Origin of the sequence: Flavobacterium sp. JAS (genome assembly GCF_020991455.1) — a bacterium.
Lineage (GTDB): Bacteria > Bacteroidota > Bacteroidia > Flavobacteriales > Flavobacteriaceae > Flavobacterium.
In genome coordinates this window covers 403,701-455,615 of the sequence record NZ_JAJMOX010000003.1, presented here as the reverse complement: position 1 = coordinate 455,615, position 51,915 = coordinate 403,701, and the positions used below count along the sequence as shown (strand labels likewise).

Genomic DNA, 51,915 nt, shown 5'->3' with positions numbered 1-51,915 from the left:
AGTTACATTAATAGTAATTGCTAATCTTACATTACTTTCGCAAGTCGTTGTTGGATCTTTTATTGCTGCATAATAGGTTCCAGATGTTAATACTGTTGCTGGTGGAATTAAATTTCCTCCTGTTAAAGCATTGTACCAAACAATATTTGTCGCTGGACTTACATCAATTGATGCAAATGTTGGGGCATTTACCAAACAGAAATTCTGTGTTGTGTTGGTAATTACTGGTGTTCCCGGATCAGTCACGGTTACTGTTACTAACAATCGAACTGAACTTTCGCAACCTGTAGCAGGATCTAAAATCGCCGCATAATAAGGACCATTTGCCAAAGCAGTTGTTGTTGCCAGCGCTGTTCCTCCTGTTGATACATTGTACCAAATTACATTTGCCTCATTTACCTGAAGATTTGCAACGGTTGGATTACTTACTAAACAGAAATCTTGCGTTGTATCATTCGTCGTTGGCGTAGGAGGATCATTAACAATTACGGTTACTATTTTAAGTTCGCCATTTTTATTCTGACATGTATTGTCACTTGTAACAGCTACATAATAACTAATAGGACTCATAGCCGTTGTTAATCCTGAAGCTGTTAAAACTCCTGTACCACTAACGGTATAAGTTACTCCTCCAATTACTCCACTAAAAATAGGCTGAGTTTTATTAGCATCTAAATACCAGAAGAATACTGGATTGGTCAAAGTACTTGTTGGTGTCAATACCGCATCTGTATCATGACAAATAGAAGCATTATCTACCACAATATCAGTTTCAAGTGAAGTTGGTAAAATTGTGAATGTTACTTGTTTTCTATCGGCTTCCATAGTTTCACAAAACTCATCAGAACTAACTCCTACATAATAAGTATAAGTTCCAGGAGTTAATCCTGTCAATACTAATTTAGAAGTTGTTTCACCAGCCACTACCACACTTGTTGTACCGTCAAATTTATACCAGTGATATACTGGGTTAGTAAGTACTGGTAAAGCATTTAAAACTGCATCTAATGTTACTTTACCATCTTCGGCACAAATTATAGTATTGTTTCCTCCATTTATTGTCACATTTGCTATTGCACTTGCAGGAGTGGTTGCTCTTACAACTACAGTAACTTCACCTCTTTCTAAGGCTGGACAGCCATAACGAATTGGTTGAATATAATATTTATATGTACCAGGAGCTAATGTAGCCGGAAGTGTATAAGTTTGACCAGTGGCTACTTGGTTTCCTCCTGTTGGAGAATCATACCAGGCATAATTCGCACAAGGTTTTGGCGGAACCGTGAGCGTAATATCTGTTCCGGGGCAGACCGTGACTTTATTATCAGGATCACTTCCAATAACTTTGGTATTTGTTACACGATCAATTGTGTGAACTCTAAGTTCATCTAAAACACTTGCAACTCCTCCAAAAGTAATTACAACTTTATCATAAGGCTCCGTTTGAGGTGCAACGATTGTCATTGCCATCGTATCTCCTGAAAGTAATTTTAAAGTCAATAAGCTGCTTGTGTTTTCTATTGGTCCACCAACAGGAATATTTCCTGAATAAAGCTGAATTGTGAATCCAGTAAGCAAATTAAGATTTAAAATTGTTCCCGGTTTTGAGATCGTAATTCTTAAACTATCACCAACCATAGATGGTGTTCTAAATTTTGCTGTAAGTTCAGCGGCAGCAAGTACACCTACTCCACTAAACATTGTTGCATAAGTCGCAACATCTCCATCAGCAACATTCCAGGCATTAGAAACACCAACAGTAGCTGTTAATGCTCCTACTCCTAAATCTCTTACTCCGTAGAAAATATCTTCTATATCACCTTTTCCACAAGCAATTTGAGTTACTTGTTTACTATAATGAGCGTCATAAACATTGATGTTTTGTGCAAGACTAAGAAGAGATCCTAGTTGCACTCTAATACCATCATAATCCTGAGGTCCAGAAGTATTAGAAGGAACAAATGTAAATTCGAATGAATTTTGACCTGGCAATAAGTTCAGTAATGATCCTGAAGCTGATTGTAAAGTTCCAATATCAATAGGATTATTAGAGCCATCACGTTTAGTACCCACTACAGAAATACTTTGCGCAACTGCAACTGCACTATTGGCTAAGCCTAATTTTACTGTTACAGGAGTTCCTTTAGCAATAGTTGTTGGCCATTGTAAAATTTGCCATGTAGTTCCTATACCTAAAAGTCCTAAACCGGTAGTTATTGTAGCGAATGTACTTGGATCACCATCAACAGCCAAAGGTCCATTTGATACTCCACCAGTTATAATTGACCCTGATGATTGTGTATTAGCATATACTCTTTCTAGTAATGCATCACACGCCGCTGGATCAATAACGCTAATGGTAACTGTCTGGCTAGTAGTACAAGTTCCACTACTGGCTATTACAGTATAAGTATAAACACCTACAGTATTAAGGATTCCTGTATTATTTGTTGGTAAAACATTACCTTGAGGATCATACCAGGTAATTGTTCCATTAGATGTTGCAGATAATGCAACTGAAGTTCCTGTTGTAACTGCTATAGAATTTGTTACATTCGTTAAGGTTGGCAACGGATTAATTGTAACTGCTACCGGTAACTTAACCGAAGGACAATCAACACCTGTTGTTTGGGCCTGAATTGAATAGTTGCCATTAACTGTAATGTTTGCCGCAGCTTGCTCAGTTATTGGATTATTTGAAGGATCAAAGAAAGTATAAGTTGTATTTCCTGATGTATCAAAATTTGTAATAGCATCTTTTAGATTTGCTTTAGCACAACCAATCAAAGTTGGCGTAACGGTCAAAGCCGAACCTACTGGATAGTTTACAACAACTTCTTTTAATGTTCCGTTTATATTCTCGCAGATTCCTCCGTTAAGAACCGAAACATAATAAGTATAAGGAGCGTTAGCTGCAATAAGTCCGCTAATTGTCAGAGCTCCTGTTGTGCCATCTTTAACATAGGTTACTCCCGCTATAGTTCCAGTTGTAATCTCCAGTGTTTTATTTTGATCTGTATAATATTTGAATGTAGCTCCCGCTAAAGCTGATGTTGGAGCCAATACAATACCTCCGACACAAGAAGCCGTCAAAGGACTTGCAATTGTAATATTTGCATCCGTTGGAACATCTAATACATTTATCGTAACAGGCTGACGAACACTATTAATACATCCAGCACGCGTAGCTTCTAAATAATAAGTTGTAGTTCCAGCTAATGGAAGAGTTGGATTAACCGCTACTATACTTCCTCCTGTTGGAGAGTCGTACCATGCAAATGTTTCCGTTCCGGTAGAAGATGCTGATAATGTAGCAGTTCCTCCAGAACAAATTGGAGCCGTCGCTCCTGTTATTGTTGCATTTGGAAATCTATAAGAAGCGCCATAAATATTCAAAGTAGTTAATAAACCTACTAGTGCTCCTAATCTAATTTCAACTTTATTAAATACTGCAGATGTTGGAAAACTAACTTTAAATTTATTTCCTGACAAAACCTGCAAATTCAATAGATTATTGTTTATTGCAAGTCTATCATTATTATAGACAACTCCATTATAAGTTGCAATACTAACAGATCCCAATAATGCCAAATCAGCAAGACCTCCAGGTAATTCTAATTCGATATCTATAATATCTCCAGCTTCACCAGGTGTAGGAAAAGTTAGTTGTTGTTGTATGTATGAATTAAGTACTCCCGCAGTTATAGTTAAAGAAGCAAATGTATTTGCATTTCCGTCAACAGAGTTAGCGTCATTAGCAGAATTACATAAAACACATAATAAGCCGGGATCGACAGTTACTGCTTGTGCATTGGGTTGTAAACAACTGCTAATTGCACTAATTACGATAACATTAATTACAGCTCTTGTACTACTCTTACAACCTGTTGCTGAATCTGTCGCCTCAACATAAAATGTTGTATTTGCTGTCAAAGCCGGACTAGGTGTATACGTACTGCTATTACCTTGTAAAAGATTTCCTGCCGTTGGAGCATCATACCAGTCATACTGAAACCCGGCAGTATTTGTTACAGCCAACATCACACTCTGACCTGACTGAATCACTACACTTGAAGATACAGGAACAGGTGCTGCAGGTGGTTGACTAACATTTACACTTACAGGTGTACGTGTTGTGCTTAAACAACTTCCAATTACAGCTTCAACATGATAAGTTACAGAAGCAGTTAAACTTGGTGTTGTATAACTAGTACCTGTAAATACTAAATTTCCGCCAGAAGCCGCATCATACCAATTATAGGTCGTGCCTACAACCGGATTTTGAACCACAATTGTAGTTGTTTCTCCACTACATAAATTTAGCGGAGTTGGAACAACTGAGGCTGGTGCTATTGGATTATTTACTGTAACTACAACAGGATTTCTTTCGCTGTTTACACAACCATTACGAGTAACTTCTACATAATAAGTTGTATTAGTTGTTAACGCCGGAGTTGTAAAAGCTGCGGTACTAGCCAACAAATTTCCTCCTGTTAAAGCATCATACCATTTTATAGTTTCTCCTAAAGCAGTACTAGCTGTTAACGTTGTTGTTAATCCACCGCAAATCGTAGTGTTACCAGTTATAGTTGGTGCTTTATATCTATAAGTTGCCTGATAAATATCTAAATTTGTTAAAGCAGTTACCAAACCGCCTAGTCTAATTTCGACACGATCAAAATTAGCACCGGCAACGATACTAGCTCTAAACCGATTTCCTGATAGTAGCTGTAAAGTAACCAAAGGATTAGTCGCAGAAATTCTATCATTGTTGTAAGTTGCGCCATTATAAGTTGCCAAACTAACAGCTCCTAATAACGAAAGATCAGCAATACCTCCTGGCAATTCCAATTCTACATCTACAATATCACCTGTTTTTCCAGGATTATTAAATTGTAATGTTTGTTGAATCCATCCGTTTAATAAACCTACCGGAAGTGTAAGTCGAGCAGCTGTAAGACTATTTCCATCCACAGAATTGTCTGGTGTTGTAGAAGAGCAAAGTAAGCAAAGTCCGTTTTGACTTGTTTGCTGACTATTTGCTTCTAAACATCCTCCTAATGCAACAGGCAAAACTGTTACAGTCACAGGCACTCTCGTAGCACTAACGCAGCCACCAATAGTATTGCGTGACTCAACATAATATGTTTTAGTCGCCGTTAAGATTGGAGTAGTAAAACTATTAGAATTTCCCAGTAATTTTATACCTCCAGTAGGTACATCATACCAATCTAAAACAACATTAGCCTCAGGTGTTGAGGCATTTAAAGTAGCATTTTGTCCAGATAATATCGTTACACTTTGTGTCAGTACCGTGGCAAGTGCAGGAACCGGAGTCGAGGTAACAGAAACCGCAGTTCTGGTTGCTGTTTTACATGCCCCAATTGAAGCCTCAACATAAAAATTAGTAACACCAGTTGGTACAGTCGGGGTATAAGTCGTTCCGGTTGCCAATGCTACACCATTTGTTGGCGTGTTAAACCAGGAATAAGTCGTTCCAGGTACCGGATTTACAACCGATAATGTAGTTGCCTGAGTTGGTCCCGAAGAACAAATCGCGGTGCCAGTACTACTAATAGTTGGTAATATAGGATCAATAACAGTTATAGTTACCGGTAATCGCTCACTGCTTTCGCAACCCGCAACTCTTGAAGTACTTACATAATAAGTAGTTGTAGTTGTTAAAGTGGGTGTTGTAAATGTACCAATGTTCGAAAGTGCCGTGGTAGATGTTGGAGAATCATACCAGGCAAGTGTTGTTCCAGCAGCTGCAGTTGCAGTAAGTGCAATAGATTGACCAGAGCATATAGACTGTGTCTCTCCTCCGGTAATAGTAGGTTTTGCAAATTGCAATCGTACATCATAAATCCTTAAATTTACTAATAAAGATAAAAGCCCTCCCGATTGAATTTGTATCTGATTGGCATCTCCGGGCAATGTGTATTTGATTACCGCAGTATTACCACCAGACAATAATTGAAGATTTAACAACGGATTATTCATCGCAACCGAACCACCAACATTAGCTGGTCCGTTTTTTGCCTGAATAGTCGCATTTGATAATAAACCAACATCTAACAATCCATTTCCTTCACCAAAATATATTACTATTTGGTCTCCTGCTTTTGCAGTCTGGTTAAAATGTAATGTTTCTTGTGCAAAACAAGCCAAACCAAGCGTGTTTGTAATTGCTGCGTAAGTTGTCATGCTTGAATCAAATGCATTATTTGGATTCGTGACACTCATTCCTAAGCATAAAAGGCCACCAGTACTATTAGTCTGTGAGTCTGGTCTACAAAAAGTTTGCGCAAAGTTTTTATTGCAAAAAAGCAATAGAAACAGCAAACCAAATAATCTCTTCTTTACAATGAGATCATAAAAAGTAAATGTTTTTTTCATAATTTGGAAGATTAGAAAATGGACAATAAAACACCTCTTGCGATAAGCACGTATGCTTAAGCAATTCAAAAAACGTTAAAACTCAATTAGTTAAACCCTAAACGTAAAGCCTTATTAAATAAGACAATAAATTAAATTTCATTAAAAAAATTATGCTGTATTAATTAAGTATACCGAAGCATACTAAAGAACATCTTCTATCCTGTTTGAATAGAAAATAGCTCAAAACTTTTGAGAAATACTGATCTTAATCAGACTTCCTAAAGGAATGATTTGCAGAAGGTTTAATTTTCAAAAGAAAATTTACGTTTAGATAGAATTTTGGGGATATTCTATTAAAAATATATAGTATGATTCAATAATTATAGAAAGTTGATTAATCAATCTATATTTTAGAATAGAATTCTAAATATTGAATGCATTATCATTCGTATAAAATATTTCGGATTTACAGAAATATAAACACAGGAATACTATTCATTAACTCGAACGCTGGCTGGGGTTCGGAAATGAAAAATCAATATAATGAAAAAAGTTATGAAATAAACTTACTAATGAAGTAAGATCAAGTTTGGGGATAAACTTAATTTTATTCAGGAGAATAAAAAATAAAGCTAAAAAAATATGGACACCTAATGCAAACTTGATGAAGAAAGTAATTGTCAATTCCATAAGCAAACTAATTAAATTATTAGCAAAATTTTCAACTTTAAATTCTGGCAAAACCTAAAATTACAATTTGAATTAATTTTAAAAAAAAAGTAATCAAATAACTTAATCTTAGTTGTTCTTGAAAAAGTAGACAAAATCACTTTGTTTAACTTTTCTATTCTAAAATTAGAAAAAACAAACTTACAAAACAAGCCTAAAATTCTTATTTTTTCAATTTTAAGAAAGACGAAGATCTCCTTAAAACTTCAAAATATCATAAAAACCAATAGTTTTAAAGCAATAATGAATGTTATGGTTATCACAAAAAAAAACAAATTTTTTCATAATTTTCTAATAAAATAAGTAAAATCCTACTTTTTAAATACGGCAATCGATTGAAATTGAAATAAAAGTGCCTAAATAAAGACTAAAACCTGCATTTTTCAATACAAATAAAGATTCTTTAAATAATCCAAAAAAAAAGCGTAGAAATACGGGTGAAAAAAAAATAAAAAGTATAAACAAAAGTTAAAAAAATAAAAAAGAGGTAAATAATTAAATATCAATTATTTACCTCTTAAAACATTCTATAATCAAAACTAAGACTCAATAATAGTATTAATTTGAGTAAATAATTGTCCGTCGCTTAAAAATGCTCCCTGTTGGATTAATTCAAAAATAGATACATTTCTATCTTCTGTAAATACTTTTTTTCCAACTTTCATTTCAATGTTCTCCGTAAACATATTATCACTCAGCCACTGTAAACCATCTTTAGTCAAAAAATCAGTTTCCGGAACCAATGATTTCAATACTATCGACTGAACATGCTCCTCAAAACACTGAAACAAAAAGATATGATTTTTAGAGAAATGCTCTAAATATTCAGCTCTTGATAAAACACCTTCCCAAATTAAATCTGAAAAAACATCTAACTCCTGTTCAGCAACTTCCGGTTTATTTAATTTAAGAGAATCCCACTCTGTTTTATCAATTGCCTGAGTAGCTAAAAAACTAGCGAATTCTGCGTGCAATTCATCAAATTGCTCTTTTGTTAATCTTGCGTATTTCATTGTTTATTTTTGTATTAAAACACCTTTAAAAGAGCTTTTATAAAATTTTATAATCCATAAAAAAGCCCTCGCAAATGCGAAGGCAAATTTATAACTTTTTTTGCTTTACTAAAAAATGTATCTGATACCAAATTGAGCCTGCCATCTCGAGGTTAAACTCGCATCGTAACTAAAAGTTTTAGTTTGTGTATTATTAAATGTATATGTTGGAGTATTCCCCACAACAGTCACCCCAATTGGCTGAACACTTGTTGGCACCTGAACAACTCCCCAATCAGAATTTATTAAATTACCAAAATTCAAAATATCAATACTGAACTGAATTGTGTTCTTTTTTTCAGATGCTGATGAAATCTTAAAATTATAATCCTGCATCAATTTAAGATCACATCTTCCTCTCCATGGAGATATAGCACCATAACGATCCGCATATTGCCCTCTGTGGTTTTTCATATAATCATCCTGAGAAATAAATTTATCAAACGCCTCACCTTGTCCTGGTGCGCTAAAATTCATTAAACCTATTTCTGCAGTTGTTGGTATATAAATTAAATCATTTACAGCAGAACCGTCTCCATTAATATCACCTCCGTAAGTATAATTAAAACGTCCGCCCTGAGCATATTCAAGAAAGGTTGAAACGGTCGTTGCCCATTTATCCTTTCCGTATTTCCATTTTTTAGAAGCTACACCAATAAAACGATGATTATCTCCATATTTAGAATTTGAAAGAACAGCATTGTTCACATTTCCTAATGCCGGATTAAAAGCAAAAGCATCACCTGTAATCTCAGCTTCAATAGAATTCACATCTTTTGATTTTAAATAATTATAAGCAATACTTGCATACAAACCATTTTCAAAAGTTTTTTGCACTTTAATCGTTGCATTAAAAGCACTTCCTTTATTCGAATTAGTCATTACATAAGCATTATTTGCACCGTGATCAGCTGCAACATAAATTGCTCTGTTATCGATACCAGCCAATGTTCCTGTTGGAGGCTTTAAACCCCAATTTTGAACCTGTACCGCATTAATATCTTTATTATAAGACAAATCAAGTGTCAGGATATAATTACTCTTAAATCTATGATCAAAACCTAAGCTTGTTCTCCACACTTGAGGCCATTTATAATCCGGATCCATAATTTGCAAAAAGCTATCATCAGCTCCACTAACCTGATTTCCTAACCAAACAAAAGGAATTCTACCTGTAAAAATTCCAGATCCTCCACGAAGCTGAGAAGTTGCATCACCATTTACATCCCAGTTAAAACCGACTCTAGGTGACCAAAGAATCCTGTCACTTGGCAAATCTGTAGAAATCAACTTAACAGCCTGACCTGTTTGCGGATTATAATAATCAATATTATTATCGCGACCTGAACCACCGTTATCTGTATCAATATATTTCTGAATCAAATCAGCAGTATTAAAATACAATGGTTTATCAATTCTCAACCCTACAGATAATTTAAAATCATCATTTACACTAAAATCATCCTGAGCATAAAACGCCAATTGACCAACGTTTAATTCAGCCAGTTTCCATCCGCCGTCAGTTCCAACTTCAAACTGACTTTTAGTATTAAAAACGTCTTGTGCATACTTAAGATTTTGCGCAATAATACTTGTAGCATAAGGTTGAGCTGCATCATCTAAAAAGTCTTGTGTTGTGAAATACGGAGTAAAAAAAGTTCCTGCATATCCATTCGGGTTACCAAAATTATCATAACCAGCTAAGTTAAACGAGTTTTTAAATCCGAATTTCTCAAAAGAAGATCCAAAAGTAAAAGCATGTTTACCAACTGTGTAAGTCAAATTATCTGTAATTTGAATTACTTTTTGATCTAAAGTATTATTGATCGAAAATGGCTCGTGACCCGCAATAATATAGTTAGAACCAGCACCATCCTGAATATTAATTACCGGAGCCGGAACTGAAAATGGCACTCTGTAATCATTAAAATGAGAATATCCTGCCTGTAATTTATTCGAAACACTTTCGCTGAATTTTGAATTCAACTCAACTAAAAATGAACTTAAATTATTATTGATTTGATATCCTGAATTTTGAAATTGCAAAATCGAAGCATTTGGACCTCTAAAACCAAGTGCAGTTGGGTGAGCTGTTTTATCTTTTGAAGCATCCAGAAAATTATAAATAACAGCCAGTTTATGATTATCATTTATATTCCAATCTACCTTAATAATTCCTTTATTTGAGTTCGATTCATGAATAAAACCCTGATAAGCTCCTGTGTTATATCCTAATTTTGCCAAAGCGTCTGAAACTGCAATTAAATCAGATTCCATAACTCTGGATTCATTAATTCCGGTAACACCATCGTTGTTATTAGCCACAAAATTTGATCCCAAATCACTTCTTCTGTCAATTTCGAAATTTCCGAAAATAAATAATTTGTCTTTAATAATTGGAGCGCCTAAACTAAAACCTGCCTGAGTTTGTTCTAATGTTGGAACGAATATTTTTTCTCCCTTAATTTTATCCCCGGTCAAATCCTGATTTCTATAAAATGCATAAGCAGTACCGTGAAACTCATTTGTTCCGGATTTTGTAACTGCGTTTACAGAAGCACCAGTAAAACCAGATAATGTAACATCGTAAGGAGCGGTTGCAACCTGAATTTGCTCGATTGCATCTAATGAAATTGGCTGAGCGCCTGTTTGACCTCCCGGAGTTGCAGCATCTAACCCAAAAGGATTATTAAAAACTGCGCCGTTCAAAGAGTAATTATTATACTGATCGTTTCTTCCTCCAAAAGAACCACCGCTTGCAGTTGGCTCTAAACGGGTAAAATCTTCAGCCGATCTTGAAATTGTAGGTAATGCAGTTAGTTCTCTTCTACCAATTGTAGTTTCTGCTCCTGTCTTTCCGCTTTTAAAAATCTTGTCCTTAGCTACAATTTTAACCTCATCCAAAGCCTGACTTTCATCAGCCAATTGAACAGCCAGATTAAAAGGTTTTCCCAAATCAAGATTGATATCAGTATATTCCTGATTTTGAAACCCCACAAAAGTTACTGTAATTTTATAAGGGCCTCCAATTCTCATATTCAAGATACTGAACCTTCCATCTTCATTGGAAACAGCTGAATATTTAGTTCCTGTAGGGGTATGAATTGCCAAAATACTAGCACCCGGTAATAGTTCATTTGATGAACTCTTTACAATCCCCTTAATACTCGAAGTCGTGGTTTGCCCAGTAGCAACGGCCAATGAGAACACACATAACAATAATGCAAAGATCTTTTTCATTTTACTGATTTTGAGTTAGTTGGTTAAACTCAAAATTAGACAAAAAAAAACCACTCTTAAGAGTGGTTTTTATATTTTATTAACAAGAAGTTAACAAAATGTTATTTTTCAGCAACGATTTCGTATGCTAATTCAACGATAACATCTCTGTGTAAACGCACATTTGCAGTGTATTTACCAGTACGTTTAACGATACCGCTAGTGATGAATTTTCTATCAATTACTTGTCCACCTTTAGCTAAAGCTTCAGCGATATCAATATTCGTGATTGAACCGAATAATTTTTCACCACCTGCTTTTGCAAAAAGTTTAATTTCAATTGCTTTCAAAGATTCAGCTAATGCTTTTGCGTCAGCAACAACTTTAGCTTCTTTGTGTGCTCTTTGTTTTAGGTTTTCAGCCAAAACTTTCTTTGCAGAAGGTGTAGCTAAATGCGCGAATCCTTGAGGAATTAAAAAGTTACGACCGTAACCAGCTTTAACTGATACTACATCATCTTTAAATCCTAAGTTTTGTACGTCTTGTTTTAAAATAAGTTCCATGTTGTTGTCCTTATATTTTAGAAGTTAGGTTCTGCATAACAGAAACCAGCGACTAGAGTTTTTAAATTATTTTAATAAATCGGCCACGTATGGCATTAAAGCTAAGTGACGAGCTCTTTTTACAGCTACAGAAACTTTTCTTTGGTATTTCAATGAAGTTCCAGTTAAACGACGAGGAAGAATTTTTCCTTGCTCATTAACGAATTTCAATAAGAAATCAGCATCTTTATAATCGATATATTTGATTCCTGATTTTTTGAAACGACAATACTTTTTAGTTTTGTTAGTTTCAATGTTTAAAGGCGTTAAATATCTGATATCTCCGTCTTTTTTTCCTTTTGCAGATTGCTCTATTGTAGACATAATAATTAAGCTTTAGTAGATTTTAATTTGGCTCTTCTTCTTTCAGCCCATGAAATAGCATGTTTGTCTAAACTTACAGTTAAGAAACGCATAACTCTTTCGTCACGTCTAAATTCAGTTTCAAAAGCAATTAGAACTTCTCCAGCTACTTTGAATTCGAATAAGTGGTAAAAACCACTTTTTTTGTTTTGGATTTCGTAAGCCATTTTTTTCAGACCCCAATCCTCTTTCGATACCATTTCAGCTCCTCTACTAGTAAGAAATTCTTCAAATTTCGTTACTGTTTCCTTCACCTGAACCTCAGATAAAACGGGATTTAAAATGAAAACAGTTTCATAATGATTCATAAATACAATATTTATTTGTTAAAATTGGGTGCAAAAGTAACCATAAAATTTAAATAAACAACATTTTTTGACTTTTATTCGTCGTAATGCAAAAAATACACGCTCAGTCTAGTTTTTTTTACAAAAAAATAATACATTTACTACTGCTATCCTGAATTTATTCTAAATTTTAAATGTTATGAAACTAAACTGTGTTGTTGTAGATGATAGTTCTATACAGAGGACAATTATTGCAAAATTAGTTAATAATCACCCAGGTTTGCACTTAATCGGGGACTTTTCTAATGCAATAGAAGCAAAAAGTTGTATCTCTCTAAATAATATCGATCTAATATTCCTTGATATTGAAATGCCTGTTATTAACGGTTTTGACTTCCTTGACGGATTAAAATCAAAACCACAAATTATATTTATCACTTCTAAAGCCGAATATGCTTTAAAAGCCTTTGACTATGATGCGACAGATTACCTGCAAAAACCTATTGCAGTCGATCGATTTAATGCTTCTGTAAAAAGGGCAATAGACATGCATCTGCTTAGAAAAGAAGTAAAAGAAGAAGAAGGCGAACACATATTCATCAAGAGTAATCTTAAAAAACTTAAAATTTTCACCGCAAAAATTAAATGGATTGAAGCTTTTGGAGATTATGTAAGAGTGGTTACTGAAGATGATAGTAATTTGGTACTTTCAACAATGAAATCTTTTGAAAACGATCTGTCAAAAGACAAATTTATTCGTGTACACAAGTCCTATATTATCAATATTGATAAGGTAGAACGCTTTAATAGTAAATTTGCCGAAATTGGTATTACCAAAATTCCACTTAGCCGAAACAAAAAAGAAGATTTAGTAAAAGCATTGTCAACGTCGCCATAATTTAATAAAAATCGACATTACCAATTACCTTTATAGCTCTGTATTGCGCAACAGCCTCAAAACTATTCAACATTTTCTGAATAGTTTTTTTTGTGCCTGCTAGAGGTAGATTGTTCGGAATCTTTATCAGAATCGTTCTGATGTATTCATTTCTAATTCTGCTTATCGCTGGTTCTTCAGGTCCTAAAACAGGCATGTTCAGGTTCTGACTTAAAACCTGATACAACCACATCGAACCTTCTTTTAATTTTTCAAATTCGCGGTGTTTCAATGTCAGTTTTATAATTCTGAAATAAGGCGGGTATTTATAAATTTGTCGGTCGTATAATTGCTCCTTATACATACCTATATAATTATGGGTTGTAACTTGCTGAATTGTATTGTGATTTGGATTATAAGTCTGAATCACAACTTTTCCTTGTTTTTCAGATCTTCCAGCTCTTCCCGCAACTTGCGTCATCATTTGAAAACTGCGTTCAAAAGCTCTAAAATCAGGATGATGCAGCATATTATCTGCATTCATTATTCCAACCAAACTTACATTATCAAAATCCAAACCTTTGGCCAGCATTTGTGTCCCGACCAAAATATCTATTTCACGGTTTTTAAAAGAATCTATTATTTTCTCAAAACCGTATTTTCCACGAGTGGTATCCTGATCCATTCTTCCGGTTTTTGCTTTCGGAAAAAGAGACACTAATTCTTGCTCGATTTGTTCCGTTCCAAAACCTTTTGTAGTCAAATCAATGCTCGAACAACTATGACAATGCGTAGGTTTTGCAATCGAATACCCGCAATAATGGCAACGCAATTGATTTTTATGTTTATGAAAAGTCAAACTCACATCGCATTGTTGACAATGCGGCACGTGTCCACAAGTCATACATTCGATTATTGGCGAATATCCACGTCTGTTTTGAAATAAAATCACTTGTTCACCTAAAGACAAAGCTTCAGCAATTTCTTCTATTAAAAGATCGCTAAAATGCCCCGTCATTCGTTTTCTGAAATGCTTGTCTTTCAAATCGACTAAAAGAATTTCAGGCATTCGAACATTATTATAACGCTCCGTAAGTGTTACTAAACCGTATTTATCCGTTTGCGTATTAAAATACGTTTCAATACTTGGTGTTGCAGAACCTAAAAGCACTTTAGCATTATGAAAGTTTGCCAAAACAATTGCAGCGTCACGAGCATGATAACGAGGCGCAGGATCTGTTTGTTTAAAAGTCTGTTCGTGCTCTTCATCAACAATCAACAATCCTAAATCATTAAAAGGCAAAAACAAAGCCGACCTCGCTCCTATTACAATCTGAGCCTTTTCTGAATTTTCAAGCGTTTGTTTCCAAACTTCTACTCTTTCGTTATTACTGTATTTAGAATGAAAAACAGCTACTTTATCACCAAAATGAAGTCGCAAACGAGAAACTAATTGTGTTGTTAAAGCAATTTCGGGCAACAAGTATAAAACCTGTTTTCCTGTAGCTAAATATTCTTCAATTAATTTTATATAAATTTCTGTTTTTCCGCTTGATGTAACACCATGAAGCAAACAAACTTCTTTTTCTAAAAGACTATTCTTAATTGCAATAAAAGCATTTTCCTGAGGCTCACTTAACAACAATTGTTTATCTGAAGTTTCACCCGTAAAAGAAACACGATCGTGCTGCAAAAGATACTCTTCAAAGATTTCCTTGTCAATCAAAGCTTTTACAGTCGCAGAAGCTGAACCCGAAACCTCAACTAATTTCTTTACCGTGATAGGTTTCTTCTCAGAAGCCATGATTTGAAAATAAGCTAAAACAATTTCCTTCTGTTTATTAGCACTTTTCAGAACTTCTAACAATTCTCCAAGGCCATTATCCGATTCGTACTTCGCATGCAATTTTACATACCTAACCAATTTAGGTTTATAACTTTCCTTAATTTCTTCTTCTAAAACAATGATATCTTTAGCCATCATTTTTTGAAGAGTCGGAAGAATATTTTTCTTATTTAATATCGAAATAATCTCTTGAATTTTAAGCGAGCTTTGATGATGTAATGCTTCATAAATCAGGAATTCATCATCAGAAAGTTCAGAATCATTTACTACGATTTCCGCTTTAAGCGAAATTGTAGTTTCACTTTCTAATAATAACCCTGTTGGGAAAGCACCACGATACACATCGCCAATACCACACATATAATAATTCGCCACCCAAAGCCAGTGTTTAATCTGGGTTTCGGTCGCAATAGGTTTTTCGTCTAGTATTTGATGAATTTCTTTAGCGTCATATAAGTTCGGCTCATTTTGATGTATATCAATCACCAATGCCGTATATATTTTACTTTTACCAAAAGGTACCGCAACCCGCATTCCTTTTTTAATGAAATGAAATTCGGCCTCAGAAATACGATAAGTAAAGGTTTTGGCTAAAGAAAGCGGTAAAACGACTTCGACAAAAAACATGGAAATATTTTATAGGTTTTGAAAGATTATTTTTTATCTGAAACTTTTGCCGCATTATATTCCTGAGCCATTTTCAGAGTATATTTTAAAGACGCTAAGTCTTTAAAATCATCGTGACCCGTAATAATATATTTGGGATTTTTAAATTTTGATTGCACTTTTCCTATTGATTTCTCCCATTCTTTCACATCGGCATCACCCAAATATCCCAAATCTTTCGCTTCGGTACTTTTGATAAAACAACCTCCGTAAAGTACTTTTTCTTTATTAAACCAAACTACAATATTATCCGGAGCATGACCTTTTCCTGGATAGTAAACCTCAAAAGTATGCTGCCCTACCGTAAATGTAGTATCATTCGGGATCACAAATTGAGCTCTTTTTTCGTTATTCTTTTCAAGAATCTGATCCGTCAATTTTATGGTATACGTTTTAATTCCTTTTTTACCGTAAAATTCCAAACCTCCTGCCCTGTCTTCATGAGAATGCGTTGCAAAACACATCACAACTTCTTTATGATGTCTTGCTTTTATACTATCTAGTAAAGGCTGAAATTGTGTTGTATCCCACGGAGCATCAAACAACACAACGCCTTTATCTGTAACCAGATACATGGCATTTGCCGAAATCAATGTTCCTTTATAATCATGAAACGTTTTATAAACATAAAAGTCACCTGTTAGATGACTTATTTGTAATGGCGAATTCTTAGACTGAGCAAAACTATTGGATAGTATTGTCAGAAATAAAATTATCGATGCTAATTTTCGCATTTTTATTTATGTAATTAATTTTTTACTCTGCTCCAATATTGAGTTCTTCCCATAATAGAAATCCCAACATAACCGCGAAGTTTAAGTTTATCTGCAGACTCTAATGCAATATAGCATTTGTATTTTTTACCATTTTGAGGGTCTAAAATTGTTCCTCCACTGTATTCAGAACCATCCTTTTTAAGTCCGTTAATGATTACCAGACCTAAAATTGGCTTGTTTTTATCCGCACCATCACATTTAACACAAACATCTTTTTTATGATCGGCACGAAGTATTTCTACGACTTTACCATAAAGCTTTCCTGATTTCTCGTAAATCTCCACAACTGACTTTGCTTCACCTGTTTCATCATCAATTGTTTTCCATTTTCCAATAACACTTTGGCCTTGAATTGTACCTAAGGTTAAAAAGAAAATACCAATTGCTAACATCCAATTTTTCATATTATTTATTTTTTTTTTGTTTTAATTTTCTGATAGAGGCATTCAATTCAAACCCCAAAAGCAGAATCATACAGTTTATCCAAATATAAAACATTAGAATTAATAATGTACCAATTGAACCATAAAGTTCATTATATTTTGAGAATTTTATAACCCAAATCCCAAAAAAGAACGAAGATATAACAATTAAGATGGTCGTAAAAACAGATCCAATGCTTATAAAAGGCACTTTATTGTATTGCTTTGTACCATAACGCAATAATATTGAAGATGTTATCAAAATCATCAAAGCAACAAACAAATATCGTCCTAAAATAATCAACGGAATGCGATCACTCAATACATCCTGAATGATTGTTTTTTGAATAAACACCTCAAAAACGACAATTGTTGCCACCGTTACAAACAATATAATGGTCATAACAAGTGAAATTGCCAACGCCACTAAATACTGATTCAGAAAACCACGTTTATCAAAAACGTGTTTAGAAGATTCAAAGCCGCTCAAAATTCCGTTAATACCATTTGCCATCAAAAATATAGAAAGCAAAAATCCCGAAGACAGTAATCCCGAGTGACTATTGTTTAAAATATCACTAATAATTTTACTAATTGCATCGTAGGTATTTGGCGGAACACCCTGCTGTACAAATTGCAAAAAATCCTGCTGAAATCCTTCAATCGGAATAAACGGAATTAAGTTTAAAATAAACAGTGCAAAAGGAAACAAAGCCATAAAAAAACTAAAAGAAACCGCACTCGCATGATACGAAAATGCGCCTTCGACGATACCAATAGTATACATTTCGAGCAAATCGTACAACGAAAAACCTTCTAGCCAAGGCAACTTTATTTTTTTTAAAAACCGGGCTATAGAACGCACCACAGGAACTTTCTCAACCCGATCTTCTATTTCTTTATACATATATATTTTAGATTTTAGAGTTAAGATTTTAGATTATTTTAAACTCATAATTCATAACTCACAACTCATAATTTCTTCCTAAAAAGCCTTCAAACTCAAATCCATATTGTAAATTGAATGCGTCAATGCTCCTGACGAAATATAATTTACGCCGCATAAAGCATATTCGCGAATCGTTTTTTCGTTGATATTTCCAGAAGATTCTGTTTGACATTTTTTACCAATTAACTGAACTGCTGTTTTAGTATCCTCATAATTAAAGTTATCGATCAGGATTCTATGAACGCCATCACTCAAAAGAATTTCACGGATTTCATCTAAATTTCGGGCCTCAACAATAATTTTCAAATCAAGATTATTAGCTTTCAAATAATCCTTGGTTTTCTTTATTGCCAAAGTAATTCCGCCTGCAAAATCGATATGATTGTCTTTAAGCATCACCATATCATAAAGTGCATAACGGTGATTTTCGCCTCCGCCAATCTTTACAGCCCATTTTTCCGCAGCTCTAAAGTTTGGAGTTGTTTTACGAGTATCTAAAATTTTAGTTCCTGTTCCGTCTAAAAGCTGCACACATTGAGCGGTCTTTGTAGCAATTGCCGACATACGCTGCATGGTGTTCAAAACCACTCTTTCAGACTTTAAAATCGATTGTGAGCTTCCTGAAACCTCAAAAACCACATCCCCATATTCTACATGCGTTCCATCGTCAATAAAAGTCTTGATTTTTAATTTTGGATCTACATATTCAAAAATCATTTTTGCAAGCGCAACACCAGCAATAATTCCCTGATCTTTTACCAATAATTTAGCTTGACCATGCGCCGTATCAGGAATACACGCCAATGAACTATAATCTCCCGTGCCTACATCTTCTCGAATTGCATTACTAATCAATAATTGTAATTCGGCTTGAAATTGTACTTCGCTAATCATTTTTTCTTAAATTTTATAAGATGCTAAAGTAGGACATATTTTGGGGATTTGAAAGTTAAACCTCTGCCAAAAAAATTTAAACATCAAAATATCTGAAAATATTAGGCAGAAAAGTATTAAAATTCTCTAACACATAGAAACATAGTTTTTGAATGTATTAAAAAGACGTTTCTCTTTCATAAATTCATAATGACGCTATGTGATAAATTCTATATTTTTTCAAAAAACCTCAATTTTTCAATTTTAATTCTATGTTTCTATGTGTTTAATTTTTCAATCAAAATCTACAACTTTAATTCAAAACATTAAATATCTTTGATGTTCATTCAAACAAAATCATGGGATTAATTAAAGATATTTACTCGGTTACTTTTTACGAAAAATTTGGTCAGGCTGTCGCCGAAGTACATCCAACATTCGACAAACAAAAATTTATCGAAGCCATTTACAAAGGCGATTTTGCCCAAAAAGAATGGAAAGATCGTATGAAACACACTACAGTAGTTTTGCATCAGTTCATGCCTCAAAATTTCCCTGAAGCCGTTTTATTAATTAACAAAATCATTGAAAATCTCAAGAAAAACAATTTCACCGATGGAAATCTTGCCTTTATTTTCTTTGCCGATTATATCGAAATGTATGGCTTAGATGATTTTAAAACTTCGGCGAAAGCCTTTGTTTCTATTACACAATTTATTAGTTGCGAATTTGCTGTTCGTCCTTTCATTTTAAAATATAAAGAAAAAATGATCGAAGAAATGACAAAATGGTCGTTGCATGAAAACCATCATGTACGAAGATTGGCAAGCGAAGGAAGCCGTCCGAGATTACCGTGGGCAATGGCGATTCCGTACTTAAAGAAAGATCCAACTTCTATTTTACCTATTTTAGAAAATCTAAAAAATGATCCATCAGAATATGTGCGCCGAAGTGTCGCCAATAACCTAAATGATATCGTAAAAGACAATCCCGAAATAGTTCTGGAAATTGCACAAAAATGGCGCGTAATCAGCAAAGAAACCGACGCAATTATTAAACACGGTTGTCGCACTTTACTTAAGCAAGGACATCCTGAAATTCTGAGCCATTATGGTTTAGAAAGCACTAACATTGAGCTTTCTTCTTTCGAAATCAAAACACCAATCGTAAAAATTGGAGATTATTTGCAGTTTCAATTTCACTTAAACAATAAAAATAACGAAGCCAAAACCGTTCGTTTAGAATACGCCGTTCATTATAAGAAATCAAAAGGACATTTGGCTAAAAAGGTATTTAAAATCAGTGAAAAAATCTATCAGCCAAATCAATCAATCAAGGTAGAAAGAAACCAATCTTTTAAGATCATCACAACCCGAGTTTTTCATACAGGATTGCATCAATTGTCTATTATAATTAATGGAACTGAAAGTGAGACTTTAAAGTTTGAGTTGATTGAATAACAACAAGTTTTATAATCATTAGGGAGTTAACCGCCCTGTTTGTCATTTCGACGAAGGAGAAATCCTCGCGAGAAGCTCTATAAAGATTGGATTTTCGTTGCGGAGTTACTTGCGAGGATTTCTCCTTCGTCGAAATGACAAAAAACCGAAATATTATAAAAAATGAATTTGGACAACTAGCTATTTTCCTTACTTTTATAAATAATACAAAAAACAACTTTTCTTAATCTAAATTAAGTTACAGATTGTGACTACAACTGTAATTTTGCTTTCAACTAAAACGAAGAACATGTCAAATATCAGTTTAATTATCGAAGAACGTGCTGCCAATATTGGCAACTTTATGGTAGGCAGATTATTGCCTTTCCGCGAAAAAAGAGCCGTTGGACCATTTGTATTTATCGATCACATGGGACCGGCACATTTAAGTGATCATGAAAATATGGATGTTCCTCCGCATCCGCACATTGGCCTTTCTACACTTACTTTTTTGTTTGAAGGAAGCATCATGCACCGCGATAGTTTAGGAACCGAATTAGAAATAAAACCAGGCGCCGTAAACTGGATGACCTCTGGAAAAGGAATCGTACACTCTGAAAGAACGCCGGAGTATTTAAGACATACTGATAAAATGCTTCACGGTTTGCAAATTTGGGTCGCGTTACCAAAAGAATTGGAACAAATGGATCCTAATTTTGCTCATGTTGAAGCCGATGATATTCCAGCTTGGGAAGAAGACGGAGTTTCGTATAAATTAATTGCCGGAGAAGCTTTTGGCAAAAAATCACCAGTTCCGGTTTATAGTCCGTTATATTTTATTGAAATCAAGAGTACCGAAGCCAAAAAGATCAATATCGGAAAAGATTTATTCGGCGAAAGCGGATTGTATATTTTAGAAGGAAGCATTAAAAGCGGCGAACATGTTTACGATCCAAAACAAATTTTGATTACCAACGACAGCACTTTATGTGAGTTTGAATTAGCAGAAAACAGTACGGTTTATATTTTTGGAGGAACTCCTTTTCCTGAAGAGCATTTTATCTTTTGGAATTTCGTTTCATCAGATAAAAGCCTCATCGAAAAAGCCAAAAAAGACTGGACAGAACAAACTTTCCCTAAAGTTCCGGGTGAAACTGAATTTGTGCCTTTACCAGAACCCCGAATCAAATAAATTATGAATACTATATCAGCACAAATTGATACACGCTTGTATCGAACAGAAATAACATCTGCCAGCGGAAATATTTTAATTTCTGATGAACCTCAGGAAATTGGAGGCAAGAATTTAGGATTAAATCCAACAGAGCTTTTAGCGGCATCATTGGCTTCCTGTACCGTAATTACTTTGCGAATGTACATCAATCGCAAACAATGGGAAGTTTCTGAAATAAATGTCAAAATTGATTTTGAAAGAGATTCGGAACGAAATGTAGCCGTATTTATCCGAAAAATCGAAGTAATTGGCGAAGTCGACGAAACACAAAGACAAAGATTAGAAACGATTGCAAATAGCTGTCCAATTCATAAAACACTTACGCATTCAATCGAAATTAAAACCACATTAATATAACCCATCATGGAAATAAATCAAATAAACGATACAAGAAGAGGCTATTTTGAAGCTATAGAAGACGGAAAAGAAGCCGGAAAAATGACTTATACCTGGGCCGGAGATTCAAAATTTATCATAGATCATACTGAAGTTAGTGAAGGTTTTAACGGAAAAGGTGTTGGTAAAAAACTGGTTATGGCTGCGGTTGATTATGCAAGAGCTAATAACATAAAAATTATTCCACTTTGTCCTTTTGCGAAAAGCGTTTTTGATAAAACTGCGGATATTCATGATGTGCTTTTTTCTTAAAGGCACTAAGGTGCTGAGGTGCTAAGTTTCTAAGTTTTTTTAACCGCAAAGTTCGCAAAGTTTTTAGGTAAAGCTTTGCGAACTTTGCGTTTGTATTAAGTCTTGCAGATAAAAAACCTTGCGTTCTTTGCGGTTAAATCTATATATCGAAAAATCAAATTTTCAAATCTCCTCAAAAACCATTACATTTGCATGTAATTTAAACTTAGAGTATGACGAGGATAATTACACTTTTCTGTATTTTCATAGCACAAATCGGCTTTTCTCAAACGGCTGAAAATTATTTAACTAAAAACAGAAATAACGAAGCTCTCTTAACAGCTTTCTTTCAACAAATGCCAAAGGGCGGCGATTTACACCATCATTTTTCAGGATCAGTTTATGCAGAACCTCTTTTGGAAAGAGCAATTGCAGAGGATTTTTATTTGAATCTGGAAACCATGGCAGTCTCTAAAACCAAACCTGCAATTGGCAATTGGCAAACATTTTCTTCACTTAAAAATGAAGGCAAACTAGCTTTCTACGAACAACAAGTAATGCAAACCTGGTCTGCTAAAGATTATAATGGTGTTTCGGTTCCTTCTGACGATTTGTTTTTTGACTCTTTTCAAAAATTCGAACCTACTATCAAAGGTCATTTTTCCGAAGGCATGCTGGAATTAAAAAAACGTGCGATTGCTGAAAACGTAAGTTATATCGAAACACAATTATCAACGATTCCGTGCGATATGAACGTTTCTGATTTAACTGATTTCAATTCGAAACTACGTCAGGCAGCAGCTCAAAAAGACGAAAAAGCTGTTCTGAAACTTTTAGACGAATTGTATAAATCAATTCAGCAAAAAGATGCTAAAAAATACGCTACAGACTTCAATACTAATTTCATTGCAAAACTGCATAAAGACTTAAAAATTGACGACGACAAATTCACAATGCGTTATCAAAATTTTGTGCTTCGTTTTATGGATCCGGTTGATTTATTCAAAAACCTGACGATTGCCTTTATCTCGGCAAACGATAGCAAACTAGTTGCAGGTGTGAACATTGTTTCTCCGGAACATGGTGAAAATTCTATGAAAGATTATTGGCTACACATGCTAATGTTTAAATACTGTCATTCTAAATATCCTGATGTGAAATATACGCTTCATGCGGGAGAATTAACTTTAGGATTGGTTCAGCCAGAAGATTTAACGTGGCATATTAACGATGCAATTTATGTTGCCGGTGCTAACAGAATTGGACACGGAGTTGATATCGCTTATGAAGCCAATTCATACGATTTATTGCGTTATATGGCAAAAAACAACATTCCGATTGAGATCAACTTAACAAGTAACGAATTCATTCTGAAAGTAAAAGAAAACAGACATCCGTTTACACTTTACAAAGAATTTAATGTGCCAATCGTAATTAGTACTGACGATGCCGGAATTTTAAGAACAAACATGACAGAACAATATGTTTTGCTTGCCAAAAGATATCCTGATGTTTCGTATGCTACGATAAAACAATACGTTTACAACAGCATCAATTATAGTTTTATTCAGGATGCATCAGTTAAAAAGCAATTATTAAAAGACTTAGACGCAAGATTTAAAACTTTTGAATCAAATTTTTCTAAAAACTAAATAAAAATAAAATCTGCTAAATCTGCTAAATCTGCGAGAGATAATTTTTTCCCGCAGATTTAGCAGATTTAGCAGATAAAAAATTCATTTTATGATTCTGGAAGCGGTCTTTCTATATGTAAAACCTGATTTTGCAAATCAATTTGAAAGTGATTTTGCAAAAGCAAGTCAGTATATTTCGTCTATTGATGGTTATTTAGGACATCGTTTAGAGAAATGTCTTGAAGTCGAGAACAAATATCTTTTATTAGTGGATTGGAACACGCTTGAAGATCATACTGTAGGCTTTAGATCTTCTAAAGCTTATCTGGAATGGAAAAAGATTTTACATCATTATTATGAACCTTTTCCTGTTGTAGAACATTTCGAAACCGTTTTTGAGAATAGAAAATAGCCCACAGATTTTACGGATTAAGCGGATTAACACAGGTTTTTTAATTCGTGCTCATTCGTGTAATTCGTGGCAAAAAAAACACCAAAATGAATATCAAACTTATCGCCATTGGCAAAACCGATAATAAATCGTTGCAGACTTTAATTGACGATTATACCAAACGTTTGTCGTTTTATATCAAATTTGATTTGGAAATTATTCCGGATATCAAAAACGTCAAGAATTTATCTGAAAGTCAGCAAAAGGAAAAAGAAGGGGAATTGATTTTGTCAAAACTTTCGCCAACCGATCAATTGATTTTACTGGATGAAAACGGAAAAAACTTCTCAAGCGTTGGTTTTTCTGAAGAATTACAAAAGAAAATGAATTCTGGAATCAAAACGCTTGTTTTTGTAATTGGCGGCCCTTACGGATTCTCTGATACTGTTTACAGTAAAGCACAAGGAAAAATTTCGCTTTCGCTAATGACATTTTCGCATCAAATGGTTCGTTTGTTTTTTATTGAGCAATTGTACCGTGGCTTTACGATTTTAAGGAATGAACCTTATCACCATCAATAAAATTAAGTGCTACATCATATTCTCGTCCAATTATAGCAGTAACCTTTTTATAGCAAACTTTTACAACAACACACCAAAAACACCTTAGACACCTTACAAACAGCATTTTACATCTAAAACCCCACTTAAATAAAAATAAAACATTAAATTTGTTATATTTTTATTAAATCATAATAAAATTTAATAATTATATTTTTTTAACCTTTTTTTAACCCTAAAAAATATATAATTATGAAAACTCTGCTTAAATTTTCAGTACTTTTTCTTTTGCTTTTGATTGGAGTTTCTTGCTCCAGTAATGATGACAATAACAATACGCCAGTCATTGTGACCTTTTCAGCTAGCTTAACCCCAGTTGCAGGTACAGGTTCAGCGGGTAGTGGTAGTGCAACGCTTAAACTTAATCAAAGTGCCAAAACATTTGATATTACCGTAAACTATTCAGGAATCACACCTAACCACGGCCATATACATGCGGCTGACGGAACAATTTTATTTCCTTTTCCTGATGCTGTTGTTACTACTTCTCCAATAGTTTTAAATTTCACAATAACTGATGCTCAAATAACAGAACTTATGGCGGGTCACTATTATGTAAACTTACATACTGTAGCCTTCCCTAGTGGAGAAATAAGTGGGACACTTATTAAAACAGGAACTTCCGGCGGTGGCGGAGGTGGTGGAGGCGGCTATTAAAGCCAACCTAAAAAACAAATCCTTTCTATTATTATGATACAGAAAGGATTTATTTTTTGTTTCAGTCTTTAGTAAATAAATTCTACTGGAAGTTTATCAAGATTGTGAGAAACGTATTTTTGCAGTAAAATTTTATCTTGAATGTACTCTTCATAACTCATGTTCTTATCAAATAAAAACACTAGATCTGGTACTCTTTCGAATTTTATACTATAAAAATATTTTAATATTTCTGATATTTTTATTTCCTTATTTCCCATCAAAACTTGTTCTTTTCCTTTTCTAAAATAAAACACAAAAGTTCCTTGAGTTGGTTTTTCTGTTTTATAATACACTTTCGTGAAAGGTAAAAAGGCCATATTCTTCCCGATCGAATCTGCGTAAGAATAATAATTTTCAGCTTTTTCGTTTTTATGGACTTTTTCTGCTCGCTTTTTTTCCTGGAGTTTCATTACTTCCGGAATTACCAATCTTAACGGTAAACGTTTGTCTATATTAAAAATCCAATTGGTTGAAATAATGCTGTTTTTTCGGTTTACATCAGCAATTGTATCTTTTCCTTCTGTTTTAAAAAAGATATAAATTGGCGAATGATCTTGTACATCTTTCACTATAGAAACATTTGCTTTTGGAAGTAGAACGTCTTTTTTTTCTTCGCAGGAAAAAAGAAGAAATATGAATATTAAGCTGAAGTATTTCATGTTTATTTTTTTCATTTTAATTATTGAATAAATCTGGATAATTAATCAAATTTATAATTCCTCGAATAAAGATTCAGTAAACAAATCGTTCCTTAGATCGTTGTAATTGTCATCCAAAGCTATCTCTATTATTTTATTCACTTCGTCCTGACTCAAAACATCCGTATTTTTATACTTTTTATTTGAAAAATTTTGTTGTTCCAAGCGTTCTTCAATTTTCTCTTTTAATTCTAATTTTATTTTTTCTCTAAAATTTTCTACTTGTATTCTTTTCTTTTTATATAATGAGTAATATCTTTTCTGTAAACTCTCATAATCATTCTTCCAATCTTGTAAAGATTTTTGAATGTTATATTTTTTATAATTCAGAATTAAAATATCATCATCTAAATCATCAAAAAGTCCCCACTCTTCCTCATAATCACATATTTCTCCTTTGTAGATATTTATTCTATCGCCGTTCTCTACTATGAAAAATTCTTCACCAATATATCTTCTGATTTTCCAATATAAATCAAGTAAATCTGCGTGATCTAAATTAAAATTTACTTCTACAACTTCATAAAAATCACTAGACTGGAGCTGATAATTTATTTCTCCATTTTCTCCCCAATTATGGACATCGCTAAAAGAGAATAATACATTATTTTCTTCTATTATGATATTTTGAAGTACATTAAAGCTATTTATAATATTTGGTTTTTCCATAATTTAAACTTACTCAATTTATCTATTTCAATCCCATTTTCTCAAACAAAGTAACACATTCCATAGCTTCTTTTACATCATGAACACGAAGGATTTTTGCACCTTTCGTCAAAGCAATTGTATTAATAACTGTTGTTCCGTTTAGAGCATCTTGCGCTGTATTACCAAGTGTTTTATAAATCATTGATTTTCTGGAAACTCCTGCTAAAACTGGTAATTCCAACAAATTAAAAAGCTCCATTTTTTGTAAAACCTCATAATTCTGATCTGTTGTTTTGGCAAATCCGAAACCTGGATCTAAGATCAAATCATTAATTCCGAGGCTTCTTGCATGTTTTACTTTCTCAGAAAAATAGAAAAGCATTTCTTTTACAATATCATCATACTGTGTCAAACTTTGCATCGTTTGTGGATTTCCACGCATGTGCATCATGATATACGGAACATTATATTGGGCAATTACCTCAACCATTTTATCGTCCAGTTCTCCCGCTGCAATATCGTTTATAAGTGCTGCACCACTTTCTATACTCGCTTTTGTAACGGCAGCTCTAAAAGTATCAATAGACAATAACGTTTCCGGAAAATGCTTTAAAATCAATTCAATTACCGGAACAATTCGTTCAATCTCTTCTTGTTCCGTGACAAACTCAGCACTTGGTTTACTGGAATAAGCACCAATATCAATAAATGTCGCTCCTTCAGATAGCATTTTATCAACTTGCGAGATAATTTCAGCTTCATTTTTATACTTTCCGCCGTCAAAAAAAGAGTTTGGCGTCACATTCAAAATCCCCATTACTTTAGGAATCGACAAATCTATAAGTTGCCCTTTGCAGTTAATCAGCATATCTTTTGTTATTTTTGTTTCAGGTTTCAAGTTTCAGGTTAACGTAGATTGCGCAAGCACTTGAACTTGAAACAAAGAAAACCTGAAACTTGAAACTTTTTTACAGTTTCAAATTGTTGGCATTAACACTTTGTTTAGAAAAAACTTGAAACAAAGAAAACCTGAAACTTGAAACTCTTTAATATAATCCCTATTTTTGAAGAAATTTTAGCAAATATACAGCAATAAATGAAGAATACTTCCCTTGAATATGATAATGTAATTACGGTTTGCCGAACTTTATTTATCAATAAAATGACAGATTATGGTAGTGCATGGCGTATTTTGAGATTGCCATCATTGACTGATCAAATCTTTATAAAAGCGCAAAGAATAAGAAGTTTACAGGAAAATGAAGTCCGTAAAGTTGATGAAGATGAAAAAGGAGAATTCATCGGAATCATTAACTATTCGATCATGGCTTTGATTCAGTTAGAATTGGGCGTTGTTGATCAGCCTGATTTAGATGTTGAAAAAGCAACCGAATTATATGATGCTAAAGTTAAATTGACCAAAGAGTTAATGGAAGCCAAAAATCACGATTATGGAGAAGCGTGGCGTGATATGCGTGTAAGTTCATTGACTGATTTGATTCTGCAAAAATTACTTCGCGTTAAGCAAATTGAAGATAATAAAGGTAAAACTTTAGTTTCTGAAGGCATTGATGCCAATTATCAGGACATGATTAATTACGCTGTTTTTGCCTTAGTATTGAATCCATTAAAATAAAAAATTTAGCCACGAATTTCACAAATTAACACAAATTAATTCGGGAACATTCGTGAAATTCGTGACGAAAAAACAAAAAAATATGAAAAACATTATTACTCAATTCTCAAGATTATTTGTCGGCGTATTGTTTATTATTTCAGGATTAATCAAACTGAATGATCCGGTTGGTTTCTCTTATAAACTAGCCGAATATTTTAGTGAACCTGTTTTTAATATGCCTTTTTTAGAGCCTTTGGCTTTAGGATTAGCAATATTTTTGGTGATTCTGGAAGTAGTTTTGGGTGTAATGTTATTAGTAGGTTACAAGTCTAAACTTACTATTTGGGCTTTATTATTATTGATCGTTTTCTTCACGTTCCTTACCTTCTACTCTGCTTATTTTGACGTAGTTAAAGATTGCGGATGTTTTGGAGACGCTTTACATTTAACGCCTTGGCAATCGTTTACAAAAGATATTGTTTTACTATTCTTTATTCTGATTTTATTCATCAATAAAAAGCTTGTAAAACCTTTATTTCCAAAAATGGCAACTAATTTAGTTACGCTTCTTGCTATAATTTTATGTGTTTTTATGGCTGTTTGGGTATTGAATCATAATCCTATAAAAGATTTCCGTCCTTACAAAGTGGGAACAAACATTGAGAAAGGAATGGAAATTCCGGAAGGTGCTCCAAAATCTGTAGTTGAAATGATTTTTATCTATAAAGTAAACGGAGTTGACAAAGAATTCTCTGAAAAAGATTTGATGAACATCCCTGAAGGTGCAACGTTTGTAGATAGAAAGGACAAAGTTATTACTGAAGGTTATGTTCCGCCAATTCACGATTTTACAATGGTAAAAGAAGATTCAGATTATAAAGCTGAATTATTAAAAGAACCTAAATTATTGGTTTTCGTAACTTACGATTTGACATTATCAAATCCTGAAGGAATGCAAAAATTAGAAGGTGTAGCAAAAGATGCTAAAGCAAAAGGATATAAAGTAATTGCAATGACAGCTTCTGGAGCTGAGGAAATTGCAAAAGCAAAAAAACAATATGGTTTAGATGTTGACTTTTATTTCTGTGATGCAACGGCTTTAAAAACAATCGAAAGAGCTAATCCAAGTATTGTAGTTTTACACAAAGGAACTATAGTTCAAAAAGTACATTATAATGATATTAAGGATTTGAACCTATCTGATGTTTCGTATAGTCTTTAAAAAACAATAAAATAATATAAAGGACGCCAATATTTTATTGGCGTTTTTTTTGCCTAAATGTGTTGTTAAATTAAAAAAAATAAGAAAATTTAATCACAAACTATTTTTCTTACATTTGTTAAAAACCATTCCAAAAAACAATCTTTTTTATGAAACAACTACCAAAATTCTTCTTTACTTTTTTACTTACACTAATTACTATTTTTACAAGCTTTTCGCAAGAAAAAACACCAAACAAAGACCAGTGTTATATCTATTTTTTACACAATGGCTTTATCGAACAAAATGATTTAAGCGTCGCACATCCGGAATACGGAAAAGCGGAATACAATGAAATTCTAGCTTCTTTTAGAAAAGATAATTTTATTGTTTTTAGCGAAATCAGAAAGAAAGATACAGATGCACATGACTACGCCGAAAAAATAGCAAAACAGATTAAAAAGCAGCTTAAAAAAGGAGTTCCGCCAAATAAAATCACGGTAATCGGAACTTCAAAAGGCGGTTATATCGCACAATTTGTTTCTACTTTTTTAGCAAATCCTGATATCAATTTTGTCTTTATTGGATGTTTTAGAGACATTGATATCGAAGAATTTCCGGATATTAATTTCTGCGGAAATATCTTGATGATCTACGAAGAATCTGATGTTTTAGGCGTTGATGCTACCAAACGAAAAGAAACTTCTAAACTAAAAGTAAATCATTTTAAACAAATTGAATTACATACCAACCTGAAACATGGTTTTTTATATAAAGCTGCAGATAATTGGATTGCACCAAGTAAAAAATGGGCAAATGGTGATTATGATTTGAATTAAAATTATCAGAGAAAAACAACAAAAAAAGTCTTCAATAAATTCTAAATCAGAATATGTATTGAAGGCTTTTTTTATGCGAACCTGACGTTTTTTTGCTTCTAAAATTACTTTATAAATAAAAAAACCACCTCAACTTTTATTTCTTCAAGAGTTTATTTCTAAAAATTCCTGTTTTAATGGCTAACTATTACGATTTCATTCGGCTTTTTTTAACCTAAATTTCCAGATTTGTGATAAAATAAACGTCTGTTCAAATTTTGTTAATCTCCATTTGGCATTCGATTTGTTTGTTTAACTTTGTTCGGAAACTTTTATTAAGTGAAGTCACATTACTCAAAATCATTAAAATTAACAGAAAAAGACAATATTATATTTAATCCAAAAAACAAATATTATTTATATATGAAAAAATTAGCCCTAGTCGTTATTGCATTTATTGTATTTATTACATTTTCATATTCTCAAGATCAGAAAACAAGTTTTTCTAAAGAAGCTTTATCTGAGAAATTATTAGCAACAGATGGAAGTCAGGTTGCATTCAAAAACATTTTAAAAAAATACAAAGGAAAAACTTTGGTTATCGAAGTTTGGGCTTCGTGGTGTGGCGATTGTGTAAAAGCAATGCCGAAATTAAAAGAACTACAAGCAAACAATCCTGATGTTTCTTATTTATTCCTTTCGGCTGATAAAACATCTGACAAATGGAAAGCTGGAATTGAAAAACACGAATTAAAAGGCGATCATTTTATGATGAATGATGGCATGAAGGGTGTTTTTGGAAAAGCAATTGATTTAGATTGGATTCCGAGATATATCGTTATTGATCAATCTGGTAAAATCGTTTTATATCGTGCAATTGAAACCGATTTTGATAAAATCAATGAAACATTAGAAAAATTGAGAGGAGTAAAAGTTACCGGAAGATTTAATGACAAACCTCAATCAGTCAATTAATAAAAAATTAAAAGAATAAAATAAAAACTACCAAAATGAGAAAAAAGATTGTTGCAGGAAACTGGAAAATGCATAAAAACGCAGGACAAACTGAAGAATTATTAAGTGAATTAATTACTAAAATACCAGCAAAAACTACTGCACAAGTAATTGTATCACCAACTTTTGTAAACTTACAAGCTGCTGTTGCTAAATTAAAAAATACAACTATTGGAGTTTCTGCTCAAAACGTTCACCAAGCTGAAGGCGGTGCTTTTACAGGAGAAATTTCTGCTGATATGTTAACTAGCATTGGTGTAAACACTGTAATTCTTGGTCACTCTGAGCGTCGTGCTATTTTTCACGAAACTGATGCATTAATCGCGAGCAAAGTTGATACAGCTTTGAAACACGATTTAACTGTTATTTTCTGTTTTGGAGAAGAATTAAAAGATCGTCAATCAGGAAACCATTTCAACATTGTTGAGAATCAATTACGTGATGGATTATTCCAAATTACAAAAGAATCATGGCCTAAAATTGTTTTAGCTTATGAGCCAGTTTGGGCTATTGGAACTGGAGAAACTGCTTCACCAGAACAAGCTCAGGAAATGCACGAATTCATCAGAGAAGTTGTTCGTAAAGCTTACGGAGCTGATATCGCTGACGAAGTTTCTATTTTATACGGTGGTTCTGTAAAACCGGATAACGCTAAAGAAATTTTCGGTAAACCAGACGTAGACGGTGGTTTAATTGGAGGTGCTGCTTTAAAAGCAGATGATTTCTTAGCTATCGTAACTGCTATCTAAATTTTAGATTTTCTATATATAAAAAAGCGTTCGCAACAGCGAACGCTTTTTTTATTTTCATATTTCACATTTCACAAATTACATTCCACACATTACATTTCACAAACAACTAATTTATAAATGTCATTAATAAAGGGCAATTGTATTTTTTAAATGTTGGTGTTGTTTTATAAAGGGAATAAAAATTCGTAAGCTCCTTCCCTGCTTTAAACGGATTTTTTTCTTCTTCTTCGGCAGAAACAATATTAGCGTAGTGCCCGTAATAATTACATTCAAAAATCATTAAACTCGCCAGCGCTTTTTCGTTATTATTCTTAGACATTTTTAATGCTTTCTCATAATACATCTTTGCCATTGTCAAGCTGTAATAATTCCCTTTTTGATAGGTCTTTTCGATCTCAGTGTTATCTCCATAGACATAATCAACATAGGATTCTCCCGATGTCCAATCATAAGCTACCATCATCCAGGAATTTCCTAGATACGAAACATTAAAATACGCATGCGCCAATTGCAAATTGCTCGCTGCTGTATTTAGTTTCTTCAACTGAATCAATTTGGCTATAAAATCAGTTTTATTAAAACGATAATCGAATTTTCGCTCTTTCTCTTTTTGGAGAATTTTGGGCGAAAAAGGATTTTCGTTTAAATAATCCTTATAAGAATAATTCTTCTCCCAAAAATCTTTTGGCATACTTGAAAAAGTTTCATAAGCCAATTCTAAATTATTGTTTCTAAAAGCAATTGTTCCTTTTAAATCTTTATAATAATTGATATTCGGCGCTATAGTTCCGGAACAAATATATCTCTCAAAAGGTGTTTTGTCTTTTTTCTGCTGAAGTTCCATCAAACGATCAACATCTTCTACAGTTGCAGTTCTATCAAAATAACCTATATAACTGTAAAAATATGGATTGTTGTAATATCCCAAATATTCTCCATCGCTTTTAAGATCAGATTTCATCATTAATAATCCTGCAGTAACGCGATCGCCTTTTTTAGCAAAATCTGCGCTGGCAATTCGATATAAACTGTATAAGTTCTTGAATAATCCGTTATCGGTTTCAACTAGATTTTCAACCGAATCAAAGTATTTAAAAAGTTGGTTTTGGACTTTTTCACTTTTCAAATCATCTTGTTTTAGAGAAACTAGCGCCAATTGAATGTTCTTCTGCATTTGTATTGATGCATTGGCTTTATCAGAAATCATATCTGTATACTTTTTTCCTAACTCAATATCATCATCCATAAAACAAAGCTGTGCAATTGCCGCGGTGATATAATCTTTTTGTTCGCCTGAAGTTTGCTCCCGAATCGAAATCAAAAAGTATTCTAATGCTCTTAGATGCAAAATATCTTTGTTCAGGTTTTCCTCTTTTGCTTTAGCATAATCCTCATACCAATTAGTACCTTGAAAGGTAACAGACGGACTTCCATTATTGGTATATAGTGGTGTGAAAATCCAATCTTCGAGTTTGTTGATTTCTCTTCCTATCAAAAAACTCAAATTAATACTATTCGGACTTAGTTTATAAACTTCTTCGATTGTCTTTAAATCCGGCGCTGGATTTCTAAAACTTTCAATCGCCAGAATTACACTTCTTTCTTCGTCATTTTGAGCTAGAGCTAAAGTTTCTTCGGTTAATTTCCAATTATAATGCTGCAAAACGGCAAATGATTTTTCTTCGCAAGAAGCAAAAACTTTACTCAATAAGTAATTTTGCAACGGGAAATTCTCGATACACAAAGCTTTATAATACAAAGCCCAAGGTTCTAAAATTGTGTTTTTACTTTCAGCAAAATAAGTGTCATACAAACGAATTACTTCATTTTTATCCTGAGCATAAAAACTATATCTCAAAATCAAAAATGCATAACGCTGTTTCAAAAAAGGATCTTTAGCAGTTTTGATTTTCTTTTCAAAATCTTCTAAATCTGCCAATTTATGATCTTTACTGCCATAACCCACTTGTCCCCAAGATTCCCATTTTACATCGACATTGCTATTGTATTCCAGTTTTTTGGCAAATACGATATAATTCAAAAAAGCTTTATTTTTTGATAATAGTAACGCTTCAATAAAAGTATTTTTCTCAAATACTTTTATTAATGATTTCGATTCAAAAGCATTTTCAAATTGCTCAGAATCTGTTTCATACAAAATAGTATGTATGTCTTTAGGATCAATTGAACTGCCTAGTTTTTTCTTCCATTCTAAACAATTTAATTCCTGATCTACACCAGAAACCGTATTAGTAGAATAGTAATAATCTGCCGAATAATAAAACGGAGTCAGTTTGAAAAAACCTTCTCTTTGCGCTTTAAACAGAGCCAATCGGCTGGTTTCCGGCGAGACACTCCAACCACAGGCAAAAGAAACCTGAAAGCTTAAAACTAAAAGTAAACTACTAAAAACGCACATAATAGTTGGATATATTTTGGGTTCCATAATCGTTAATGTATTTTTTATCAAAGGAGAAAAACGTCACTTTGGTTTGATTATCAATCGGGATTTTACTTTTTACAATCGAAATCATTTTATCAAGTTCTTCTTCTGAAATTTTCTCAATCCTGATTTCATCTCCATTTCTCAAATAAGTTTGTCCGATTAAAATATCGTCTTGCAAAACATATTTAGTATCTGATATTTTTTTCAGTTTAATACTATCGTTTCTAATCTGATCATAATCTGATAAAATACCTTTAAACTTATCTCCTCTAAAAACCACTGCCCAACTGTAAAGAGGCAAAGCAATATCAAGTTTTAGCTTATATTGGTCGTGTGTAATATATTGCGCCAATTCTTCACTTGTTCCTATAGAATTTTTAGTCATAAAATCATCCGGTTTTGCCAAATTGTAACACATTAATAAACCTTTGTCTACAGGAGGAATTCCTGCTTTTGAAGCATATTTATATTGCCAAAGCCTGATTGTAGCCGAAATTTGGGCTGTTGGAAATCCTTTTTTGATTTGCTTCAACAAATAAAAATAATTGCCTTTTGATTTTTCGGACCAATCACAATCGATAAGAATCTCCTTGAAATCAACTTTTAGTTTTACTAATTCAATTGATTTTACGGAGTCATAATTGATTCTTTTATAGTTTTCCTGTTTGTAATAATCCCTTGGATATACAATTCCATTGGCTATTTTATCGGCTTTTGCTTCATTTATTTTTACGCCAATCTGTTCAATACGTTTTGCAATTCGAATCGCCAAACTATCCAATTGTTTTTTATTGGATTGTAAAACGACTTCGTTCGTAATAAAAATACTTGGCGTAATCTCAGGGTTACTTTCGTTTAAACTAGTGTTTCTGATTGTTGCAACTGGCAAAGGTTCTTTGGCATACGGATTCCAATCAATATCAAAAAAACGAACGTACATATGCTGTACTTTTAAATCCTTAATTAAAGAATCATCTTGGTTTTCAAAATTCAAATCGGTTTTCCAATAACAAAACGATCGTACTACTTCGTGTTCTTTTTCACAAGTTGCTCCACTAAGTACCACAAAGAGCAAAATAAAAATGGTATTCTTCATATTTTAAAAATCCTTACAAATTCCAATCAAAATTAACATTAATTAAACTAACGATGTCGATTATTTATGAACAACTTCTGTTTTCTATTCTTACCTTTGCAAAAAATTTATTTATGTCGAATATATATTTAGGATACCATTTTACGATTGAACCGAAAGAACCCGGATCAGAAATTTTAATTGCTGAATTAGGCGAAAAAGCATTTGAGACTTTTACAGAAACAGAAACTGGAATCTCGGCTTATGTGAAAAAAGATTTATGGGATGAGAATATTCTGGATGACATTTATATTTTACAATCTGAAGAGTTTAAAATCGAATATACGATTGAAGAAATCGATCAGGTAAACTGGAATGAGGAATGGGAAAAGAATTTTGAAGCGATTGATGTTGATGGAAAATGTCATGTTCGTGCTCCTTTTCACGAAAAAACTGATGCCGAATTTGATATTGTAATCGAGCCTAAAATGAGTTTTGGAACTGGTCATCACGAAACTACACACATGATGATTCAGCATTTGCTTGAAATGGATGTTGACGGCTTAAAAACGTTAGATATGGGTTGCGGAACTGCGATTTTGGCTATTTTGGCCGAGATGAAAGGTGCTCAGCCAATCGACGCTATTGATATTGACAATTGGTGTTATTTGAATTCTATCGAAAATGCTGAACGCAATAATTGCAAACATATTACCGTTTACGAAGGCGATGCAGCTTTATTAGCAGGTAAAAAATATGATTTGATCATTGCCAATATCAACCGAAATATCTTGTTGAACGACATGCAAAGTTATGTTGATTGTTTAAACCCAAAAGGAATTATACTTTTTAGCGGCTTTTATGAAGAAGATATTCCTTTTATTGATGCATCATGTACCGAAAAAGGTTTAACATATGTTAAAAAATTTCAAAGAAACAACTGGGTTTCATTAAAATACGTAAATTAGATAGTTGCTTATCTGTTTATTAAACAGCCCGCAGATTAAACGCTCAAAAGAGTTTAGCATTGATTTTATTATTTTTTAATCCATTTAATCTGTGCATCCCGATTGCTATCGGGAGTGGCAAAAAAATTAGTAATTACATCAGTACAAAAAACTTAAAAAAATGAGTACTAAAGAAAAAGTAAGAGAAAGAGTCCGCGAAAAGGAAGCTACGGCTTTCAATAACGAAATCATTGTTTATAATGACGATGTAAACACTTTTGATCACGTAATTGATACCTTAATGCGTGTTTGCAGCCATACAGCTGAACAAGCAGAACAATGTTCCCTAATTGTTCATTACAACGGGAAATGCGCTGTAAAAACGGGACCAATTGACAAGTTAAAACCGCAATGTACACAACTTTTAGAAGCCGGATTAAGCGCTGAAATTGTTTAATTGCAAATAATTTAAAAAACATTCTATTTTATTCTATATTTGAATAAAATAGAATGTTTTTTTTATGGAAGAATACGGAAAGATATTAATTATCGCCATGCCAATTTTTTTAGTCCTGATTGTAATCGAAAAGGCCTACGGCATTTATAAAAAAGACGACACTGCACCTTTGATAGACAGTGTGTCGAGCATTAGTTCAGGAATTACCAATTCTGTAAAAGATGTTTTGGGTCTAAGTCTGACTTTTATATCTTATGAATGGCTGGTTTCTAAATTGGCAATCTACCATCTCGAAGCCAATATTCTCTCCTATTGTATCGCATTTTTTGTGATCGATTTTTATGGATATTGGAGCCACAGACTGGCACATCAAATCAATTTTCTCTGGAATAAACATGCCATTCACCACAGCAGCGAAGAATTTAATCTGGCTTGTGCTTTGCGACAACCTATTGCAAGTTTAGTCAATCTGTTTACTTTTTTATTGATTCCTGCGGCAATTCTTGGCGTTCCGGCAACAGTAATTGCCATCACTTTGCCACTGCATTTATTTTTGCAATTTTGGTACCATACTAAACACATTAAAAAAATGGGAGTTTTGGAGCATATTTTGGTTACTCCTTCTCATCATCGTGTACATCACGCCATAAATCCTGAATATTTAGATAAAAATCATTCGCAGATATTTATTTTTTGGGACAAACTTTTTGGCACTTTTCAAGCAGAATTAGACAACGTTCCGCCTGTTTTTGGAATCACAAGACCAGCACAAACCTGGAACCCAATCCGTATTAATTTTCAACATTTAGGTTTATTAATTCAAGACGCATGGAGAGCAGAAAATTGGAAAGACAAACTCACGATTTGGTTTAAACCAACTGGCTGGCGTCCTGAAAACTTTGAAGAGAAATATCCTGTACACAAAATCGAAAATGTTTTTGACTTTGATAAATATGGCACCCAAAATTCTCAAAAACTTATTTATTGGTCTGTTACACAGGTTTTAATTACACTTTTGTTTGTGAGTTATCTCTTTGATAATATTGCCAAAATTGGCTTACCAAATATCTTTATTTACGGATTTTTTATTCTATTGACAATTTACAGTTATACTGAATTGATGGATAAAAGCAAATATGCCATTTTTTGGGAAGGTTTGCGTTTAACGGTTGCAATTGCGATTATATCTTATTACGGCGATTGGTTTGGCTTAAACAATGTCTTATCAATTGGAAATTATATTATTCTGACTTATTTAAGTTTATCATTTATAACCACGATTTACTTTGTAAAAATTGACTTTAAAACATCCCAAAATCAACCCCCAAACTCACTAACCACCTATGAGAAACTCAACATTTTTTAAAATCTTTATTACATTTAGTGTTATCTATCTGCTTGTTATATTTTTAGGATATGAAAGCTTAAATCTGTTTCTAAAACCTCTTTTAATTCCGTTATTAAGTTTTGGGGTTTATTTCTATCGAAAATTTCCCTCAAAAAATACACTTTTAATTGCCTTATTATTTTCATGGATCGGCGATGTAATTTTACTCTTTACTGATATTGCCGAAATCTATTTTATCCTCGGATTAGTCGCTTTTCTTATCTCACACATTACCTATTGCATCCTTTTTAACAAACAAATTAAAGGCGAAATCAAGAGAAATACGTTTCTTTTTGGAATTGGAAGTATCTTAATTGCTTGTTATTTAATAGGAATGCTTTCAGTTTTATTGCCCACTTTAGGCGATTTAAAAATTCCGGTAACGGTATATGCTTCTGTAATTTCGATCATGCTTTTGTTTGCTTTTAATGGTTTTTTAATTTGGAAAAAACCGGGAAATTTATATGTTTTTCTGGGCGCGATTGTTTTTGTTCTTTCAGATAGTATTTTGGCCGTAAACAAATTTTATAAGCCAATTGAGAAAAGTTCCTTTTTTATTATGCTGACGTATCTTGTGGCACAATATCTGATTGTAGTTGGTATATTAAAACTGAATCCGAAAAAGGTAGAATAGTTTTTTTTTGCACGCAGATTCTGCAGATTTAGCAGATGTTTTTTATCCCTTTTATTGTGATAAAAGGATAAATATATATTTCAGGAATGAAGTAATGTGAAATTGCAGATTTAAACAGATTAGATTGAAATCTTTTTAATCCCATAATCTGTGGCAAAAAACATTTTACTTTTATATTTGTACTACCAATTACCATAAGCCATGAAAAAAATAGCCCTTTTTATCGTTTTGCTTCTTACTACAGTTTCTTGTGTGAGTACAAAATCTACTTTGAAAAACGTAGACGATAATGCTCCCGATTTAATTTTGAAAAGAGACAATACTTTTGCCATTACACTTTTTAGTAAGGACAAGAAATATGGTTATGATCCTGATTACCCAGTTAATATTTTTTATAGAAATACAACTGACGAAGCTTTGAATGAAACTCGTTTTTTAAACGCTCTTGCCGGACCAAATGGCGAAAAAATAACTTATAAACGATTAGAAACTTGCTGTCCTTTCCCGACTAAAAGAAGTAATATGGGCGCTGGCTTTTTAAATGTTTATGAATTAAGATGGGAAGGTCAAAAGAAACCTATTACTCTTTATTTGAATATTTATGAAAAGGGTATTTTGATGGTTCCGATGGGATTGAGTTTGAAGAAGGATTAATAAAATAGAAAATACAACAATCAATGTTCGGAATATCCCCTTTAATTTTAATCATTTTACCCTTACTCTTTCAGATTATATTTGGTCGAAAAGCAATTGCTGAATCTATTACTTTGGGATTTGGAACTATTTCTATGATCAGCATAATTTTACAAATTGCATTAACAATTTTGGCATTTTTAATTGCTTCAAATAACTTTCAAGAGCAGCTTCAAGGTCAACCATACAGATGTGGAATGGGCCTAATAGGGATATTTGCGTTTTCTTTCCTTTTTACAATAATACTTGTGATTGTTATAATTGTACAGTACTTTATAAAAAGATCTTACGAATAATAATTACTTTAAACACATAAAATGAGTCACAAAGAGTTTATCATTCAAAGAGGAATTACGGATAACTACCCCAGAAAATTAATATTAAATCAAAACGAAATAAAATTTGACAGTAAGGATTTAAAAAATGATTCTTTTATAACTTTTCAAAAAGACGAAATTGCTGAATATCATTTTGGTGTAAATTGGATGCAGTATAAATTTGTTTTTGGCCATGAATATGTGATATCAATTCGTAATCATGATAATCAGGTTATGAAGATCAATTTCAAAACTTATTTTGGCAGAAGGAAAAATGAATATCATAAACTTTGCAATGAAATTCTGGCTTCACTATGGGATTTGTATTTTAAAGATATAGCAACAAATTATATTCAGAGACAAGAATTAGGAGAAGAATTTAAAATTGGAAAAGTAACATTTACTAAAGACGGTTTAAATATCCTGAGTAATGCATCTTTGAAGTCTAAAAGTGAATTTATCCCTTGGGAGAAAGTTAGATTTAAAAGTTATGTGACATATTTTGCCATTTATTCTAAAGATGACGCAATAAATATCAATTGTGGATATAGCTACTTAAAGGACTGGAATACAAATATTTTGCATAGTGTTATTAAAACAATTTTATTGAGTAAGAAAATCGAGAACGATTAATAATTCTTAGCTAAGACTCAGGGTGCATAAAATATTATTCCACATTTCAAATTTTAATTACGGAAATAATACCCACTATATTTCTTAAAAGAACTATAATTCCACTACGGTTCTAGCCCTGATAGTAGCGGAAATCCTTTTTTGAGAAAGCCTATTTTTTCTGGGTTTTGCAGAGCGACCGGAGGAAGCTCCTGCAAAGGCCAAGAAAAAAAAGGGTTTAGAGAAAAAGATTGCAGCGGATAGCGGGAATAGCTTCTTAAAAAAAACTTAAATCTTAATCTGCTATTCATAAATCATAACTACCTTTGCACTGTCAAAAAATCATATTATGAACATACAACATATTCCACAAATTAAGCATACTGATAGTGGGAATTTCTTTTTATTGGCGGGACCTTGCGCCATTGAAGGTGAAGAAATGGCTCTCAGAATTGCTGAAAAATTAGTTGGTATTACCGACAAACTTCAGATTCCTTACGTATTTAAAGGATCGTTTAAAAAAGCCAACCGTTCTAGAATTGATAGTTTTTCTGGAATTGGTGACGAAAAAGCATTAAAAATTTTAAGAAAAGTTTCTGAAACTTTTCACGTTCCAACTGTAACAGATATTCATACTAATGAAGATGCTGATATGGCTGCTCAATACGTTGATGTATTGCAAATTCCTGCTTTCTTAGTTCGTCAGACTGACCTTGTTGTGGCGGCTGCAAATACTGGAAAAGTGGTGAATTTGAAAAAAGGACAATTTATGAGTCCTGAAAGCATGAAACACGCTGTTCAAAAAGTTTTGGATTGTCATAATGAGAATGTTATGGTTACTGATCGTGGTACTATGTTTGGTTACCAGGACATGATTGTTGATTTTAGAGGAATTCCTACTATGCAGCAATATGCTTCTACGGTTCTTGATGTAACGCACTCGTTGCAACAACCTAATCAAACTGCTGGTGTTACAGGCGGAAGACCTGATATGATCGAAACTGTTGCCAAAGCGGGTATTGCTGTTGGGGTTGACGGTATTTTTATCGAAACTCATTTTGACCCTGCTAATGCAAAAAGCGATGGTGCTAATATGCTTCATTTAGACTATTTTGAAGGTTTAATGACGAAGTTGGTTGCTATCAGAAAAACAGTTAACTCATTTTAATTTTTAATACTAGTTCATTGAAAACAAAAATTTTATTTTTCTTCCTGATGTGTGTTTCTTTAAACACTTTTGCTCAGGAAGAAATCGCAGTACAAAAATACACCGCTCACAATAAAGGAAAATTCTTTATTTCCTGGGGAGGTAACAGAGATAGTTATACTAAATCTGATGTAAATTTTAGAGGGAAAGATTACAACTTTACGGTTGCTGATATGAAAGCTCATGATAAACCAAAAGGATATCATATTGATTATGTAAATCCAGCAAACATGACGATTCCGCAAACTAATTTTAGAATGGGGTATTTCTTTAGCGATCATTACAGCGTTTCTATTGGTTGGGATCACATGAAATATGTGATGACTCAGAATCAAACGACTAATGTTACAGGTAATATTAATTTACCTGCTGATCAAGCTGGATCTGTTTACAACGGAGTATATAATAACACTCCTGTAGATATGTCTCTAAATGGTGCTATAGAAGGTGGTTATGATAAAGGTGTTACTAATCCAAATGGCCCTGCTTTTTTAATGTACGAACATACAGATGGTTTGAACTATATTAATACTGAGGTTTCCAGACATGACGATATTTCGAAATTGTTTGGTTTGCCAAATATCGATAAAGTTCAGATTAACTTAACTGAAGGTGTAGGAGTTGGAGTTTTATACCCAAAAACAAATACAACTTTATTAGGAATGGAACGTCATGATGATTTTCACATTTCTGGTTATGGTTTATCTGCTAAAGCTGGGATCAACTTTACTTTCTTCAAATACTTTTATTTGCAAGGTGAGCTAAAAGGTGGTTACATTAATATGCAGGATATCAGAACTACAACAAGCAGCGACGATAAAGCTTCACAAGATTTCTTCTTTTTACAAAGAATTATCGCTGTTGGTGGAATCTTTAGAATCTAATATTTCATAAAACATATTTAAAAAATAGTTATCATTTTGGTAACTATTTTTTTTGCCATTTATTTGCTGAGATTTAATTATTTTGCCCATGGATTCAACTGATTAAGCTGGTCTTCGCAGATTTTTAATTTTCATAAAGAGTGTGCACATTTTGTTTTTAACGGATATCGTGTAAATCTATTTAATCCGTTGAATCTGTGGGCTTTTTTAGCTCTACAATGAAAACATAACATCTTTTATATTAAATTAAAACATGAAAAAACCAAAATACCTTTTTCCAATAATTACTTTTTTACTCAGTTTTGGGTGTGCTTTGTTTGTTGCAATGAAGGTTTTTCCGAATAATCCGTTTTCGCACACAAAAACGAAGCAGGAAACTACTTTGCTTGATAAAATTCAGGATGGTGATCTTATTTTTCAAACTTCGGAATCTAAGCAGTGTGAAGCGGTTAGAATTGCAACAAATTCAAAATTTTCGCATTGCGGAATTATCTATAAAATAAACGGAAACTTGTTTGTTTTTGAAGCTGTTCAGCCTGTAAAACTTACTTTACTTACTGACTGGATTCAACATGGGAAAGGTCAAAAATATGTTGTAAAAAGGCTTAAAAATGCAGATACAGTTTTGAAACCTGAGACACTTCAAAAAATGAAAGATTACAGTCAGCAATTTATGGGTAAAGAATATGATGCTTTTTTTGAATGGGATGATACTCGAATTTATTGTTCGGAACTGGTTTGGAAAATATATAAAAATGGCGCTGGTATCGAATTGTCAAAACTTAGGCAATTAAAGGATTTTAATTTAAGCGATGAAAGGGTTCAGAAAATAATAAAAGAAAGATATGGAAACGATATTCCGCTTGACGAGAAAGTTGTTGCTCCATCTGATTTGGTTGATTCTGCTTTATTGAAAACTGTAATAGATACTTATTAATTGCCCACTGGTTTTGCGGATTAAACGGGTTTACGCAGATTTTTCTATATAAAAAAAGCGATGAGTATCTCATCGCTTTTTTATTTCTGCTTTTTACAACTTAATTCGTCGCTGTTGGTAGAACAATTCCGTTTTGATCTACTAAATAGATTAATGAAGTCATTGTTGCTGCTCCAAGTTCTAATTCTCTTTTGTTTATGGCATCAAACTTATCGTTTGCAGCGTGATGGTAATCAAAATAACGTTGTGAATCTGGCATTAAACCTGCTTTAACGATTGTTTTAGACGTTAAATGCTCAATATCTGAACCTGCATGTCCTTTTATGAAACTATTTATTAAATAAGGCTCAAAAAAGTCTTTATATCCTTGTATTTTTTTCAAGTTAGCATCATCAGCTTCTAATGAAAATCCTCTTGGTGTAAATCCGCCTGAATCGCTTTCTAAAGCAAAAATATGATTCTCTTTCTTTTCTTTCGAAACTTCTTCATATTTAGCTCCACCTTTTCCGCCGTTTTCTTCATTCATAAACAATACAACACGAATTGTGTTTTTAGGCTTATAGTTTAGGTTTTTAAGGATACGAACTACTTCCATACTTTGTACTACTCCTGCTCCATCGTCATGAGAACCATCGGCAAGATCCCAAGAATCCAAATGACCTCCAACAACCATAACGTTTTCCGGAGTTACTGTTCCTGTTAATTCTCCAATTACGTTGTGCGACAATACATCTGGCAATGTTTGGCAAGATTGTTTGAAATAGAACTTTAATGCTGGATTATTTTTTAACAGCTTGCTCAACAATTCTGCTCCATTTGTGCTAATTGCTGCTGCCGGAATATATTGCTCTTTTGGCAAATCACCATAACTTTGATTTCCTGTATGCGGGAAATCATCTAATCGTAGACTTAAAGAACGTACAATTGTTCCAACGGCACCTAGTTTTGCAGCTTCCTGAGCTCCGCTTCGTCTTTGATCTCCAGCTTCTGAATAAGAAATAAAAGTAGGTACGTTTTCAGGATCCATTGGTCTGTTGTAAAACACAATCTTACCTTTTACTTTATCTCCTAATTCTTTCAGTTCTTTTATGCTTTGCACTTCAATTACCTCAGCAGTAATTCCCGTTTTAGGTGTTGCAACTGATGCTCCTAAAGCACAAATTGGCACAACAGTTTTTGTTTTATTATCTAAAATATAAGCTGTTTCTTTTTCGCCACGTACCCAATGAGGAACCATAACGTCTTGTAAATAAACTTTGTCAAGTCCAAGAGTTTCTAGTTGTCTTTTGGTGTATTGAACTGCTTCTTCAGCACTTGCAGATCCTGATAAACGACTGCCAATATCGTTTGATAAATATTCTAACCAAGTATAGCATTTTGCTTCGGTTAAGGCTTTTTTGTAAAATAATTTAATGTTTTTCTCATCGTTTGACTGTGCAAAAGATGTTAAGCCGTTTAGGGCCAAAACAGTTAAAAGAATTGTTTTTTTCATGGTATATTATAGCATTTTGGGTTGTATAACAAAGGAACAAAATTCTTTATAATTGCAATAGTTTTTTTACAACCTTTTCTTAAAATAAAACCAGAATTATTTTACTTCTTTTAGTTTATTTTTTGCTCCTATTCCACTTTCATTAAATGCCTCTATCGTAAAATAATATTTTGTGCCTTTATCTAAACCTCTAAAGTCATACGAACCTTCGTCGTATACCATAATGCTGTTATACAATTTATCAGCACTGATTCCGTAATAAATATTATAACCAATTGCATCTGCTTGCTTTTTCCATGTAATCATTGCATTACGAGAATCTTTTGCATTTCTGGCCACTTTAAAATATGAAACTGGTTTTGGTTTTTCTGATAATCCATTTCCAAAAACTCTAAAATCAGAAACAGCAAATAATCCTGAAGCATTGTGAATGTTCACCATCTTGATGTAACGTGCTTTAATTGGCTTTGTCAATTCGACATAATCATGAGGAACATCTTTAGCATTTTGAGATTTATCAACTACTAGTGTCCAATTCACAGCATCATCAGACATAAAGATTTTATATTGATAATAAATATCCATTGCTTTGTTGTACTGCGTTGCTTTATGATCTGCGTAATTAATTTGCAAAGCGTTTATTTGCATCGGTTTGCCTAAATCAAGCTGTAGCCATTCGCCTGGTTTATCTGTTTTTGCGGACCAATATGTCTGAATATTTTCATCGGTAAGATTATTAGCTCCGTAGCAAAATTTCTCATATACTTTTTTACCGCCATTGTCCATTCTGTGTGTTTCAACTTCCATACACTCTTCTGAAGAAGAAACTGTTACTGGCTTTTTGTATGAAAGCAACATCCATCCAGAAGAAGCTCCTTTTTCCTGATTGCGTTCTGCAGTTGGTAATACTATCGGGAAATCCCCATAAGAAGTTATCGAATACATAACATCGTCTTTGTCAAATCCTGCTGGAAACATATCTATACGACGCTCAAAACGATCTTTAATAGAAATCTTGCAGGTTCCAGTATTCCAATAATTTCCGTAATTATCCGCAAATGTATTTCCGTGTCCGGCTCCAATTACAAATCCTCCCGGTTTATAAGACATTGGATTGTGTTTTTGATATACAAATGGCCCTAACGGATTATCTCCTACATGTACTCCGTTTGCATAACCTTTAAACTCGGTTGCAGGAGCTCCGTATTGCATATAATATTTTCCGTCGTGTTTGGTCATCCAGGCTCCTTCAATAAAGTTACCCCAAGGTGCCGGTTCCATGTCATTATTTGGCCCAAAACGTTCCCAACCGTGGTTTGCAGGATCTAAAATTGCAACTTCTTTTATCTGACCATACGGACGCTGGATATCTTCAACTTCTGTCGCTTTGTATAACTTTTCGTAATCTGCCTGATTTCCTTTTGGCAACCATGTATTATAATCTACTTCTACGCCTACAAGAGGTAATTTTCCGCTTGATCCATAGTACATGTATACTTTTTTATCGTCATCCTGAAAGATCGCCGGATCCCAGGTTGGCAACATCACTTTGTCTACATGTCGCAACCATTGCCCTGATTTTGGATCTGCTGTTTTCCAAATTGGATGATCTCTTTTCCAGGTTGAACCTACATAGAATAAAGTATCATTTACTACCCAAGCTGCCGGTGCACATTGATCATCATCTGCAGGTCTTCTTTGAAAACTTCCATAAACAAATTTCCAGTCAGACATGTCTTTACTCCAAAAAAATCCTGCCTGATTTGTAGCAAATAAATAATATTCGCCTTTAAAAGTAATAATTACCGGATCTGCACTTGAACGGCGGGATTCCGGAATACCATTATGATTTTCTGTTGTATAATTATATCCAATATTAATTGGATTGCAATATGTTGTTGCAGGTTTATTTGGGTCAAACCATTCCGTTTTTCCTGGAATCGTGTTTTGTGCCAATGTCTTGGTATTGACACCAATAATCATTAGCAAAACGGGGATTAAATATAGTTTTTTCATGTTTTTATTTTTTAATTAAAAAGCTCCATACTACAGCGTTATTTTCTCTTCATTAATCTTTCAGCAAGTAATTCAGGTTCATTAGTAGTTATATAATCAAAATTATTTCCAATAATCCAATCCATAACATCAGCATCATTAACTGTCCAGACATTTAAAATAATGTTGTTGTCTTTCGCTTCTTTTATCCACTCAGGGTGTTTTTGAAAAACCGAATAATGATAATCAACACCAGAAATATTATCCTTTTTTACTTCTGCTGGAGATTTATTTCCTTCCAGATATTGCAATGAAGCTTTTGGATCAATTTGTTGGATCTGTTTTAGAATTTCGTAGTCAAAACTTATGTAAGCCGTTATTTTATCTGCGTTGAGTTTTTTGATCATTTCAACGGTTTTTATGGCAGTTTGTTTTCCTCTTTCTTTACTTATTTCCGAAGGTTTTATTTCACAGACCAAAAGTGTGTGTTTGTTATTTCTTTTGCCTTCCGTAATATATTCGTGTAAAGTTGGAAGCTTCTCTCCGTTCGAAAGTTTAAACTTTATCAGGTCTTGGTAATTTGTTTCTTCAATTAGCAACTTATTATAATGTGCATCGTGATTGATTACAAGAGAATCATCGGCTGTTCTCCAAACGTCAAATTCTGAACCAACAAGTTTCATATCAATTGCATGTCTAAGAGAAGCAATTGAATTTTCTGGTAAGTTATTTTTTTTCCAAGCTCCTCGATGTGCTACAATACCATTTTTTTTTACACTGCAAGAAGAGAAAACAACCATCATTAGCATTAAAACAAATGCACTTGAAATTTTAATTGTATTCATTATATAGAAATTAAATTTATATTTTTCTAAAAGTCCAGAGTAACGATTTTACCTACAAACTACTGGCCAAAAAGCGAAAAAAAAGCCCTCCGTTAACCAATTACGAAGGGCTAATTAAAATAAACAAACCAACTATTTAGTTAATTCAAAACTAACTTTCTTGTCTGCATTTGAATTTCCTCCAACGAAAACATCAAACTGTCCAGGTTCTGCTACGAATTGTAAATCAGAATTATAAAATTTTAAATCTTCAACTGTGATATCAAATGACACAGTTTGTTTTTCATCTTTTTTAAGTGCTATTTTTTGGAAATTTTTCAATTCTCTAACTGGTCTTGTTACTGAACCTACTAAATCTCTAATGTATAATTGAACGGTTTCTTTTCCGTCATAATTTCCTGTGTTTGCAACATCAACAGTCACTTTTAATTTTCCGTTGAAATTCATTTTATCCGATGAAATTTTCACATTTGAATATTCAAAAGAAGTATAACTTAATCCGAAACCAAATGGGAATAATGGCTCGTTTCTTTCGTCGATATAGTTAGATCTGAATTTTTCGAATTTACCTTCTGTGTTAGAAAGTGGTCTTCCTGTGTTTTTGTGTGCGTAATAAATTGGTAATTGTCCAACACTTCTTGGGAAAGTTGAAGTCAATTTTCCTGAAGGATTTACATCTCCAAATAAAACATCGGCAATAGCATAACCTGCTTCACTACCTGCGAACCAAACATTTAAAATAGCAGGAACAGTTTCGTTCTCTTCTTTAATTACTAACGGACGACCGTCGAATAATACTAAAACAACTGGTTTTCCTGTTTTTAATAAAGCATTTAATAAATCTTTTTGAGCTTGTGGAATTTCTAAATTCGTACGGCTGCTAGATTCTCCACTCATTTCAGCAGATTCTCCAAGTGCGGCAACAATTACATCTGATTGATTCGCTACTTTTAATGCTTCTGCTAATAATTCTTCTTTAGAACGTCCATCGCGGTGTAAGGTTTTACCAAACATTGTTGCGTTAGTTTCAAAAGTTTCATCGTAATCTAAGTTACTTCCTTTAGCATATAATACTTTTGTAGAAGATCCCGCTACTTCTTTGATTCCTGCTAATAATGAAATAGCATTTTCCATTTTTGTAGCTACACTCCAGGTTCCCGGCATGTTTTCTTTAGCATCAGCCAATGGTCCAATTAAAGCAATTGTTCCTGATTTTTTAAGAGGCAATACTTGATTTTGATTTTTTAACAAAACCAATGATTGCGCAGATATTGATCTTGCTTCTTTTCTGCTGCTTGCTGTAAAAATCTCTGTTTTTGCTCTGTTTACATCACAATATTTATATGGATCACTAAATAATCCTAAATCGTATTTTGCTTCTAAAATAAGTTTAACAGCATTGTCAATTGTCTCGATTGTTACTTTTTTCTCGTCTAAAGATTTTTTCAAAGTACCTAAGAAACCTTCACCAACCATATCCATTTCTACACCAGCATTTAATGATAAAGCCGAAACTGCTTGTAAATCACCCATTCCGTGTTCGATCATTTCAGGGATTCCAGTAAAATCTGTTACTACGAAACCTTTAAAGCCCCATTGTTTTCTTAAAACATCGGTCATTAACCATTTGTTTCCTGTTGCAGGAATTCCGTCAATTTCATTGAAAGAAGCCATTACAGAACCTACTCCTGCATCAACAGCAGCTTTATAAGGAGGGAAATAATCATTAAACATTCTGATATGACTCATGTCAACCGTATTGTAATCACGCCCAGCTTCTGGTGCACCATATAAAGCGAAGTGTTTAACACACGCCATGATAGAATTATTCTTAGAAAGATCGTGCTGTTGGTAACCATTTACCATTGCTTTTGCAATTTGGCTTCCTAAATACGGGTCTTCTCCTGAACCTTCAGAAACTCTTCCCCAACGAGGGTCACGAGAAATATCTACCATTGGAGAGAATGTCCAGTTGATCCCATCAGCACTTGCTTCCTGAGCAGCGATTTGTGCACTTCTTTCGATTAAACCCATATCCCAAGTACAAGATAATCCTAACGGAATTGGGAATGTTGTTTCGTAACCATGAATTACATCCATACCAAAAAGCAACGGAATTTTCAAGCGGCTCTGCTCAACAGCAATCTTTTGTACTTCTTTAATTTTCTGAACAGATTTAATATTGAATAAACCTCCAACCTTACCTTCAGCAATATTTTTAGCCACATTAGAGCTATTTGCTTGTCCTGTAGTAATATCTCCAGAAGTTGGTAAATTAAGCTGCCCTAATTTTTCATCTAACGTCATTTTCGACATCAACTCCGCTACAAACTCTGATTTTGGTTTAATTTTTACTGTATTTTTAGTGGTCCTTTTTTGAGCGTAACCCAAAACAGCACATCCTAAAAAAAGTAAGACTAATTTGTTTTTCATTCTATTAATATTTATTTGTTCGTATTCGTTTTTATCTGTTTAAACATCCAGTTATAAATCTCCGGATTGTCATAAACTCGTGACCAACTATCGTGACCTGCATCATCAAAAATGGTCAATTGAACATCTTTGGCATTGCATTTTTTTAATTCTTTGTAAATGGTAATTGCATAATCTACCTTTACCACATCGTCTAATAATCCGTGAAAAATCCTGGTTGGAATAGTAGCAATTTTACAAGCACTTTCTAATTCTATCAAATCAACAAAACCCGAAATTGGCACTATCGCGGCAAATTTATCCGGATATGAAAGCGCTAAATTCCATGCTGCCCAACCTCCGGAACTTAAACCTGTAACATATATTCTGTTGGAATCTATTTTATTCTCTTTTTGAATTTTTAAAATCAATTCATTAATCGATTCAATATCCCAATTTTCATCTTCTTTGCATTGTGGAGCCAAAACGTAAGCGTCTAATTGATGCGTTTTTAAATATTTTAAAGGTCCATTAATTTTTACTTTTTCAATGTCAGTACCTTTCTCTCCATCACCCGAAATAAAAACTATTAATGGCTTATTTTCTTTTGTATTGGCAGGTTTGTGTAAAGCGTAACCTAATTCATGCTTTACCATTACTACTGTTTTTATTGTTCCGGTTGTTTCGCTTTGTGCAAAACTCAACATAGAAAATAGTACTGTAATTAATGTGAATTTATATTTCATATTAAATGCCATTAAAACCCGTATTTTCCAGATTTGAAACCAAGTTTAACTAATCCTTGTTTAACTTCAGGGGCATTCATAAATAGCTTCCATAATAAACCAGTTCGGTAATTTTCGATCATAACTACTTCCGGTCCCTGATCAATTGCTAAATAGCGTTTTGCTACCCAGTTATTATTCTGTAAGCTTAAAGCATCGTAAAAACCTGCTTCTCCCCAAGTTTCTTTTTTATGGTTTTCGTATAAATTACGAATTACTGCCATTGACTCTTTTGGCGTATATACAATCGAACTTATTGCAGCAGTTGGTGACATAACGCCCTGATCGTTGCTTGGCATGTGCGCATTGTAACCGATTGATCCATCAGGATTTCTGGAATAGGACGCTGTCA

At 33.3% G+C, this 51,915-nt stretch carries 44 protein-coding genes and 1 pseudogene (1 of these 45 cut by a window edge); 23 read left to right on the top strand and 22 right to left on the bottom strand.

Features of this window, described 5'->3' with window-relative positions; all coding sequences use genetic code 11:
* From LPB88_RS05995 to rpsF, 6 genes and pseudogenes are all read right to left on the bottom strand, one after another.
* Positions 1-6,399 (bottom strand): annotated as a pseudogene (locus LPB88_RS05995) (hypothetical protein); the annotation flags it as partial.
* A gap of 1,250 nt (positions 6,400-7,649) precedes the next feature.
* A complete protein-coding gene (locus tag LPB88_RS05990; protein WP_230713489.1) occupies positions 7,650-8,123 on the bottom strand; it encodes a DUF6495 family protein in 474 nt (157 codons plus the stop codon).
* Positions 8,124-8,231: 108 nt separating this feature from the next.
* Positions 8,232-11,402: a carboxypeptidase regulatory-like domain-containing protein gene (locus LPB88_RS05985; RefSeq protein WP_230713486.1), complete on the bottom strand. Its 3,171-nt coding sequence runs from the start codon at positions 11,400-11,402 to the stop codon at positions 8,232-8,234.
* Between the two features lie 101 nt (positions 11,403-11,503).
* Complete coding sequence (rplI, locus tag LPB88_RS05980) at positions 11,504-11,944, bottom strand: 50S ribosomal protein L9 (protein WP_230713484.1); 441 nt, start codon at positions 11,942-11,944, stop codon at positions 11,504-11,506.
* Between the two features lie 66 nt (positions 11,945-12,010).
* The gene (gene rpsR / locus LPB88_RS05975) at positions 12,011-12,307 is read right to left on the bottom strand and encodes a 30S ribosomal protein S18 (RefSeq protein WP_002987043.1); all 297 of its coding nucleotides are present in this window, start codon (positions 12,305-12,307) and stop codon (positions 12,011-12,013) included.
* 5 nt (positions 12,308-12,312) lie between these two features.
* Positions 12,313-12,654, bottom strand: a complete 342-nt coding sequence (gene rpsF / locus LPB88_RS05970; RefSeq protein WP_007810575.1) for a 30S ribosomal protein S6 — start codon at positions 12,652-12,654, stop codon at positions 12,313-12,315.
* Between the two features lie 178 nt (positions 12,655-12,832).
* Here rpsF and LPB88_RS05965 point away from each other — a divergent pair, with 178 nt between their 5' ends.
* The gene (locus LPB88_RS05965) at positions 12,833-13,531 is read left to right on the top strand and encodes a LytTR family DNA-binding domain-containing protein (RefSeq protein WP_230713481.1); all 699 of its coding nucleotides are present in this window, start codon (positions 12,833-12,835) and stop codon (positions 13,529-13,531) included.
* 1 nt (position 13,532) lies between these two features.
* Here LPB88_RS05965 and priA read toward each other — a convergent pair whose 3' ends face one another.
* The 5 genes from priA to nadC form a co-directional block, all read right to left on the bottom strand.
* Entirely contained in the window at positions 13,533-15,983 is a 2,451-nt protein-coding gene (gene priA, locus LPB88_RS05960) for a primosomal protein N' (RefSeq protein WP_230713478.1), read from the bottom strand.
* Positions 15,984-16,009: 26 nt separating this feature from the next.
* Entirely contained in the window at positions 16,010-16,756 is a 747-nt protein-coding gene (bla-B1-FLAV, locus tag LPB88_RS05955; RefSeq protein WP_230713475.1) for a subclass B1 metallo-beta-lactamase, read from the bottom strand.
* A 14-nt stretch (positions 16,757-16,770) separates the two neighbouring features.
* Positions 16,771-17,202: a DUF2147 domain-containing protein gene (locus LPB88_RS05950; RefSeq protein ID WP_230713473.1), complete on the bottom strand. Its 432-nt coding sequence runs from the start codon at positions 17,200-17,202 to the stop codon at positions 16,771-16,773.
* Between the two features lies 1 nt (position 17,203).
* On the bottom strand, positions 17,204-18,127 hold the full coding sequence (locus LPB88_RS05945) for a YihY/virulence factor BrkB family protein (RefSeq protein WP_230713472.1): 924 nt from the start codon (positions 18,125-18,127) through the stop codon (positions 17,204-17,206).
* Between the two features lie 78 nt (positions 18,128-18,205).
* Entirely contained in the window at positions 18,206-19,063 is an 858-nt protein-coding gene (gene nadC / locus LPB88_RS05940) for a carboxylating nicotinate-nucleotide diphosphorylase (RefSeq protein WP_230713470.1), read from the bottom strand.
* 338 nt (positions 19,064-19,401) lie between these two features.
* On the opposite strand from nadC, the gene LPB88_RS05935 reads away from it, so the two are divergent.
* The 8 genes from LPB88_RS05935 to LPB88_RS05900 all read left to right on the top strand — a co-directional run bounded on the left by LPB88_RS05935 (position 19,402) and on the right by LPB88_RS05900 (position 25,644).
* A complete protein-coding gene (locus tag LPB88_RS05935; protein ID WP_230713468.1) occupies positions 19,402-20,502 on the top strand; it encodes a DNA alkylation repair protein in 1,101 nt (366 codons plus the stop codon).
* A gap of 289 nt (positions 20,503-20,791) precedes the next feature.
* Positions 20,792-21,673: a pirin family protein gene (locus LPB88_RS05930; RefSeq protein ID WP_230713466.1), complete on the top strand. Its 882-nt coding sequence runs from the start codon at positions 20,792-20,794 to the stop codon at positions 21,671-21,673.
* A 3-nt stretch (positions 21,674-21,676) separates the two neighbouring features.
* Positions 21,677-22,072, top strand: a complete 396-nt coding sequence (locus tag LPB88_RS05925) for an OsmC family protein (protein WP_230713464.1) — start codon at positions 21,677-21,679, stop codon at positions 22,070-22,072.
* Between the two features lie 6 nt (positions 22,073-22,078).
* Entirely contained in the window at positions 22,079-22,363 is a 285-nt protein-coding gene (locus LPB88_RS05920) for a GNAT family N-acetyltransferase (protein WP_230713462.1), read from the top strand.
* A gap of 212 nt (positions 22,364-22,575) precedes the next feature.
* Complete coding sequence (locus tag LPB88_RS05915; RefSeq protein WP_230713460.1) at positions 22,576-23,994, top strand: adenosine deaminase; 1,419 nt, start codon at positions 22,576-22,578, stop codon at positions 23,992-23,994.
* Positions 23,995-24,085: 91 nt separating this feature from the next.
* A complete protein-coding gene (locus LPB88_RS05910) occupies positions 24,086-24,388 on the top strand; it encodes an antibiotic biosynthesis monooxygenase (RefSeq protein ID WP_230713458.1) in 303 nt (100 codons plus the stop codon).
* Between the two features lie 86 nt (positions 24,389-24,474).
* Positions 24,475-24,948, top strand: coding sequence for a 23S rRNA (pseudouridine(1915)-N(3))-methyltransferase RlmH (gene rlmH, locus LPB88_RS05905; protein ID WP_026982293.1), 474 nt, complete (start codon positions 24,475-24,477; stop codon positions 24,946-24,948).
* 231 nt (positions 24,949-25,179) lie between these two features.
* Complete coding sequence (locus LPB88_RS05900) at positions 25,180-25,644, top strand: CHRD domain-containing protein (RefSeq protein WP_230713456.1); 465 nt, start codon at positions 25,180-25,182, stop codon at positions 25,642-25,644.
* A 68-nt stretch (positions 25,645-25,712) separates the two neighbouring features.
* Here the strand turns inward: LPB88_RS05900 and LPB88_RS05895 are convergent, their stop codons facing one another.
* Genes LPB88_RS05895 through folP form a run of 3 tightly spaced genes read right to left on the bottom strand, consistent with a single transcriptional unit; the run spans position 25,713 to position 27,903 of the window.
* Positions 25,713-26,360, bottom strand: a complete 648-nt coding sequence (locus tag LPB88_RS05895) for a hypothetical protein (protein WP_230713454.1) — start codon at positions 26,358-26,360, stop codon at positions 25,713-25,715.
* Between the two features lie 36 nt (positions 26,361-26,396).
* A complete protein-coding gene (locus tag LPB88_RS05890; RefSeq protein ID WP_230713452.1) occupies positions 26,397-27,053 on the bottom strand; it encodes a hypothetical protein in 657 nt (218 codons plus the stop codon).
* A gap of 22 nt (positions 27,054-27,075) precedes the next feature.
* Complete coding sequence (gene folP, locus LPB88_RS05885) at positions 27,076-27,903, bottom strand: dihydropteroate synthase (protein WP_230713450.1); 828 nt, start codon at positions 27,901-27,903, stop codon at positions 27,076-27,078.
* 228 nt (positions 27,904-28,131) lie between these two features.
* Here folP and LPB88_RS05880 point away from each other — a divergent pair, with 228 nt between their 5' ends.
* The 5 genes from LPB88_RS05880 (at position 28,132) to tpiA (ending at position 32,435) form a co-directional block, all read left to right on the top strand.
* Entirely contained in the window at positions 28,132-28,671 is a 540-nt protein-coding gene (locus LPB88_RS05880) for a DUF1599 domain-containing protein (protein ID WP_230713448.1), read from the top strand.
* Between the two features lie 82 nt (positions 28,672-28,753).
* Positions 28,754-29,875, top strand: a complete 1,122-nt coding sequence (locus LPB88_RS05875; protein ID WP_230713446.1) for a BT_3928 family protein — start codon at positions 28,754-28,756, stop codon at positions 29,873-29,875.
* A 149-nt stretch (positions 29,876-30,024) separates the two neighbouring features.
* Positions 30,025-30,693, top strand: a complete 669-nt coding sequence (locus tag LPB88_RS05870; RefSeq protein ID WP_230713444.1) for an alpha/beta hydrolase — start codon at positions 30,025-30,027, stop codon at positions 30,691-30,693.
* A gap of 402 nt (positions 30,694-31,095) precedes the next feature.
* On the top strand, positions 31,096-31,647 hold the full coding sequence (locus LPB88_RS05865) for a TlpA disulfide reductase family protein (RefSeq protein WP_230713442.1): 552 nt from the start codon (positions 31,096-31,098) through the stop codon (positions 31,645-31,647).
* 35 nt (positions 31,648-31,682) lie between these two features.
* A complete protein-coding gene (gene tpiA, locus LPB88_RS05860; protein WP_230713440.1) occupies positions 31,683-32,435 on the top strand; it encodes a triose-phosphate isomerase in 753 nt (250 codons plus the stop codon).
* A 109-nt stretch (positions 32,436-32,544) separates the two neighbouring features.
* Here tpiA and LPB88_RS05855 read toward each other — a convergent pair whose 3' ends face one another.
* Both LPB88_RS05855 and LPB88_RS05850 read right to left on the bottom strand, forming a co-directional pair.
* Complete coding sequence (locus tag LPB88_RS05855) at positions 32,545-34,884, bottom strand: hypothetical protein (RefSeq protein ID WP_230713438.1); 2,340 nt, start codon at positions 34,882-34,884, stop codon at positions 32,545-32,547.
* Positions 34,844-35,980, bottom strand: a complete 1,137-nt coding sequence (locus LPB88_RS05850; protein ID WP_230713436.1) for a hypothetical protein — start codon at positions 35,978-35,980, stop codon at positions 34,844-34,846. Before LPB88_RS05850 ends, LPB88_RS05855 begins: the two co-directional genes overlap by 41 nt.
* Before the next feature lie 113 nt (positions 35,981-36,093).
* Between LPB88_RS05850 and prmA the strand changes: the two genes are divergently transcribed.
* The 9 genes from prmA (at position 36,094) to LPB88_RS05805 (ending at position 44,034) form a co-directional block, all read left to right on the top strand.
* Positions 36,094-36,927 (top strand): 50S ribosomal protein L11 methyltransferase, encoded by an 834-nt coding sequence (gene prmA / locus LPB88_RS05845; protein ID WP_230713434.1) that lies wholly within the window; start codon positions 36,094-36,096, stop codon positions 36,925-36,927.
* A 160-nt stretch (positions 36,928-37,087) separates the two neighbouring features.
* The gene (locus LPB88_RS05840) at positions 37,088-37,363 is read left to right on the top strand and encodes an ATP-dependent Clp protease adaptor ClpS (protein WP_230713432.1); all 276 of its coding nucleotides are present in this window, start codon (positions 37,088-37,090) and stop codon (positions 37,361-37,363) included.
* A gap of 64 nt (positions 37,364-37,427) precedes the next feature.
* Positions 37,428-38,729, top strand: coding sequence for a sterol desaturase family protein (locus LPB88_RS05835; RefSeq protein WP_230713430.1), 1,302 nt, complete (start codon positions 37,428-37,430; stop codon positions 38,727-38,729).
* Positions 38,707-39,384, top strand: a complete 678-nt coding sequence (locus tag LPB88_RS05830; RefSeq protein WP_230713427.1) for a lysoplasmalogenase — start codon at positions 38,707-38,709, stop codon at positions 39,382-39,384. The genes LPB88_RS05835 and LPB88_RS05830 overlap by 23 nt, the downstream gene beginning before the upstream one ends.
* Positions 39,385-39,585: 201 nt before the next feature.
* The gene (locus tag LPB88_RS05825) at positions 39,586-40,038 is read left to right on the top strand and encodes a 2-dehydro-3-deoxyphosphooctonate aldolase (protein WP_230713425.1); all 453 of its coding nucleotides are present in this window, start codon (positions 39,586-39,588) and stop codon (positions 40,036-40,038) included.
* Between the two features lie 356 nt (positions 40,039-40,394).
* Positions 40,395-41,027 (top strand): hypothetical protein, encoded by a 633-nt coding sequence (locus LPB88_RS05820; RefSeq protein WP_230713423.1) that lies wholly within the window; start codon positions 40,395-40,397, stop codon positions 41,025-41,027.
* Between the two features lie 328 nt (positions 41,028-41,355).
* Positions 41,356-42,174 (top strand): 3-deoxy-8-phosphooctulonate synthase, encoded by an 819-nt coding sequence (gene kdsA / locus LPB88_RS05815; RefSeq protein WP_072971167.1) that lies wholly within the window; start codon positions 41,356-41,358, stop codon positions 42,172-42,174.
* A gap of 17 nt (positions 42,175-42,191) precedes the next feature.
* Entirely contained in the window at positions 42,192-43,097 is a 906-nt protein-coding gene (locus LPB88_RS05810) for a hypothetical protein (RefSeq protein ID WP_230713421.1), read from the top strand.
* Positions 43,098-43,350: 253 nt separating this feature from the next.
* A complete protein-coding gene (locus LPB88_RS05805; RefSeq protein ID WP_230713419.1) occupies positions 43,351-44,034 on the top strand; it encodes a YiiX family permuted papain-like enzyme in 684 nt (227 codons plus the stop codon).
* A 100-nt stretch (positions 44,035-44,134) separates the two neighbouring features.
* On the opposite strand, the gene LPB88_RS05800 is transcribed toward LPB88_RS05805, so the two are convergent.
* The 6 genes from LPB88_RS05800 to LPB88_RS05775 form a co-directional block, all read right to left on the bottom strand.
* Positions 44,135-45,526: a M20/M25/M40 family metallo-hydrolase gene (locus LPB88_RS05800; protein WP_230713417.1), complete on the bottom strand. Its 1,392-nt coding sequence runs from the start codon at positions 45,524-45,526 to the stop codon at positions 44,135-44,137.
* A gap of 96 nt (positions 45,527-45,622) precedes the next feature.
* Positions 45,623-47,542 (bottom strand): discoidin domain-containing protein, encoded by a 1,920-nt coding sequence (locus LPB88_RS05795; protein WP_230713415.1) that lies wholly within the window; start codon positions 47,540-47,542, stop codon positions 45,623-45,625.
* Positions 47,543-47,580: 38 nt separating this feature from the next.
* Positions 47,581-48,366, bottom strand: coding sequence for a glycerophosphodiester phosphodiesterase family protein (locus LPB88_RS05790; RefSeq protein ID WP_230713413.1), 786 nt, complete (start codon positions 48,364-48,366; stop codon positions 47,581-47,583).
* Positions 48,367-48,498: 132 nt separating this feature from the next.
* Entirely contained in the window at positions 48,499-50,799 is a 2,301-nt protein-coding gene (gene bglX / locus LPB88_RS05785; RefSeq protein WP_230713411.1) for a beta-glucosidase BglX, read from the bottom strand.
* Positions 50,800-50,810: 11 nt separating this feature from the next.
* The gene (locus tag LPB88_RS05780) at positions 50,811-51,524 is read right to left on the bottom strand and encodes a prolyl oligopeptidase family serine peptidase (protein WP_230713409.1); all 714 of its coding nucleotides are present in this window, start codon (positions 51,522-51,524) and stop codon (positions 50,811-50,813) included.
* A gap of 11 nt (positions 51,525-51,535) precedes the next feature.
* Positions 51,536-51,915, bottom strand: the 3' portion of a protein-coding gene (locus tag LPB88_RS05775) for a glucoamylase family protein (RefSeq protein ID WP_230713407.1). 991 nt of this gene lie beyond the right edge of the window; the window shows 380 of its 1,371 coding nt (coding positions 992-1,371); its start codon lies beyond the right edge, outside the window — the gene reads right to left on this strand; the stop codon is at positions 51,536-51,538.

Coding starts and splice junctions, on each gene's coding strand:
- rlmH (WP_026982293.1), top strand. CDS start 24,475: ATGAATATCAAACTTATCGCCATTGGCAAAACCGATAATAAATCGTTG.
- LPB88_RS05920 (WP_230713462.1), top strand. CDS start 22,079: ATGGAAATAAATCAAATAAACGATACAAGAAGAGGCTATTTTGAAGCT.
- bglX (WP_230713411.1), bottom strand. CDS start 50,799: ATGAAAAACAAATTAGTCTTACTTTTTTTAGGATGTGCTGTTTTGGGT.
- rpsF (WP_007810575.1), bottom strand. CDS start 12,654: ATGAATCATTATGAAACTGTTTTCATTTTAAATCCCGTTTTATCTGAG.
- rpsR (WP_002987043.1), bottom strand. CDS start 12,307: ATGTCTACAATAGAGCAATCTGCAAAAGGAAAAAAAGACGGAGATATC.
- LPB88_RS05910 (WP_230713458.1), top strand. CDS start 24,086: ATGATTCTGGAAGCGGTCTTTCTATATGTAAAACCTGATTTTGCAAAT.
- LPB88_RS05840 (WP_230713432.1), top strand. CDS start 37,088: ATGAGTACTAAAGAAAAAGTAAGAGAAAGAGTCCGCGAAAAGGAAGCT.
- LPB88_RS05895 (WP_230713454.1), bottom strand. CDS start 26,360: ATGAAAAAAATAAACATGAAATACTTCAGCTTAATATTCATATTTCTT.
- LPB88_RS05820 (WP_230713423.1), top strand. CDS start 40,395: ATGAGTCACAAAGAGTTTATCATTCAAAGAGGAATTACGGATAACTAC.
- LPB88_RS05890 (WP_230713452.1), bottom strand. CDS start 27,053: ATGGAAAAACCAAATATTATAAATAGCTTTAATGTACTTCAAAATATC.
- folP (WP_230713450.1), bottom strand. CDS start 27,903: ATGCTGATTAACTGCAAAGGGCAACTTATAGATTTGTCGATTCCTAAA.
- LPB88_RS05935 (WP_230713468.1), top strand. CDS start 19,402: ATGGGATTAATTAAAGATATTTACTCGGTTACTTTTTACGAAAAATTT.
- LPB88_RS05830 (WP_230713427.1), top strand. CDS start 38,707: ATGAGAAACTCAACATTTTTTAAAATCTTTATTACATTTAGTGTTATC.
- LPB88_RS05805 (WP_230713419.1), top strand. CDS start 43,351: ATGAAAAAACCAAAATACCTTTTTCCAATAATTACTTTTTTACTCAGT.
- rplI (WP_230713484.1), bottom strand. CDS start 11,944: ATGGAACTTATTTTAAAACAAGACGTACAAAACTTAGGATTTAAAGAT.
- LPB88_RS05875 (WP_230713446.1), top strand. CDS start 28,754: ATGAAAAACATTATTACTCAATTCTCAAGATTATTTGTCGGCGTATTG.
- LPB88_RS05965 (WP_230713481.1), top strand. CDS start 12,833: ATGAAACTAAACTGTGTTGTTGTAGATGATAGTTCTATACAGAGGACA.
- LPB88_RS05800 (WP_230713417.1), bottom strand. CDS start 45,526: ATGAAAAAAACAATTCTTTTAACTGTTTTGGCCCTAAACGGCTTAACA.
- LPB88_RS05780 (WP_230713409.1), bottom strand. CDS start 51,524: ATGAAATATAAATTCACATTAATTACAGTACTATTTTCTATGTTGAGT.
- LPB88_RS05825 (WP_230713425.1), top strand. CDS start 39,586: ATGAAAAAAATAGCCCTTTTTATCGTTTTGCTTCTTACTACAGTTTCT.
- priA (WP_230713478.1), bottom strand. CDS start 15,983: ATGTTTTTTGTCGAAGTCGTTTTACCGCTTTCTTTAGCCAAAACCTTT.
- LPB88_RS05945 (WP_230713472.1), bottom strand. CDS start 18,127: ATGTATAAAGAAATAGAAGATCGGGTTGAGAAAGTTCCTGTGGTGCGT.
- LPB88_RS05865 (WP_230713442.1), top strand. CDS start 31,096: ATGAAAAAATTAGCCCTAGTCGTTATTGCATTTATTGTATTTATTACA.
- LPB88_RS05900 (WP_230713456.1), top strand. CDS start 25,180: ATGAAAACTCTGCTTAAATTTTCAGTACTTTTTCTTTTGCTTTTGATT.
- LPB88_RS05915 (WP_230713460.1), top strand. CDS start 22,576: ATGACGAGGATAATTACACTTTTCTGTATTTTCATAGCACAAATCGGC.
- LPB88_RS05930 (WP_230713466.1), top strand. CDS start 20,792: ATGTCAAATATCAGTTTAATTATCGAAGAACGTGCTGCCAATATTGGC.
- LPB88_RS05950 (WP_230713473.1), bottom strand. CDS start 17,202: ATGAAAAATTGGATGTTAGCAATTGGTATTTTCTTTTTAACCTTAGGT.
- LPB88_RS05795 (WP_230713415.1), bottom strand. CDS start 47,542: ATGAAAAAACTATATTTAATCCCCGTTTTGCTAATGATTATTGGTGTC.
- bla-B1-FLAV (WP_230713475.1), bottom strand. CDS start 16,756: ATGCGAAAATTAGCATCGATAATTTTATTTCTGACAATACTATCCAAT.
- LPB88_RS05985 (WP_230713486.1), bottom strand. CDS start 11,402: ATGAAAAAGATCTTTGCATTATTGTTATGTGTGTTCTCATTGGCCGTT.
- LPB88_RS05870 (WP_230713444.1), top strand. CDS start 30,025: ATGAAACAACTACCAAAATTCTTCTTTACTTTTTTACTTACACTAATT.
- LPB88_RS05880 (WP_230713448.1), top strand. CDS start 28,132: ATGAAGAATACTTCCCTTGAATATGATAATGTAATTACGGTTTGCCGA.
- LPB88_RS05835 (WP_230713430.1), top strand. CDS start 37,428: ATGGAAGAATACGGAAAGATATTAATTATCGCCATGCCAATTTTTTTA.
- LPB88_RS05925 (WP_230713464.1), top strand. CDS start 21,677: ATGAATACTATATCAGCACAAATTGATACACGCTTGTATCGAACAGAA.
- prmA (WP_230713434.1), top strand. CDS start 36,094: ATGTCGAATATATATTTAGGATACCATTTTACGATTGAACCGAAAGAA.
- LPB88_RS05990 (WP_230713489.1), bottom strand. CDS start 8,123: ATGAAATACGCAAGATTAACAAAAGAGCAATTTGATGAATTGCACGCA.
- tpiA (WP_230713440.1), top strand. CDS start 31,683: ATGAGAAAAAAGATTGTTGCAGGAAACTGGAAAATGCATAAAAACGCA.
- nadC (WP_230713470.1), bottom strand. CDS start 19,063: ATGATTAGCGAAGTACAATTTCAAGCCGAATTACAATTATTGATTAGT.
- LPB88_RS05855 (WP_230713438.1), bottom strand. CDS start 34,884: ATGGAACCCAAAATATATCCAACTATTATGTGCGTTTTTAGTAGTTTA.
- kdsA (WP_072971167.1), top strand. CDS start 41,356: ATGAACATACAACATATTCCACAAATTAAGCATACTGATAGTGGGAAT.
- LPB88_RS05790 (WP_230713413.1), bottom strand. CDS start 48,366: ATGAATACAATTAAAATTTCAAGTGCATTTGTTTTAATGCTAATGATG.
- LPB88_RS05850 (WP_230713436.1), bottom strand. CDS start 35,980: ATGAAGAATACCATTTTTATTTTGCTCTTTGTGGTACTTAGTGGAGCA.